Source organism: Vibrio sp. R10-SG3-ISO3 (genome assembly GCF_059834225.1).
On sequence record NZ_JCBDHE010000059.1, the window covers coordinates 57672 to 115342 of the forward strand.

At 50.4% G+C, this 57671-nt stretch carries 50 protein-coding genes and 2 riboswitches (2 of these 52 cut by a window edge); of the genes, 12 read left to right on the forward strand and 38 right to left on the reverse strand.

Going from position 1 to position 57671, the window contains the following annotated elements; genetic code table 11:
• The 3 genes from AC6R1A_RS17720 to AC6R1A_RS17730 form a co-directional block, all read left to right on the forward strand.
• Positions 1-645 carry the 3' portion of a TRAP transporter permease gene (locus tag AC6R1A_RS17720; protein WP_500633957.1) on the forward strand. The gene continues 1935 nt to the left of window position 1, outside the view, so the window shows 645 of its 2580 coding nt (coding positions 1936-2580); the start codon falls outside the window, past its left edge; the stop codon is at positions 643-645.
• A gap of 74 nt (positions 646-719) precedes the next feature.
• On the forward strand, positions 720-1157 hold the full coding sequence (locus tag AC6R1A_RS17725; RefSeq protein WP_334555054.1) for a universal stress protein: 438 nt from the start codon (positions 720-722) through the stop codon (positions 1155-1157).
• A 230-nt stretch (positions 1158-1387) separates the two neighbouring features.
• Positions 1388-1780, forward strand: a complete 393-nt coding sequence (locus AC6R1A_RS17730; RefSeq protein WP_334555053.1) for a DUF2061 domain-containing protein — start codon at positions 1388-1390, stop codon at positions 1778-1780.
• 60 nt (positions 1781-1840) lie between these two features.
• On the opposite strand, the gene AC6R1A_RS17735 is transcribed toward AC6R1A_RS17730, so the two are convergent.
• Entirely contained in the window at positions 1841-2647 is an 807-nt protein-coding gene (locus tag AC6R1A_RS17735) for a glycosyl hydrolase 2 galactose-binding domain-containing protein (protein ID WP_500631215.1), read from the reverse strand.
• Positions 2648-2772: 125 nt separating this feature from the next.
• Positions 2773-3189 carry a ribonuclease E inhibitor RraB gene (gene rraB, locus AC6R1A_RS17740; RefSeq protein ID WP_334555051.1) on the reverse strand — a complete coding sequence of 139 codons (417 nt, stop codon included), beginning with the start codon at positions 3187-3189 and terminating at the stop codon, positions 2773-2775.
• A gap of 554 nt (positions 3190-3743) precedes the next feature.
• On the opposite strand from rraB, the gene arcA reads away from it, so the two are divergent.
• The gene (gene arcA / locus AC6R1A_RS17745) at positions 3744-4964 is read left to right on the forward strand and encodes an arginine deiminase (protein WP_487901770.1); all 1221 of its coding nucleotides are present in this window, start codon (positions 3744-3746) and stop codon (positions 4962-4964) included.
• Positions 4965-5064: 100 nt separating this feature from the next.
• Here the strand turns inward: arcA and tldD are convergent, their stop codons facing one another.
• The 26 genes from tldD to AC6R1A_RS17875 form a co-directional block, all read right to left on the reverse strand.
• Entirely contained in the window at positions 5065-6510 is a 1446-nt protein-coding gene (tldD, locus tag AC6R1A_RS17750; protein WP_500631213.1) for a metalloprotease TldD, read from the reverse strand.
• A gap of 45 nt (positions 6511-6555) precedes the next feature.
• Complete coding sequence (locus tag AC6R1A_RS17755; RefSeq protein ID WP_500638726.1) at positions 6556-7380, reverse strand: carbon-nitrogen hydrolase family protein; 825 nt, start codon at positions 7378-7380, stop codon at positions 6556-6558.
• Positions 7381-7391: 11 nt separating this feature from the next.
• Positions 7392-11279, reverse strand: coding sequence for a YhdP family protein (locus tag AC6R1A_RS17760; protein WP_500633862.1), 3888 nt, complete (start codon positions 11277-11279; stop codon positions 7392-7394).
• Positions 11280-11288: 9 nt separating this feature from the next.
• Positions 11289-12758 (reverse strand): ribonuclease G, encoded by a 1470-nt coding sequence (gene rng / locus AC6R1A_RS17765; RefSeq protein WP_334555046.1) that lies wholly within the window; start codon positions 12756-12758, stop codon positions 11289-11291.
• A gap of 19 nt (positions 12759-12777) precedes the next feature.
• Complete coding sequence (locus AC6R1A_RS17770) at positions 12778-13362, reverse strand: Maf family protein (protein WP_500631210.1); 585 nt, start codon at positions 13360-13362, stop codon at positions 12778-12780.
• Positions 13363-13381: 19 nt separating this feature from the next.
• Positions 13382-13870 (reverse strand): rod shape-determining protein MreD, encoded by a 489-nt coding sequence (gene mreD, locus AC6R1A_RS17775; RefSeq protein ID WP_334555044.1) that lies wholly within the window; start codon positions 13868-13870, stop codon positions 13382-13384.
• Positions 13860-14744: a rod shape-determining protein MreC gene (gene mreC, locus AC6R1A_RS17780; protein WP_500631209.1), complete on the reverse strand. Its 885-nt coding sequence runs from the start codon at positions 14742-14744 to the stop codon at positions 13860-13862. The genes mreD and mreC overlap by 11 nt, the downstream gene beginning before the upstream one ends.
• Before the next feature lie 38 nt (positions 14745-14782).
• A complete protein-coding gene (locus AC6R1A_RS17785) occupies positions 14783-15826 on the reverse strand; it encodes a rod shape-determining protein (RefSeq protein WP_500627092.1) in 1044 nt (347 codons plus the stop codon).
• A 150-nt stretch (positions 15827-15976) separates the two neighbouring features.
• Positions 15977-20578: a DUF6701 domain-containing protein gene (locus AC6R1A_RS17790; protein WP_500633861.1), complete on the reverse strand. Its 4602-nt coding sequence runs from the start codon at positions 20576-20578 to the stop codon at positions 15977-15979.
• On the reverse strand, positions 20568-20996 hold the full coding sequence (locus AC6R1A_RS17795) for an MSHA biogenesis protein MshP (RefSeq protein WP_500633860.1): 429 nt from the start codon (positions 20994-20996) through the stop codon (positions 20568-20570). The genes AC6R1A_RS17790 and AC6R1A_RS17795 overlap by 11 nt, the downstream gene beginning before the upstream one ends.
• A complete protein-coding gene (locus AC6R1A_RS17800) occupies positions 20968-21750 on the reverse strand; it encodes a PilW family protein (protein WP_500633859.1) in 783 nt (260 codons plus the stop codon). The genes AC6R1A_RS17795 and AC6R1A_RS17800 overlap by 29 nt, the downstream gene beginning before the upstream one ends.
• Complete coding sequence (locus AC6R1A_RS17805; RefSeq protein ID WP_500633858.1) at positions 21750-22304, reverse strand: type IV pilus modification PilV family protein; 555 nt, start codon at positions 22302-22304, stop codon at positions 21750-21752. The genes AC6R1A_RS17800 and AC6R1A_RS17805 overlap by 1 nt, the downstream gene beginning before the upstream one ends.
• Entirely contained in the window at positions 22291-22773 is a 483-nt protein-coding gene (locus AC6R1A_RS17810) for a prepilin-type N-terminal cleavage/methylation domain-containing protein (RefSeq protein WP_500633857.1), read from the reverse strand. Before AC6R1A_RS17810 ends, AC6R1A_RS17805 begins: the two co-directional genes overlap by 14 nt.
• 126 nt (positions 22774-22899) lie before the next feature.
• A complete protein-coding gene (locus AC6R1A_RS17815) occupies positions 22900-23370 on the reverse strand; it encodes a type II secretion system protein (RefSeq protein WP_500633856.1) in 471 nt (156 codons plus the stop codon).
• Positions 23371-23403: 33 nt separating this feature from the next.
• Positions 23404-23979: a prepilin-type N-terminal cleavage/methylation domain-containing protein gene (locus AC6R1A_RS17820; protein ID WP_500633855.1), complete on the reverse strand. Its 576-nt coding sequence runs from the start codon at positions 23977-23979 to the stop codon at positions 23404-23406.
• A 79-nt stretch (positions 23980-24058) separates the two neighbouring features.
• Complete coding sequence (locus AC6R1A_RS17825) at positions 24059-24514, reverse strand: MSHA biogenesis protein MshF (protein WP_500633854.1); 456 nt, start codon at positions 24512-24514, stop codon at positions 24059-24061.
• A 4-nt stretch (positions 24515-24518) separates the two neighbouring features.
• A complete protein-coding gene (locus AC6R1A_RS17830) occupies positions 24519-25739 on the reverse strand; it encodes a type II secretion system F family protein (protein WP_500633853.1) in 1221 nt (406 codons plus the stop codon).
• A gap of 8 nt (positions 25740-25747) precedes the next feature.
• The gene (gene mshE / locus AC6R1A_RS17835) at positions 25748-27472 is read right to left on the reverse strand and encodes an MSHA fimbrial ATPase MshE (RefSeq protein WP_500633852.1); all 1725 of its coding nucleotides are present in this window, start codon (positions 27470-27472) and stop codon (positions 25748-25750) included.
• Positions 27462-28616 carry a tetratricopeptide repeat protein gene (locus tag AC6R1A_RS17840; protein ID WP_500633851.1) on the reverse strand — a complete coding sequence of 385 codons (1155 nt, stop codon included), beginning with the start codon at positions 28614-28616 and terminating at the stop codon, positions 27462-27464. The genes mshE and AC6R1A_RS17840 overlap by 11 nt, the downstream gene beginning before the upstream one ends.
• A gap of 3 nt (positions 28617-28619) precedes the next feature.
• Positions 28620-29459, reverse strand: coding sequence for an ExeA family protein (locus AC6R1A_RS17845; RefSeq protein WP_500633850.1), 840 nt, complete (start codon positions 29457-29459; stop codon positions 28620-28622).
• A 3-nt stretch (positions 29460-29462) separates the two neighbouring features.
• Positions 29463-31094, reverse strand: coding sequence for a pilus (MSHA type) biogenesis protein MshL (gene mshL / locus AC6R1A_RS17850; protein ID WP_487901787.1), 1632 nt, complete (start codon positions 31092-31094; stop codon positions 29463-29465).
• 15 nt (positions 31095-31109) lie between these two features.
• Positions 31110-31445, reverse strand: coding sequence for an MSHA biogenesis protein MshK (locus tag AC6R1A_RS17855; RefSeq protein ID WP_500633849.1), 336 nt, complete (start codon positions 31443-31445; stop codon positions 31110-31112).
• Positions 31438-32085, reverse strand: a complete 648-nt coding sequence (locus tag AC6R1A_RS17860) for a type II secretion system protein GspM (protein ID WP_334555028.1) — start codon at positions 32083-32085, stop codon at positions 31438-31440. The genes AC6R1A_RS17855 and AC6R1A_RS17860 overlap by 8 nt, the downstream gene beginning before the upstream one ends.
• Positions 32085-33521, reverse strand: a complete 1437-nt coding sequence (locus tag AC6R1A_RS17865; protein WP_500633848.1) for an MSHA biogenesis protein MshI — start codon at positions 33519-33521, stop codon at positions 32085-32087. The genes AC6R1A_RS17860 and AC6R1A_RS17865 overlap by 1 nt, the downstream gene beginning before the upstream one ends.
• Positions 33522-35534, reverse strand: coding sequence for an RNase E specificity factor CsrD (gene csrD, locus AC6R1A_RS17870; RefSeq protein WP_500633847.1), 2013 nt, complete (start codon positions 35532-35534; stop codon positions 33522-33524).
• A gap of 144 nt (positions 35535-35678) precedes the next feature.
• Positions 35679-36215 carry a single-stranded DNA-binding protein gene (locus tag AC6R1A_RS17875; protein ID WP_487901795.1) on the reverse strand — a complete coding sequence of 179 codons (537 nt, stop codon included), beginning with the start codon at positions 36213-36215 and terminating at the stop codon, positions 35679-35681.
• Positions 36216-36535: 320 nt separating this feature from the next.
• Between AC6R1A_RS17875 and AC6R1A_RS17880 the strand changes: the two genes are divergently transcribed.
• The 4 genes from AC6R1A_RS17880 (at position 36536) to AC6R1A_RS17895 (ending at position 43116) form a co-directional block, all read left to right on the forward strand.
• Positions 36536-37177, forward strand: coding sequence for a LuxR C-terminal-related transcriptional regulator (locus AC6R1A_RS17880; protein ID WP_500628795.1), 642 nt, complete (start codon positions 36536-36538; stop codon positions 37175-37177).
• Between the two features lie 192 nt (positions 37178-37369).
• Positions 37370-38242 carry a UTP--glucose-1-phosphate uridylyltransferase GalU gene (gene galU, locus AC6R1A_RS17885; protein ID WP_500625660.1) on the forward strand — a complete coding sequence of 291 codons (873 nt, stop codon included), beginning with the start codon at positions 37370-37372 and terminating at the stop codon, positions 38240-38242.
• 193 nt (positions 38243-38435) lie between these two features.
• Positions 38436-41258 carry an excinuclease ABC subunit UvrA gene (gene uvrA / locus AC6R1A_RS17890; protein ID WP_500633846.1) on the forward strand — a complete coding sequence of 941 codons (2823 nt, stop codon included), beginning with the start codon at positions 38436-38438 and terminating at the stop codon, positions 41256-41258.
• A 94-nt stretch (positions 41259-41352) separates the two neighbouring features.
• Positions 41353-43116 (forward strand): PglL family O-oligosaccharyltransferase, encoded by a 1764-nt coding sequence (locus AC6R1A_RS17895; protein WP_500633845.1) that lies wholly within the window; start codon positions 41353-41355, stop codon positions 43114-43116.
• A 104-nt stretch (positions 43117-43220) separates the two neighbouring features.
• Here AC6R1A_RS17895 and AC6R1A_RS17900 read toward each other — a convergent pair whose 3' ends face one another.
• Complete coding sequence (locus AC6R1A_RS17900; RefSeq protein ID WP_500631194.1) at positions 43221-44339, reverse strand: pyridoxal-phosphate-dependent aminotransferase family protein; 1119 nt, start codon at positions 44337-44339, stop codon at positions 43221-43223.
• Positions 44340-44567: 228 nt separating this feature from the next.
• Positions 44568-44745: riboswitch (Lysine riboswitch) on the forward strand.
• Between the two features lie 86 nt (positions 44746-44831).
• On the opposite strand from AC6R1A_RS17900, the gene lysC reads away from it, so the two are divergent.
• On the forward strand, positions 44832-46184 hold the full coding sequence (lysC, locus tag AC6R1A_RS17905; protein WP_500631193.1) for a lysine-sensitive aspartokinase 3: 1353 nt from the start codon (positions 44832-44834) through the stop codon (positions 46182-46184).
• A gap of 78 nt (positions 46185-46262) precedes the next feature.
• On the opposite strand, the gene pmbA is transcribed toward lysC, so the two are convergent.
• Positions 46263-47606 (reverse strand): metalloprotease PmbA, encoded by a 1344-nt coding sequence (gene pmbA / locus AC6R1A_RS17910; RefSeq protein WP_500633844.1) that lies wholly within the window; start codon positions 47604-47606, stop codon positions 46263-46265.
• 107 nt (positions 47607-47713) lie between these two features.
• On the opposite strand from pmbA, the gene yjgA reads away from it, so the two are divergent.
• Positions 47714-48244 (forward strand): ribosome biogenesis factor YjgA, encoded by a 531-nt coding sequence (gene yjgA / locus AC6R1A_RS17915; RefSeq protein ID WP_334555017.1) that lies wholly within the window; start codon positions 47714-47716, stop codon positions 48242-48244.
• 89 nt (positions 48245-48333) lie between these two features.
• On the opposite strand, the gene thiQ is transcribed toward yjgA, so the two are convergent.
• The 5 genes from thiQ to mpl form a co-directional block, all read right to left on the reverse strand.
• Complete coding sequence (thiQ, locus tag AC6R1A_RS17920) at positions 48334-49050, reverse strand: thiamine ABC transporter ATP-binding protein (RefSeq protein ID WP_500625655.1); 717 nt, start codon at positions 49048-49050, stop codon at positions 48334-48336.
• Positions 49034-50620, reverse strand: a complete 1587-nt coding sequence (gene thiP, locus AC6R1A_RS17925) for a thiamine/thiamine pyrophosphate ABC transporter permease ThiP (RefSeq protein ID WP_500631241.1) — start codon at positions 50618-50620, stop codon at positions 49034-49036. Before thiP ends, thiQ begins: the two co-directional genes overlap by 17 nt.
• Before the next feature lie 48 nt (positions 50621-50668).
• Positions 50669-51646 carry a thiamine ABC transporter substrate binding subunit gene (gene thiB / locus AC6R1A_RS17930; RefSeq protein ID WP_500631240.1) on the reverse strand — a complete coding sequence of 326 codons (978 nt, stop codon included), beginning with the start codon at positions 51644-51646 and terminating at the stop codon, positions 50669-50671.
• 76 nt (positions 51647-51722) lie between these two features.
• A riboswitch (TPP riboswitch) is annotated at positions 51723-51836 on the reverse strand.
• A gap of 63 nt (positions 51837-51899) precedes the next feature.
• Entirely contained in the window at positions 51900-52523 is a 624-nt protein-coding gene (locus AC6R1A_RS17935) for a flavin prenyltransferase UbiX (RefSeq protein WP_500633843.1), read from the reverse strand.
• A gap of 15 nt (positions 52524-52538) precedes the next feature.
• Complete coding sequence (gene mpl / locus AC6R1A_RS17940) at positions 52539-53891, reverse strand: UDP-N-acetylmuramate:L-alanyl-gamma-D-glutamyl-meso-diaminopimelate ligase (protein WP_500633842.1); 1353 nt, start codon at positions 53889-53891, stop codon at positions 52539-52541.
• Positions 53892-54218: 327 nt separating this feature from the next.
• Between mpl and fbp the strand changes: the two genes are divergently transcribed.
• On the forward strand, positions 54219-55232 hold the full coding sequence (gene fbp / locus AC6R1A_RS17945) for a class 1 fructose-bisphosphatase (protein ID WP_334555012.1): 1014 nt from the start codon (positions 54219-54221) through the stop codon (positions 55230-55232).
• A 190-nt stretch (positions 55233-55422) separates the two neighbouring features.
• Positions 55423-55950, forward strand: a complete 528-nt coding sequence (gene ppa / locus AC6R1A_RS17950; protein ID WP_500631189.1) for an inorganic diphosphatase — start codon at positions 55423-55425, stop codon at positions 55948-55950.
• Between the two features lie 88 nt (positions 55951-56038).
• On the opposite strand, the gene AC6R1A_RS17955 is transcribed toward ppa, so the two are convergent.
• From AC6R1A_RS17955 to tamB, 3 genes are all read right to left on the reverse strand, one after another.
• The gene (locus AC6R1A_RS17955; RefSeq protein ID WP_500631188.1) at positions 56039-56419 is read right to left on the reverse strand and encodes a DUF2799 domain-containing protein; all 381 of its coding nucleotides are present in this window, start codon (positions 56417-56419) and stop codon (positions 56039-56041) included.
• Positions 56420-56462: 43 nt separating this feature from the next.
• Entirely contained in the window at positions 56463-56810 is a 348-nt protein-coding gene (locus tag AC6R1A_RS17960) for a gamma-glutamylcyclotransferase family protein (RefSeq protein ID WP_500631187.1), read from the reverse strand.
• Positions 56811-56876: 66 nt separating this feature from the next.
• Positions 56877-57671: the end of an autotransporter assembly complex protein TamB gene (gene tamB, locus AC6R1A_RS17965; RefSeq protein ID WP_500633122.1), read on the reverse strand. The gene runs 2973 nt beyond the window's last position; the window shows 795 of its 3768 coding nt (coding positions 2974-3768); its start codon lies off the right edge, out of view — the gene reads right to left on this strand; it ends in the stop codon at positions 56877-56879.

Consider the following 57671-nt stretch of genomic DNA (forward strand, 5'->3'; position numbering starts at 1 on the left):
GATATTCGAACCGCGATATTGCCGTTTATGTTCATCTTCAACACGCAACTGCTGTTGATGGGGATTGATACCTGGTGGCATCTCGCCTTAACCATCATCTCCTCCATTATTGCGATGTTGATATTCTCCGCCGCGACACAAGGTTGGTGGTTCACCAAGAACAAATGGTGGGAAACGGTACTGCTACTGGTGCTGACCTTCTCCTTCTTCCGCCCTGGTTTCTGGTGGGATATGTTGTACCCAGCGAAAGTTCTTTCACCGGGTGTTGAGGTGGCTCAAATTACTGAAACACTAAAAGTGGGAGAATCGCTCGAATTACGAGTCTCAGGGGAAACTCTGGAAGGGAATATCGTTGAGAAGACGGTACGCTTGCCTTTCGAAGATGACGCGAAATCAGCGGACGATCGCCTTGCCTCTATGGGTCTGATGCTAACCGAAGACGCAGGCAAAATGATTGTTGATATGGTCGAGTTTGGCAGCCCAGCGGAATCGGCGGGCATTGACTTCGATTGGGAGATCCAATGGGTAGTCCAGGATGCCGATCGTCCAATGAAGGAGTGGGTATTTGTCCCTGCTCTGCTTATTTTGATCGCCATGGGTCTCAACCAGAAAAAACGAGCTCGTAAGGAACAGCTTGGCGCCTAATAACACTCATACCAAGCAAAGCCGCGCTCTCTAACGAGCGCGGACTTTAGCGGGTATCAATCAGAGAACTAAACATGTACAAACAAATTCTTGTTCCCGTTGACCTCAATGACAAAGGCTTCTGTGACCGAGCCGTCGAACTGGCAGTCTGGCATGCGAAACACTCGAACGCAGAAATTCACCTGCTGAACGTGCTTCCGGGCATTCACATGTCGATGGTCGCCACTTACTTCCCCAAAGATGCGGCGAAGAAAATGAAGCAAGATGTCGAAACGCAGCTCAAGCAGTTCGCGGCACAACACATTGATGAAGACGTGGTGTACAAAGCCCATGTGGCAGAAGGTAAACCCTACAGCACCATTTTGGACTACGCTGAAAAGCTGGGGGCGGATCTCATCATCATGCCAAGCCACAAGCGTTCAAAAATTGATAAGGTGGTGCTAGGCTCTGTGGCAAGTAAAGTCGTACAGAACTCTCCGATTAACGTTATGGTCGTTAAGCCAAACGCGTAACCGGCGCGCCGCGTTGCGAAACGTCTCCTTTTATCAATAGGGCCCTCAACAGAGCGCCCTTTTTCTTTCCCTTTATTCTTTCTTCTTTCCCTGTTCAACTCCCAGCCCTGAGTCACTACGGCTTGTTCAATAGTTTTTACCTATTGAATTTATCGAATTGTCCAATTTTCTTTAATGAAAATAATTATCAATAATATCTCTATCGACACAACAGAGCATTGGACTTCACCATGAAAAAGACACTGACATTCGCAGCCTTGCACTTTACCATTGCGTTTAGCGTCGCCTACCTACTGACCGGTGATATTTTAATTGGCAGTCTAATCGCGATGATTGAACCTATGGTTAACACCGTCGCCTTCTACTTCCATGAAAAGGCTTGGCAGACACACCCAGCGCTTCGTAAATTAGCCAAATCGACTGGGATTAAAACCACTAGCTTCGCCAGCGTGCACTTTAGCGTCGCGTTTACGGTCGCGTATTTGATGACGGGTAGCTGGTTGATTGGCGGCATCATGGCGGCCATTGAGCCAAGTATCAACACGGTGGCCTACTACTTCCACGAAAAAGTGTGGCAGCGCCAAGACGCGAATTGGCAATGCCACCACGGTGCACACGCATAACGAACAAGGGCCGCTCAGCGGCCCTTATTGCTATCGAAACAAATTCGAGTTACGAAGCCCCTACGCCCCGCGCACTGGAAAATGCGTCACGCACAATGACTCACTTAGCCCCAATTCAAAGTGTTGCTTCTGGCCATCGAGCCCCACTTCCAATGCGTATAGGTGCGCTGGATTGGGATCGTTCACATCATAGTAAACAGGCGCTTCGACTTGAAACAGCGCACTGACCGACTGCGCGCGCACATCCAACGGCAAGTGATAGGTCATGCCATTAAATTTCACCGACGCTGAGACGAGCCCCGCGTTGTAGGTGTGATAATGCAGCGAGACCAGCAATTCGCAGCCGCCGCCATGATGCCATATCTGCTCGGTCGCCACGTGTTCTAAACGTACGTGACGAATAAACTGCAAATACGGCGCATGCCAAATGCCCATTCTCGGATCCGATAAACGTTGATTATCGCTCCCTAGCGGACAAACCTCGCCTTCGGCCTCTTCAATCAACGGCTCATCTTCTTCTAAAAACAGTATCTCAAATCGATTTCGTCCCGCTTGCAAATAGGGACGGATCTCTTTTCGAACCTCACTTTGGCTCCCATCGCAATCAAACAGCGCGACACCATTGAGTCTGACTTCAGCATGGTAATCGATGCCCGACATCACCAAATCCACCGCAGGGAAGGCTAGCATGGCCTCATCGACCTCAATATCGTGCATCAAATGCCACTCTTGCTCAGCAATCTGTTCCTCGCTCATGTCGTCTGGCAACACGGCGCTGAGTGGATTCGGGAACATAAGATCGTCTTGAGGAATAGAGAGATCCGTGAGAGGAGAAAGTTGCCATAAGCCGGCAAGAGATAACTGCATGGGTACGCCGATGATTTATTGAGCCAGATCAATGTCAGTGATTATAAAGCGTAAAAACAACAATGCCAGTCTTGAGACTGGCATTGAAAACAGGCTGAGCGCTGTGAACGTGAGACGACTCTCAATTACTCGTCGTCATCCTCTTCATCATCTGGGTACAAGGCGTCTTCGCCTTCGTAGTAGGTGCCCCATCCATCGTAGATGATGTCGTATTTTTCAGCGAGGTGAACCAACTTCTCTACTTGCGCATCAATGGCTTCTGCGTTTAGTGCTGATTCCATGGTGGCGTCGCAGCACAACAGTTTGTTGCCGTCTTCGTCTTCGGTCTCTTCCGCTTCTAATACTTCAAAGCCCATTTTGAATGCTTCCACTACCGCTTTCTCTAGGGTGTCGAAATCTTCAGCAAACAGGTGGTGTTCAATCTCATATAAAGAATCTGGATCACTGCCGTCTTCGAGTAACGCTTGAATGATGTCGCGAGTCTCTTCTTTTTGAATTTCAATTAACTCTTCAACTGATAGATATTCATCTTCATGAGACATAAAGTGTGCTCCAGATAGTAACAACATTGATCAAAAAATAACGCACCGGACTATGACACGGCTGTGCTAATAATACCACCTAGAATCGACTTTGATCCCGTACTTTCTCTGTTTGCTGCGCTTTCACGCCAGATCATCGAACTTATTAACACTTTTTTATCATTTTGCTGTTTTGGTGTTTTGTGTCGAGGGCGACGATCACGTCAGATCATTCACAATGCGTGTTTATGAGGTGGATCTGAATAGCGCCGAGACAAGTAAAACGAACCTAAACCTCATATTTAGTCATAAAAACTGACTAAATGATGCATATCCATTCAGTATAATCTAACAAACTTCCCGCTGCGCTCTAGCACCGAAAACGCATAGTCAGTCACAATCATGTGAATTTCTCCAAATTCACTCATTAGACATAAAAGCCGCAAACAACGAGCATTAAAGACATATATATAGAACATAATTACATTTGCAGAATTAATGGTTACAAAGTGCGCTTGCATCTTGATAACATTCTTGCCATAAATACGCTCTGGAATTCTGTGTAAGGAAGCAAAATGAGTAAGTTGTACGTAGGCTCTGAAGTTGGCCAATTAAGACGAGTCCTGTTAAACCGACCAGAGCGAGCACTGACTCACCTCACGCCATCAAACTGCCATGATCTGCTGTTTGACGATGTCTTGGCGGTTGAAGCCGCAGGCGAGGAGCATGACAAATTCGCTCAGACACTTCGCGATCAAGGTGTGGAAGTCTTACTCCTGCACGACTTGCTGGTTGAAACGCTCGCCGTCCCACCAGCCAAAGAGTGGTTACTCAATACACAAATCTCCGACCTACGTTTTGGTCCTATCTTCGCCAGAGATTTGCGCCACTACTTGAACGACATGGACAACGAGCACCTCGCGACCGTATTGCTCGGTGGCTTGGCCTATTCTGAGCTGCCGATTCGTTCGTCTTCTATGATGCCTAGCATGCATCGACCTTTGGATTTCGTCATTGAGCCCCTGCCCAACCACCTCTTTACGCGTGATACCTCATGCTGGGTTTACGGCGGCGTCTCACTCAACCCTATGATGAAGCCAGCCCGTCAGCGTGAAACCAACCACCTGCGTGCCATTTACCGCTGGCATCCAGTGTTTGCGGGGCAGGACTTCATTAAATACTTCGGTGATGAAGATCTTCATTACGACAACGCCAATATTGAGGGCGGCGATGTGTTGGTGATCGGCAAAGGCGCGGTGCTGATTGGCATGTCTGAGCGCACGACACCACAAGGGGTTGAGAACCTAGCGGCGACCTTGTTTAAACATGGCCAAGCCAAAGAAGTGATCGCCATTGATCTTCCCAAACATCGTTCGTGTATGCACCTCGACACCGTCATGACTCATATGGATGTTGATACCTTCTCTGTCTATCCAGAGATCATGCGCAAAGATCTGGAGACGTGGCGTTTAAGTGCCAAAGACGATGGCGAGATGCAGGTCGAGAAAGTACCGAGTTTCGTTCACGCCATTGAACAAGCGTTAGGGCTCGATTATCTGAAAATCATCACCACAGGCGGCGATAGCTATGAAGCCGAACGTGAGCAGTGGAATGATGCCAACAACGTCTTGACGGTGAAACCAGGCGTGGTGATCGGTTACGAGCGCAACGTCTACACCAATGAGAAGTACGACAAGGCGGGCATTGAAGTGTTAACCATTCCCGGCAATGAACTCGGCCGCGGCCGCGGCGGAGCGCGCTGCATGAGCTGCCCAATCGAGCGTGACGGCATTTAAATCCGCCCCAAACAAAAGTGCCTAGTTTTAGAGATTTTCTCTCAAAACTAGGCACCCAACCACTCTCTAGGAACTAGGATCTAGAAACTAGGCACTCATCCTACTCCGTCCCACCAACCGTCAACGCATCCAGCTTCAACGTCGGCTGACCAACGCCAACCGGCACACTTTGCCCCGCTTTGCCACACACGCCAACGCCACGGTCGATACTGAGATCGTTACCGACCATGGAGACTTGCTGCATCGCTTCAATGCCGGAGCCAATCAACGTCGCCCCTTTGACTGGGCGCGTGATCTTGCCGTCTTCAATCAAGTACGCTTCCGATGCGGAGAACACAAATTTACCCGAGGTAATGTCCACCTGACCACCGCCGAAGTTTGGTGCGTAAAGGCCTTTTTTCACCGTTGAGATAATCTCTTCAGGCGTGTGCTGACCCGGTAGCATGTAAGTATTGGTCATGCGCGGCATAGGTAGATGAGCATAAGACTCACGGCGACCATTACCGGTCGGCGCTACCCCCATCAAACGTGCGTTGAGCTTATCTTGCATGTAACCTTTCAATACGCCGTTTTCGATTAAGGTGTTGTATTGACCATGCACGCCTTCGTCATCCACGTTGAGTGACCCACGCAGATCTTTCAGCGTGCCATCGTCAACAATAGTACAAAGATCCGAGGTGACTTTGTCGCCCACTTTGCCACTAAAGACCGATGACTCTTTGCGGTTGAAATCGCCTTCCAAGCCATGACCGACCGCTTCATGAAGCAGCACTCCTGGCCAACCCGAGCCCAGCACCACCGGCATCATACCCGCAGGCGCGGCATCCGCCTCTAGGTTGACCAACGCCATGCGAATCGCTTCATCTGCGTATTGATACGCCACTTGCACGCCATCGCTGTCACTTAAGAAGAAATCGTAACCAAATCGGCCACCGCCGCCTGCACTGCCACGTTCACGGCGCTCGCCGCGCTGCGCGAGTACACTGATTGACAGGCGCACCAACGGACGAACATCACCAGCGTAGGTGCCGTCTGTTGCCGCAACAAGCATCTGCTCATGGACACCGCTCAGGCTCACCGACACTTCTTTGATCAGTGGCTCTTTGGTACGAATGTAGGCATCGATCTGTTTGAGTAGCGTCGTCTTTTGCTCTTTCTCCCAACTGTCTAACGGATTGACCGCCGCATAGATGTGTTGGTTGTCAATGCGCTTGAACGCTTGTACCTGAGCATTTTGCCCTTGCTTGGCGATACCGCGCGCTGCGACCGCGCTCTGTTTCAAGCCCTCAAGCTGAATTTGGTCGGAGTAAGCAAAACCGGTTTTCTCGCCTGAGACCGCTCGCACACCCACACCGCAATCGATGTTAAATGAGCCATCTTTGATGATGCTGTCTTCCAAAACCAGTGACTCATGCCAACTGGATTGGAAGTAGATATCGGCGTAGTCAATTTGACGAGTCGCGATGCTCGCTAGCGTCTGTGCGACGTCACTTTCGCTCAGCCCAGCTGGTTTCAACAAGGCATCTTCTACAAGGTTAATGGTCATACTTCGCTCTTAACGTTAATGGTTTGACGAGTCGACAGGCATCGCTTATCGAACCGGAATGAATTGATTGTCGAATCGTGAATGTTGCCCAACGGGCATTGTGCTTCGACAGCTTGCGACCTGTTTTATGTCAATCTCGACGACAAGGTTATCGACCTCACGCGCCAGCGTCGCCACCACTTCGCCCCAAGGGGAGATGACCATAGAATGGCCCCAGGTTTCTCGGCCGCCGTCATGTGTGCCCGTCTGATTGACCGCCAGTACCCAAGATTGGGTTTCAATCGCTCTGGCTCTCAATAGCGCTTCCCAGTGCGCTTGCCCTGTCACGGCAGTAAACGCCGCTGGGACTAAAATCAGCGTCGCGCCGCGTCTGACAAGCTCATTATACAACTGGGGAAAACGCACATCATAACAGATGGATAAGCCAAGGTGGCCAAAGGGCGTGTCGAGTGTGACGATCTCCTCGCCGGGCGTGAAGGTTTCGGATTCGCGGTAACGTCCGTGACCATCGGCAACATCGACATCGAACATATGCAGTTTATCGTAGTGGCCGACAAGGCGTCCGGTGCGGTCGAACACCACAGAGGTCGTGGTCACGCCATTGGCCGTGCGGATCGGCATACTGCCGATGACTAACCACACGCCCCACTGCTGCGCCATGGCGGCAAGCGCCGATTGTAGCGGGCCATCACCTAAAGGTTCAGCATGCTTGTGATAATCCGCTCGCTGACCAAACACCAGTGCGTTTTCCGGGGTAACCACAAGCTGCGCCCCCGCTTTCGCTACCGCTTCAACCTGCTTGGCGATGTGGGCCAAGTTGTCTTGCGGATTCGGGCCTGAGGTCATCTGAATCAGTGCAACTCGTTCCATGAGTCTTCTCCTTATTTAACCGCGTCGCGTAAGCGCTCTGGTAATTTGAATTCCCCTTTACTGCGAGACAGCTCTTTGACAACCGGTGAATCCATCGGCCCTTTCACTTCATAATTGACCTGAGTGAACACTTCGACCACCGGTGAAATCACCGTGGTGATGGCGAGGACATACAGCGCCGTCTGCGGCGTCACCGCAAACGCAGTTAAGACGGGAATGCCTGACGTGATGTCTGGGGTGAAATTCACCTCGGCATCCACCGTGCGCGTGTTAAGGTTGGCTAACCCTTTGATGGTCATTTCGCCCGACACCGCATCCATCCGAATATCGTTGGTCAGGAAGACGCCATTTTTAATCTGACCAGAGCCAGTAATGGAGTTGAACGCCATCCCTTTGTCGAACACATCGGTAAAGTCGAGCTGCATTTTGCGGATGATCGAATCCAAACTAAAGAGGCCAAGCAGACGCGCCGCGCCACTGACATCGGAGATCATTCCTTTGCCCAGCTTCACATTGACCTCCCCCTCCATGGTGCTCACTTGTGTGGCCCACGGAGAACCATCCCACTCCACCTCAGAGCGAATATCAAACGGCGCTCGTTGGATGCCCGAGGAGATACCAAATCGCTCCATGACATCACTGTTGTTTTCGCCCGAGACCGCCAGCGTCATTTGTGTGTGGCTTTGATCGCCGTCCAACGCCCACCAGCCACTCACATCGACCTGGTTGTCTCCGCTTTGGAACGACAGCTTCTTCCACTCTAACTTGTTGTCACGGCGCTGAAGATCCAAATGCGCACGACCCACTTTGTAGCCTTGCACCCAAAAGTCGTCAATCGCTAGAGTAATATTAGGCAATTGGCGATGCAACGCGCGCTCAAAATCGGTGATGAGCGGCGCCTTCTCTAGCGGTTGGGTGAGCGGCTCGAGCAGAGGCTCCGGCGTTTGGCTCAAGGACTCCTCTAACCCTGGCACGTAGATGTGCAAGCGTTCAAAGGCGACGGAGAGGTCGTAGGGCTCAATATAGTTCGCCTCACCGAGTGCTTCTTGGCTGTCGATGGTCATGTGCCAACCGAGATTCTTGCGCTTGGCGGAGAAGTCGACGTCATTCCATTTGATCCCTGCCAGTTCGAGCTCTTTGACCTTGAGCTCTGCCCGTTGTAGCGCGGGGCTCTGTGGCATCCTCATCTGACTGATGACGCCTTCAGAAGTAGACTCGCTTGGCTTAAACGCGACGTCTAACCATTGGTCTAGGCTAAATTTATCAATCCGAATTGACGCATCATGCCCAGTGAACGGCGTGAGCTTGTAGCTACCGCGCCCGACCACGAGATTGGTCGCTTGCAACTGCGGCACATCGTCCGTGATATCAATCTCAGCCTGATATTTGACTTGCGGCAATTGCAATCGGGCACTGATGCTCTGCTGATTGCCAGAGGCTTGCAGCAGGGCTTTGCCCTCCACTTTACTCGCTTTATTGAGTGGATAAGGGTAGTCACTGACGAGGTATTTGAGATCTGCTTCGGTTTCAACCTGATAAGTAAAGCCAACGTCATTAAGCTGAATATCGATGTCACTGCGCCACTGCGCATGGCCAGATAATGGGGTTAACCAACGTTCACCAAGGTACGGCACCAGAGGTTTGACATCCCAGTCGCCAACCATATCAATACCAACCCCGTAGCCTTTGGCGACATTCTCGCCGTGAAAATCAATCCACACGGGCTGATCCAATAGCTCCGCAGAAAGCCCCGCAGCTTGCACCACGTCATTATCAAATTCTATCCGGCCACTGACCGCTTCGAGCGTCATTGGCGGCGTATTGATCGTAACGTGGCTCTGTTTGAGATCCGCATACCCCCAAGCACGCGCCTCTGCGCCGCCGTGAAATGGGATCATCAACTGGAATTGTGAGTCGACTTCACCATCCACTTGCACGGCGGTCAGCGCCGCGCCGACAGAATCAACCAATGGCGAAGCGGTCATGTAGTCACGAACCGCGTTGCCTTGGGCAACCGCGTGCGCTTCAATCTCAATATGGCCATTGGGTGCCAAAGCAGGAATACGCCCTGTGATGCGTTTCGCCTCGACATCCATCAAGGTTGCACTTTCAGAATCGAGATACATCGCATCGTTTTGGAACAGCAAATCCAACTGCAAATCGGTGATGGGTGGCCAAGCGGTGTCAAAACTGAACTTGGCCTCTTTTAACCCCACCCAGGCTTGAAACATACCGTTATTCTGGTGGTAGGGAAAATTGCCCAACTCGCCATACCAAAGCAGCTTGGCCGTATTGACCCGCCCTGCTTGAATCGCGGTCGACAGATAGTCGGTCAAGTTGCGCCCAAGGGCTAACGTCGGTAAATAGCGCCAAGTCTCGCCTGCGTTGTATAGATCCGCTTCACTGTAAAACGAAAGAAAGGGACTTTTTCCGTTGGGAAAGTCGAGACGAAAGGCGCCTAAGACTTGCAAATCGGGCGTCGCCGCGGTGACCTTGTCTGCCCACAAAGACCAACCTTGCTCATCGCGCTGCCAAACGACATCCGCATGGCCTTGTTTGATGTTCAGCGGCGCTTGAAACACCTCACCGTAAGGTAAGACATCGTCAAAAATACTCACTTGCGCGCGCGCTTGATGAAGATCGCCACTCACCGACGCCGTCAAGTAGTGCAGCCCCGGCAAGAGTTCCCATTGCGCCATTTTGCCTTCGCTAAGATCGGCCGAGTAGGTCAGGCTCTGCCAATCTTCATATGCGGACACACGTAAGTCTTCCACTAAGCCGCCCACAGCCAGCGTCTCGATCATGTCGGTGGTGGCGGCGGAGTCTGGCGCCAACTTAATCAAAGGCGTCAGCGCTTGGATATCCAGCTGCGAGACATTGAGTTGCCAATGCTGCGGTTGCCAAGCAAAGGCGATATCGAGTTCTGGCCAAGGGGTATTGTCGGTTAAAAACTGAAGTGAGTGAGCATTCACTTGCCAGCCTTGCTCTTTCGGCTCAAGCTGCACAATGCCAGATTCGAGCAACAACTCGTGCTGCTGACCCTCTTGCCAGATAAGCTCTGACGACAGCAACTCAACAAAGGCATTCACGGGCTTGCTCTGTTCGAGCGTTAGCCAGCTATTAAAGCTCACTTGTCCTTTTTCAATCCCGGTTTCGTTTTTCAGGTATTTGGTCAACCAAGGGGTAATGCGCACATTATCGGCGGAAACATAAAACTCGCCGCTCACATCAACCAGTGAGCCATGATCGATAAAATCCGCTTTGACCTGCGCAGAGTTGAGGTTGCCGTGAACAAAGCTCACTTCTCCATCGGCCAAATGACGGCGACCTTGGTTGCGCCACTGCAAATGGCTGATGTCGAGCACACGCTCATTACCATCAATTCCGAGAAAGAGAATTTTGGAGTCGGTCAGCGAAAAGCTGTCTAGCTGCCTAAGCAGTAGCTGATCGAGCTGGGCGATGACGCTGCGCTGCTCACGCCCCGGATTGAGTTCTGGTTTCGATTCTGTCTGCGTCCACTCAATCGAACGTACATCGAGCGCCAACTGATAAACATTAAGATCAGCCACCACAGGCTGCCATTGCAGCAGCGATTGAATCAGGTCGATTTCTATCTCTACCCGATCGGCAACCACGTCAATCCCGCTGTTTTCTGCCACTTGTGCTTTGACGCCTTGCAATGAGAGTGAGGGATGCGTGTTGCGCCAAAAACCATGAATGCCTTCAATTTCAAAGTCGAGCGCCGTGCCTTGGTTGACCCATTGCTGGATCTCAACTTGAAAGTGATCGAGCTGCGGCAAGGTGATGCGCAGCGCCGTGACAACAATGGCCAATAGGGCCAAGGTTGACACGACTAACCAAAGAAAGAATCTCGCAACGCGAGTTGCCGTTGTGCTCACAAATTGCCTTTACATCATCACGACATCGAACTGCTCTTGAATGTACAGCGGCTCGGCCTGGATTTTCACTTGCTTGCCAATAAACACTTCGAGCTCTGCCAGCGCATGCGACTCCTCGCCTTGCAGGGTCTCGGCCACCGCAGGTGAGGCATACACAACGAACTTGTCGGCGTCGTATGCACGATTCACTCGAGTGATCTCACGCAAGATCTCATAGCACACCGTTTCCACAGTTTTGACGCTGCCACGGCCTTCGCAGGTTGGGCACGTCGAGCACAGAATGTGTTCAATACTTTCACGCGTACGTTTACGCGTCATCTCTACTAAGCCTAGCTGGGTAAAGCCATTGATGTTGGTTTTTACGCGATCTTTATTGAGCGCCGCTTCTAGGGAAGTGAGCACGCGTTTTCGGTGTTCATCTTGGCTCATGTCGATGAAGTCGATAATGATGATGCCACCAAGATTGCGCAGACGTAGCTGCCTTGCGATCGCCTGCGTCGCTTCAATATTGGTGTTAAAGATCGTCTCTTCGAGATTGCGACGCCCCACAAACGCGCCAGTGTTTATGTCGACCGTTGTCATCGCTTCGGTCTGATCAATAATCAGATAGCCACCGGATTTGAGTTCAACTTTTCTCTCTAACGATCGCTGGATCTCATTTTCCGTGTCATACATATCAAAGATCGGCTTATCACCTTCATACAGCTCAAGCTTATCGGTTAGCTCAGGCACGTACTCGGAAGTGAACTCTTTGAGGTTTTCGTACTCAAGGCGTGAATCGACCATGATCTTAGTGATCTCTGTGCCGACAAAGTCACGCAAAATGCGCTGCGAGAGACCAAGCTCTCCATACAACGTAGAGCGCGTCTTATATTTGCTGCGACGCTCCATCACTTTGGACCACAAACGCTTGAGGAACGCGGCGTCTTGCGACAGTTCTTTTTCGTCCGCGCCTTCTGCGGCGGTGCGAATAATAAAGCCGCCGTTCTCATCACAGTAGTGAGCGACCACTTTCTTTAAACGCTCACGCTCTGACTCCGTCTCAATGCGCTGAGAGACGCCCACGTGGCTCGCCCCCGGCATAAAGACAAGGTACCGGGATGGCAAAGTAATATCGGTGGTGAGACGTGCCCCTTTGGTGCCCAGCGGGTCTTTGACCACTTGCACCACAATATCTTGCCCTTGACGGACAAGCTCAGAGATATCGCGCACCTGAAACTGCTGTTTCTCATTTTCCGCCACACATTCTGTGTGAGGAACAATATCTGACGCGTGAAGAAACGCGGCTTTTTCCAAGCCGATATCGACAAAAGCCGCCTGCATGCCTGGTAGCACACGGCTCACTTTGCCTTTATAGATGTTTCCAACAATCCCTCGTTTTGATTCACGTTCTACGTGGATTTCTTGAAGACTGCCGCCTTCAATCATCGCGACACGAATCTCACTTGGGGTGACATTGATCAGCAACTCTGCACTCATGGGCGCACCTCAAATCTAGTTATAAGAATTCTTTTAAGAGCTGGTCAGTTTCGAATAATGGAAGTCCTACGACAGCGTGATAACTGCCTTCAATACGAGTGACAAAACGTCCGCCAATACCCTGAATACCATAACTGCCCGCTTTATCGCACGGTTCGCCGGTGTGCCAATATTGTTCTATTTCTTGCTCTGACAATGGCTTAAACCATACGTTTGTTGTCACGACAACACTTTCACTTCGCTCGCGGCTCACTAGCGTGACTGCGGTCATCACTTGATGGGCTCGTCCTGACAACATGGATAACATCTGCTTGCAATGGGCAAGGTTTTCTGGCTTTTCCAGCACTTGCCCATCACACACCACAATAGTGTCGCTGCCTAACACGACGGCGTCTTCACGCAGCGCAAGCCCCGCCAAAGCTTTATCTTTAGACAAGCGAGTAACATAGTCCTGCGCTTGTTCCTCTGACCGTTGGGCTTCTTCCACATCGGTCACCAGCACCTCAAACTCTACCCCGAGATGGGTCAGTAGCTCTTTTCTGCGTGGTGAGCCTGAGGCTAACACTAATGTGCGCTTAACTAACTTGCGTTTAGCTGTGTTCATTTCACCTTCCAGCCCCTTGCTAACGGACATGCCAATGACGGCGAACTTTGCGCATCAATAGGAACATCCAAGGCCACAAGATGCAGTTGATCGCACCGCTCCACAGCGACATTGGATTAAACGTGACATCCTGCACTAGGTATTCACCACAGAATATCAAGACATCCAGTCCCATCGACATCACGCCAACCAAAATCGCCTGCTGCCACAACGCCATATTACGAATGACTAGGAAGTTGAGCGCCACCACATAGATGATGATCGACATCATCATGCCGCGAATACCGAGCGTCGAGCCAAGCAATAGATCCCACAATAAGCCCACCACCAACGCCGTACCGACGTTGACGCGATGTGGCAACGCCAACACCCAGTAGCAGGTGACAAGAAGCAACCAAGAAGGACGCAGCAGTTCCAGCACACCCGGCCAAGGAATGGTTTGCAGAGTGAGAGCGATCAAAAAGGAGACACCGACCACCAACTTACCTTTAAGAAGGCTATTGCTCATTGCTGGCCTCCTCACCGTCTGGTGGGGTCACCGCTTGTATTTTTTCCTGCCTTGAGTCGTTTGGCCAAATCAACAGTAGATATCTAAGTCGTTCAAAATCAACCACAGGCTCTGCTTCAATTTGAGCAAATTCGCGCGACGTATCTCGATCGACACTCGCCACATGAGCAACGGGGTAACCTTCCGGATAAACACCGCCTAAACCGGACGTCACTAAGAGATCCCCTTCTCGAATATCCATACTGATCGGGATATGATCGAGGTTAATGCCGTCAATCTGCCCATCGCCCGAGGCAATGACACGAATATCATTGCGGATCACTTGCACAGGAATCGCACTTTGGCTATCCACAAGCAGCAACACTCGGCTGTTGTGCGCAGAGACATAAGTCACCTGACCGACAATGCCTTTTTCGTTGGCGACCGGCTGCCCAACATACACCCCATCGATATGCCCTTTATCGATCACCACTTGATGACGATACGGTGAGGTATCCACGGCCATCACTTCCGCGACTGCCTTGCGTTCATCACGAATAAATGAAGAGCCGAGCAACTTACGTAATCTCTGGTTTTCTTCGCGATACTGATCCAAAAGCAGCAGATCATTTTTTAAATTGAGCACTTCACGTTTAAGCATTCGGTTGCTTTCCACGACGTCATGACGTGTGTTGAACCGCTCGTAAACGCCGTCAAACATCACACGAGGAATATCGGCTAAGTACTGAATCGGAGCGACCATACTATTGAGAAGGTAACGAAATTGTGTAAACGCACCTAAACGACTATCAGCCAGCATAAGGCTGGCTGATAAAATGACGGCAAAAAACAAGCGTAATTGAAGTGAAGGTCCTCGGCCAAATATCGGCTTCATTAACTCTGAGTTCCTAATTTAGGCATAACGCCTCGCCATTATTCTTCACTAAATAGATCGCCACCGTGCATGTCGATCATTTCCAACGCCTTACCACCACCGCGTGCAACACAAGTCAATGGATCTTCTGCGATCACCACTGGGATACCGGTTTCTTCGGTAAGCAGGCGATCGAGATCTTTCAGCAGTGCGCCACCGCCAGTCAATACCATGCCGTTTTCAGAGATGTCGGACGCAAGCTCTGGTGGACACTGCTCAAGGGCAACCATCACCGCCGATACGATGCCCGTCAGCGGCTCTTGCAGCGCTTCAAGAATTTCGTTGGAGTTTAGGGTAAAGCTGCGCGGCACACCTTCAGCAAGGTTACGACCACGGACTTCAATTTCAACCACTTCATCGCCCGGGTACGCCGAGCCGATCTCGTGTTTGATCTTTTCCGCCGTCGCTTCACCAATCAAGCTGCCGTAATTACGACGGACGTAGTTGATGATCGCTTCATCAAAACGGTCACCACCGATACGCACTGACGATGAATACACCACACCGTTCAGCGAGATCACCGCGACTTCTGTCGTACCGCCACCGATATCGACCACCATAGAGCCGGTCGGCTCAGAGACACGCAGGCCAGCACCGATTGCCGCTGCCATTGGCTCGTCAATCAAGTACACTTCACGCGCGCCCGCACCCAGTGCTGACTCACGAATCGCACGACGCTCAACTTGGGTTGAACCACAAGGTACACACACTAGTACACGTGGGCTTGGCCTAAGCACGCTGTTGTCGTGGACTTGTTTAATAAAGTGTTGCAGCATTTTTTCGGTCACGTAGAAATCGGCAATCACGCCATCTTTCATAGGACGAATCGCTGAGATGTTTCCCGGAGTACGACCTAACATTTGTTTTGCTGCATGGCCAACCGCAGCCACGCTTTTACCTGCACGGTTACGATCTTGGCGAATCGCCACAACGGAAGGCTCGTCAAGAACAATGCCCTGTCCTTTAACGTAAATAAGAGTGTTGGCAGTACCTAAATCGATAGATAGGTCATTTGAAAATATGCCACGAAGTTTTTTGAACATATTCTTCGCTCGTCCTGAAAGAATTATAAGATAGAAAATTGCACTAAATGTACCAATGCCTTGCCACTACAGCAAGGCATTGACGTCTAAACATGGGTAGAAACCCGCAATTTCTAACAGATTCCTAACGAAAGTCGAAAAATATCAGGCTCACTCATTCTTCTCGCTCCACCAGATAACCCGGTCATTGCCTCGGTACAAGCCAAACTGGACAATGCCAGAGGTTGTGGTTGAAAAGCTGCCGTCTAAATCGTCGTCGATTTGTAACCAAGGTAAGCCTTGCGTATCCATGTTGAAAGAGGTGGTTATTTTGCCCACATCATTGGCAAAAGGTTTACTGAAGGAGAGCCAAGTTAGACCGTCCTCGACTGAAGGCGAACCTGACCCCGACGTTGATTCAAACTCAACCCCCACTTGGCCAGCGGCCGTAGGCTCGCTCGTTACCACCGTATAATCGCTCGATGAAAAGTCAAAACGGTTTACCGAAACAAACGAGGTACACGAATCATCCGTGTTTCTTGTAAATTGATTGTTTTCAAAATACTGCAGCTCTAACTTCTGCTGTAATGACCTCAATTCAGAGCCGTAGGTATCGTGGATGACCAACTTACCCCAACGTAACCACATCTCACTATCAATATCCTCAAAGACATAGGTTTGGCATTCGCCTTCATCACTGGTTTTGTAGCAAACATTATCACCGTCATAAAAATCAGAAATACTCAACTCTAAATCAAACGTCGCCTGAAATGGCTCTATAGGCCCCGATGGTTTTTCATATTCCAGTCCTTCATCAACCAACTCAACAAAGAAACGGTCTTCATCCAGTTGCTCGACTCTCGCTATACCCTTACTTTCGATGTCTAAACCCGCACTCGATACATAAGAGCGATTGTCCCAATAGTTGTTATAGAGGAACCACTTAGGATCTAAATAATTGAATATTTTGCCGCCACCTACTGACTTCGGGGACATCCACAGCCCTGGAGCTGTGCTGTAAGAAAACGGCTGACCCAGATAGGTAAAGACATTACAGCCGGCCTGAAGCTCTGGTGTGGTCGCTGCAATAGAAAAATAGGCGGGGTAAAAGCGCCCGACATTCTCCGAAGTCGCGGAGGGAATTGGGTAGGCGTTGCTGCCATTGAAAACCTCAGGGGGTGTAACCGTGAATTGAAACACGCCAACTTCATCAACACTTTGCTTTACAGTATTAACGCCACTCTCTATCGGTTGATGATCGTAGCTGGACTCCCCAAGGTTGCCGGGCACGCCGTCACTTGGCGCAATAACTTGGTGGCTGATGACCATATTGCTGTGTTGATAGTTGGGTGTGACCACATCCCCTTCACCAAAAGCAGTAACATTAAGCTCAAAACTTTGTCCAGCTTTGGCAAACAGGGCGCAGCTCACATCAGCAGCAACACACTGACCATTGTCACCGCTGTCATTGATAGCCTCGACCTGCAAATACTTGGGGAAACTCACAAAACTATCACTGCCTGTCATCACAAGGCCAGCTTCATCGTCGACACCGGCGTAACGAGCATTCAACGCTACCATGCCAGCGTCTGGGTAGTTTAAAGGAATTTCCGCCTTACCTTGGCCGTCAAACGTAATGTCAATTGACGTAGCTCTACTTTCATTGATGCCAATCGAGTTAAAGGTATCTGTCAGTGTGACAACGGGCTCCCCGACTATCTCTCCCTCAATTAGCGCAAAGTAATCACTCCAGAAATCAACCGTTTTGGTTTCATTTTCGAAACTCGGCACACACTGTTGGGCACTATTACTTTTCTCAACCGCTTGAATGAGTGCCACCACAGGTGCATTCGCAATCTTATCTGGCACTTCGACTAAAAAGCCACTGTCGACGAAGGTAAGGTCACAGTTGTTTTCACTCCAGCCATTTCCTTTATTACATAAGTTAGTCGAAAAGGGCTTTGCGGTCGGCGTTGATCCCGATACACCTAACGTCAAGGTACCCGGCTGATTTTTACGAATATCAAAAGTGGCAGAACCGCCTGAAAAGGTCACGACATTGCCACCTACCCATCCCCCACCGCCAGAGACACTATTAGGCGTTAGTGTCGCCGTCACCTGGCCGGTATACAACGAGCTACAATCGCTATCTAGACACGCTTGGATGGTGACGGATTCTGCGTTACACGTTAACTCTTCGCCGGTATGCGTGATTCTAAAGTGATCGATCTGCTCTTCGATCGGGCTCGATTTCAATGCGCAGACTTGGAAATTGTCAATCTCATGCACATTCGTCGATCCACCCGTCGAGCCAGTAATCGATAGCAAGAAATCTTCTGGGACTGAAGACTGATTGTATTGCGCGTCCAGAACATTAATTGGGCCAACAATCGTTTGCCAACTACCTGCCCCTATCTTGCGCGAGATTTCTACCTGTGACTCATTTTGCTGTCGAGAGTCCACCACAATCTTATAACGATGGGTAGACCCAGAGTTATTGCCATCCACCTTAGGATTCAAACACTCTCCATTAGTGTTAGTCTGGCCGTTGTTACACGCACCCGCAAGGTAACGATAACCACTTTCTCCACTACCAGAACCACGCAGTGCTACAGACTGTCGGCGACGACCTGGGCCATTGCGGCCGCCTTCGTTCGAGAAATTCCCATACTCATCAATACCCAAACCAAGCCAACCACCAGCAAAGCCGGGCTCATTGGGTTTATAACCATAACCAAGCGGACCGCCGAACGCTCCTGCCTTTGGAGTTACCCCTGAGTCAGACAGCACCACCGCAATACCATCCGCGCCCGAACCGCCGTAGGCAAAGTGATCAAATTCAATTTCGACCAAGTTATCTTGGGCTGGGAAGAGACGCTGGTATGTCGAAGAAGTCGCTTGATTTCGAACCGCTTCAGTAAAGCGAAGTCGATTACTGATCACTTGAGGTTGAAATGTCCCTTTACTGGTGGATGTGACCCAAAGGTCAGACAATTGTCCCGAGCTGAAATCATCGGTAAAACATTGCAATACAACCGTGTCGTCACACAAATGCCTCTGTCTATAAAGCTGAGTGACTTGTTGATTTGTGAGCGCGCTATCAAACAGTTGAACCTCATCTATCGCACCGTCAAACGCTCGCCCTGCATAATTTTGATCTTGTCCAATTTGGAACGGATTGGCGTTTGTTCTCAAAGAGCGAGTTTGATTAGACGATGAACTTGCCGCAACTTCTCCGTTAATAAAAATCGTCGCTTGTGAGTTCTGAGAGTTGTACCGCAACGTAATGAATGACCATGTATTCAACGGTAAGGCATTCGAACTGGTTAACGTTCTTGTACTCCCATTAGACTCTTGCCACCACCAAAACACTTTGCGCGTGCCATTTAGGTGGACTTCGAAGTTGGTGTCTTTTGAGAATATACTGTGCAATCCGTTACCGTTGGGTTGCCTTGTCGGGTAAACCCAAGCCGAAGCCGTAAATTCAGTGGAAAAATCGAGTAGGTTGTTGTCGGGTACCTCGATGTATTGATTGTTGTCGTGGTTAAAGTAGCCGTAACCACAGGTCCCCATCTGATCGATAGCTGGCAGCGCTGGTGTCGAGGTGGCGGTCAGCGCGCCATTAAGCGCTCGGCCATGAAGATTATTTCCTGATACGTCTTTCACTTCACCAACACTTCCACTCCAACTACTTTCCTCAAGGTGATACCAAGCAATGGGTTCAGGAAGCGGCAACACCCCACACGCATTGGCGGGTATCGTTTGGTACAAGCAGGTGCCGTCAACCGTACTTCCTCCGTTTACTTCAACCGTCCCCCAGTTTGGTTGACCCGCGGTAACATTCCCCACAATGTCAGAGCCGTTGTTGAGTATCACCCGATTGTTGGTACTGGTGAGGTCACCATCAACAAATGAATTGTCCACCGTCACATTGCCGTTAGCACTGACATTACCAAACACTTCTGAGCTGTTGATCGTCACACTGTTGTTAGGCGTTGATATATCACCAACAACACTGGAATCGTTAATAGTGATATTGCCATTGGCACTGACATTACCAAACACTTCTGAGCTGTTGATCGTCACACTGTTGTTAGGCGTTGATATATCACCAACAACACTGGAATCGTTAATAGTGATATTGCCATTGGCGCTAATATTACCAGTCACCTCCGCACCTGAAATGGATACACGATTATTAGGCGTGGTGATGTCTCCCTCTATTCGCGAGTTTGGCTGCACCGTAATATTGCCGTTGGCGTACACATCGCCCGCAACCTGACTGTTAGTAATGGTTACCGTACTATTCACGGAGCGCACCCCACCACCCAATGCACTATTAGTAATAACAACGTTGCCACCGGTGTCTACGCCGCCATTCATCTCCACTCCCGATAGAGACACTGTGGTGTTTTCTGCCGTAAAACCGCCAAAAAGTCGATTGTTGGCTCCTTGCCACTGAAAAGAGCCATAACTCGATTGCAAGCTGATACCGTGCGTTTCGCTACCAATCGTATTACTGCCAGAAAAACTAAAACCTCCATCTGCTTTCAATACGGCTTTCGAACTGGCGATGACGCTGTCGCCACTATTTAGTGTTACAGTGCCATCGCGGCATATATAGACAATACCTTGCGCGCCAGTGCTATATGTCCAGCTCTTAGAACAAGGAGGAAGCAAACGCTCATCTGCGTCTAGCGACAAAACATATTCTTGCGCATACAACGGCGCTGAAAGTAGCAGAGCCAATAAGATTGCCAGTCTAGCTATCACTACGCACTCCCACTTTTATTACCCGTTGCATCATCCAATCACCCACTTGGCATTGCCCCTTAGCTTCGAGTTGGTACACTTGAACAGCATTATCCAATTGACCAACGTACTGGCAACTGACCTTAGCATCGCATTGCGCCAACCCTTCACCGATAAACGATAGGGTTTGAACCGTATTGGCATGACAACTCCCATCCGTTGTACTTTGATAAAAGCGACTGATTTCAATATCCGCCGCTGAGCGCGCAGCCATCTCAGCACGCGTGCCAATCACAGCAGCCACTAATTGGTCACTGTTTCTCTGTTGATTTTGGTTCGCAACCACAGCCACAAAGCTCACCACTACCACAATGATGAACACCACCAAAATAAGACCGCTACCTTGTTGTCTACGGCGTGTTGTAGATAAGCGCATCATGATCAAACCTGACTTCTTCTCCGTTGGCTGAAAAGGTCAACTCCATTTTCACTAAGCCATTTCTCTGTAACTTTGGGCTCTCAATCGCGAATGCTACGCTGGACACATTTTCTGCGACCTTTACGCCATAAGCATCGAGCAAAGCTGGCGTTAACGCTGCTCGGTCGATTGGATAGCCTTCATATCGATATAGCTCACTATTACGTTGGCAAAAAGCCACTGGTTGACGATAAAAATAGACACGTTTGGCAGGGCTAGAGGTCGTGAAACCGGTCGCTTGAGTCAAGCTGACATTTACCATTTGAATATCATTAGGTGCACTAAAATCCACATCTGATGCAACCTCGGCAATCTGGTTGACCCCCGAAATATCATCTCGCAGTTCTGCTGCATTCGTTGGGTAAACAACCAAACGTTCACCCGCTTGGATCGTTTTTTCAAGCGGTAACACACGAATCGAGGATGAAGCCGCACTGGGGGAAGCAAGTTCCATATAAAGCCCACTATTAATAATAGGCAAAATTTCAATGCAACTGCCCTCGACGATGACACTGTTGGGTACCGACTCACGAATTTCGCGCCGCAACCGTTCGGTGACAAAGCGACCTTGTTGAACTAACGCTTCTCGAGTTGAAGTATCAGAATACAAAACCAATGATTGTCGGATAACTTCACCAAGAAACAATCCCACAATAGACAACAGAATGATTGAGATAACCATTTCGATCAGTGTGAAACCTTGCCAACGTCTCATCAGTAGTTGCCTCGCGTTGCAGCAAAGGGATAGCGGTTATTCTGGCGATCAAAAATGATGATCATCACACGCTTATAGTGCGTAATGGTATCTTGGCTCTCTATCACTGACATCACACCCGCACTGTCTTGCTCATACATGACGTCTATCGATACACGATAGCCTCGATAACTCTCATCCAGTTCAATATCCAGCACATCTTCAACCGGGCCATTATAGCCTTTGAAATCATCCACATCGTTGTACTCTGACTTCAATGTTTCACCGTCATCACCCAGTTCATTGGGTTCTGTGCACAATACACCTCCAGATGCAGTAATCGTACACTCTGGCAGTCCACCGTTAGGACCTGAGTTTTCATCAAACTGCCGCCCAAGAATCTCATCGAGTACGGCTCGACCTAACTCCGCAGCTTTGACCGCCGCTATCTGATCTGTGCTCTGTTTGCCCCGAGAAAATAGCGCAGTCGTTACGCCGGTAATCGCGATGGCTGTGACCACTATCACGATGACCATTTCCACCAGCGTAAAACCGAGCGCTTTAGTTACACGCATAAATACCGCCTTGGGAATTGATGCAGATTGTGCGAGAAACGCCCGATGAAGACTGCATCGTCAACATACAACTCGTGTTGGCGCACTGCTGAGGTTTACCTAAGCTATCGAAATCAATAAATGAGGTGCCGGTATTCGTTGACAGTGCCAAGGTGATGCCCTTTTCTCCAGCATTGACATAACTGCTGTCTTTTATCAAGGCTGTACTGCATAACTCTTCTGTGTTGGGTAGCGACGCATCCCCTGCTTCCGAGCCATCCACCCGCCAACGGTTACAATAACCATTCCGGTGCATGGCTCGAAGTTGAGTTAAACGCAATGACGCCAATAACTCACTTTGCACTAACTGCACATCCACGCTGTTTTTGCCAAAGTAACGACTCGATGCATACACTGAAACGATCGCGATCAAGATAATCACGACAACCAATTCAATAAAAGTGAATCCCGTATAACGATGACGTTTCATAAAGATGTTGAGTCGAAGAGTGTTACGTTGAGTATAACGTAAAGCAAGGAATAGCTGTTGATTTTTAAGGAAAGATTGGGATGAAAAGGACGTAAGAAAAAGGCCAGCGATGCTGGCCTTTTCTGATTAACAGTCTTTACTAACCGTGATCGTTGGGGCGGAAGCTGATGCGTTAGTTGAGTATGTGACAAAACAACCAGTATCACTTGCACTACCAGAGAAACTATAGTGTACGGCCGGGTCAGCAGTAGAACCAGCACCTGATACTTGAATCCAGTCTCCATCGGTATCTTCTAATCCTTCAACGGCATTACCTATTCCATCTGCTGAAGCTGCAGGGTAACCAAAAGTTAGGGCTATTCCATCTGCACTTGAAGCCGCTGTTACAGTCTCTATAGTCTCCTGCCCATTAATTGCCGCGCGACCGTATACAATACCAGAAGCACCAGCCATCGCGCCTTTGAGACCTTGCAAAGAAGATGCACGAGCATCTCCTTGCAAATTCAAAAATCGCGGTGCTGCGGTAACCGCAAGAATACCTAGAATAACAATTACCACCACTAGTTCGATTAGGGTGAAACCGCCTTGTCTTTTCATAGTTAGATCTCTCTATAGTGAATATCCGCAGGGTTACTGCAAAGTTACGGTCACACGACCAGTTTCAATCTCATACACAAACTCGTGCTCGCTACTGCCTTCTTGCTGAACATAGGTGCAAGTGGAGGCCGAGCTATCGGCTTGCGCAGAATACTTTATATTCGAGTCACTGCTTGCATCCGCTACAGTGCCAACTCGTGGGGGATTTTGCAATAGGTTGTCCATCAAGTCGATGCAGGCTTGGTCGGTCAAACTGGTTGGGTAGTCGACGTTGTTGCTGTTTAATGCTTGCGGGTAACCATCACGAAAACCGGTATCCGTACCATTGCTGGTTTTTGAGCGTGTTAGCCAAAACTCCACACCATCGTAGTTGACCGTATTGTAGGTTTCGGAGTTGATGCTCACTGACGGTCTAGCCTCCGCTTCCCACTGCGCGCGGGCAGATAATACGCCCGTGGCAAATCCACCAGCGACACCTTCAATACTGGCTTTTTTCGCTTCATCCGTCACGTCGAGAAAACGTGGTAGCGCGGCGACAGCCAGTAGGCCGACCACAACGATCACCACAACGAGCTCCACCAAAGAAAAACCAAACTGTTTGTTAGACATATATGCAACCCAGTAATTAGTACGCCGTATTATACGGATAAAACATAGATACGCTACGAAAGATGGCGATTATACCGACCTATCGCGCCAGAAAAACGACCTTAGTCAAAAACTTACCGTTTTTTAAGCTCATCACGATCGCTTGATCGGACGAGTAATCATAATGGCAAATATAACCCCGCAAATCAGATTCATCTGAAATATGCTGCGGAGTTTGCCGTAATACTCTCTCTTCAGGGTAGAGTGCGCGATACCAGTACGCGCAATCCACATCCCCTTGCTCGTTAAGGGGCAGTACCCACCCCTTAGCGGAAAAATGCACTTTACGCTGCTCAATCGTGAGCGACGTTGGCTGCTTGGCGAGCAACCATTGCTGTCTATAGTAACTGGCTCGCTCCACAATCCGCTTGGAGGCCACGGCAAAGGCGGCGTCGTCCGCTTGATGTTCAACATCTTGCCACACCATACTGTACGTCATGATCAAGATGATCACCAACAGTAGCCATATCACCAACCGTGCCCGCTCGATCACCATGACGCTATCCTTTGATTGCGTCCAACATGCCCCACATCGGCAAGAAGATCCCGAGTGCCAATATCAAGACCATGCCCGCCACCACCACCAGCAAGAACGGCTCTATACGTGCGGTTAAGGTTTTTAAATCGTAGTCCACTTCTCGGTCATAAAAATCAGAGACCTCCATCAACAAGGCATCAATGCGCCCCGTCTCTTCCCCCACCGACAGCATTTGAATCACCAATGGGGTAAAAATGCCACTATTAACGGCAGTGGAGGAGACGGTACTGCCTGCTTCAATTGCCGCTTTCATCTCCATCAAACGATTTTCTAAATAGCGGTTATCCAGCGCCTCGGCGGATAACGCTAATGATTGGTTAAGCGGCACGCCCGCCTTGAGCATCAGAGCAAAAGTTCGTGAAAAACGCGACAGCAGAGCGCGATTGATAAGCTCTCCAACCACCGGCATCCTCAGGCGAAATTTATCCCATTTTTCTCGTCCATTATCCGTCCCTACCCAAGAGCGAAAGGCAAACAGCGCCGCGACAATCGCAGCGACCATCCAAGTCCAGTAGTTGACAAAAAAACTGGAGGTGGAGATCAAGATTTTGGTTGGCAGCGGCAAGTCGACGCCAAAACGGGCAAACATACTGGAGAACTGTGGGATCACTTTGACGTTGAGAACAAACATCGCCACGGTGATAAACACAATCACAAAGGTCGGATAACGCATCGCGGTTTTGATGCGTTTGCGGGTTTCCACTTCTTGCTCGTAGTAGTTCGCCAGTTGCAGCAGCGCTTGGTCGAGGCGACCTGTGTTCTCACCGACCCCAATCATGGAGACAAACAGCGGGCTAAACACCTTAGGGTGCATTTTCATCGACGCAGACAAACTGCGACCGTTGGTCAACTCCTGAGTCACCTCTTCTAGCGCTTCGGTAAGCTGCTTGTGAGCACTGTTTTGCGTCAAGCCTTTCATTGAGCGCAGTAACGGCACCCCTGCTTTGGTCAGGCTGTACAACTGACGACAAAAAATCACCAACACTTCCAGCGGTACACTGGGAGTGAACAGCGCTTTCAAATCGATGTTAAAGCCACTACTGCCGCCCCCTAACGATAGCTCGGTGGGGATGATGCCTTTGTTCATCAACTGCTCTGCGGCGGCGTCTTGTGTCGGCGCCTCTAGCACCCCCGACACCGATGCCCCTTCTAGATTACGCCCTTGGTAACGATAACTCGGCATAGCTCACCTTAGAGATAAATCGCTTGGTTAAAGCCAGAGGAGTCGCCTTCGCCAAGCCCCATCACTTCATCCAAACTCACCACACCTTGCAGCGCCAGTTCCATCGCGGAGGCAAGCAGCGGCTTGTAGGTTTTTGATTGCCTTGCCACTTGAGCAAAGCCAACGGCGTCATTGGCGCGCAGTTTGTCCATCATATCAAGTTCAAGTTCGAGCATTTCAAACACACCGATACGACCACGATAACCAGTCAGGTTGCAGTTTTGACAACCACGACCACGCACAAACGTCGCCTCCGCTTGATTCGGAAAACGCTGAGCCAGCCATAACTTGCGACTCTCATCGGGCGTCTCTTCTGTTTTGCAGTCTGGGCACACCTTACGCACTAGACGCTGCGCGACCACGGCTCGCACTGAGCTGGCAACCAAGTAGCCCGGCGCCCCCATATCCATCATGCGCAGCGCACTATCAATGGCATCATTGGTGTGCAACGTGCTGAGTACCAAGTGACCCGTCAATGCAGCTCGCAGGCCAATTTCCACCGTCTCTTGGTCACGCATCTCACCAATCAAAATGATGTCTGGGTCTTGACGAAGGAAGGTACGCAACACCGTTGAGAAGTCTAAATCTATCTTCGGGTTAACTTGAACTTGGTTAACCCGTGGCAAGCGATATTCCACCGGGTCTTCGGCGGTGATGATCTTTTTCGCTGGGCTATTGAGCTCGCTAAGTGCGCCGTACAAGGTGGTGGTTTTACCGGAACCGGTTGGGCCGGTCACCAAAATCATGCCATGTGGACGTTTAAGCTGGCGGCGCAAGCGAACCAAGAGATCGTCTGGCATGCCTGACGCTTCAAGCTTTTGAATACCGGAGGATTGGTTAAGCAAACGCATCACCACCGATTCACCATGCTGAACCGGCATGGTCGACATACGAATATCGACCGATTGCCCCTTGGCGCGAATATTAAAGCGGCCATCTTGTGGCAAGCGTTTCTCTGAAATATCAAGATTGGCCATTAGCTTTAAGCGCAGTACCAGAGCGGAAGCGATATTGACTTCATTGAGTAGCGTTTCATGCAGCACACCATCAATACGCTGACGTAAGCGCAGTACATTCGCATCAGGCTCAATGTGAATATCGGAAGCGCCGATTTGGATCGCATCTTCAAACAGCGAGTTGATCAGTTTAACGACAGTCACCTCTTCGCTGTCATCATCTTCAATGGTGTAATCGAACGCGTCTGTGACTTGGTGTTCAGCTTGAAGCTGCTCCGCAAAGGAGGCGATCTCTTTGGTGCGGCGATAGTAACGGTCAAATCCGTCCACCAACTGCTTCTCGGGGGCAATGACAAATTCGATGTTGTATTGCGACAGCTGCCCAAGCAGCGCTTCTTGGGCAAACAAGTCTGCCGGGTCGCTCATGGCCACGCGCAGGGTGTCGCCCTCTTGACCAATCACTAAGGCGCGCAGACGCCTTGCGTGCACCTCAGGCAATACTTGCACCGCATCGATATCAACGTTCGCGCGCGCCAAATCAATCAGCGGCACATTAAGCTGCTGCGATAAGAACGAGAGCATCTGCTGCTCGGTCAAAAAGCCCAGTTCAATCAGCGCAGCACCGAGCTTTCTGCCGGTCGATTTTTGCGCCGCCAGCGCTTGCTCAACTTGCTGCTCGGTAATGATCCCCTCTTCAACCAACAAGTCACCAAGACGTTTTCTGAGTTTAATTTTCACGGGCGGGCTCCTGTAGTTGAGCAATAATCGCGAGGCGATCGCGGGCAAACTGTTGAGATTGACTGGATAAGCCGAGATTCGATAGGGCTTGCTGATACGCTTGTTGCGCGCCGTCTAATTCAAACGCGCGCTCTTTGGCAATCGCCAAACCGAGCCACCAGCGACCGCTGTCAGGTTCACGCTCGGTGAGCGCTTGATAGCTCTCTTTAGCGAGGGCGTTTTGCTGCTGCTTTTGTGCCAGCGCGGCGCGCAAAGAGAGATACTCCACCGAGGCTTGGCGTGGCAGATACGCCAATGCGGTCAACGCCGCCGTGTTTTGCTGCTCTTTAATAAGCAATGTCGCCAGCGCGATGCGCAGCTCATTGCTCTCTTTGTCTAGGCTGATGCCCTTTTGCAGAATATCGACCGATTTACGCACTTCCCCTTTGCCATAGTAGAGCGCCGCGAGACGTTTGCGGATCTCGATATCTTCCGGGGTGTAGTTCAGCGCTTGATGATAATGCTCAAGGGCCTCTTTTAAATTGTTACTCTCAAGCGCTTTTTGCCCACGCGCCTGCGCTTTCTCAGCCAATTGTGCAGGCGTCAGTTCAACGTGCTCCACCACCATGCTGCCGCTCGATTCATTTCCCTTCGAGACAGTACTATTCGAAACAGTGCTATTCGAGGCAGTGCCACCAACCGAATGAGTATGCGACGTATTGGAAACACTCTCTTCTTGTACCTCGGTGACGCTTACCGGCGTTGCCACCTTGGCAACGAGCATCGGTTTCTCCACCGCGGGCTTGTCGACCACTGTCGGGGAAGGCGCTCTAGATGGTGAAGAGGCATACTGAGTCGATGGTGCCGATTTTTTCTCAGGCGCAACGTAGACGGCTTGAGCACTTGAGGTGAGTTTCGCTGTTGGTGAAGGTACTAGAGTCGCGTCAGACAAGGGGGCGTTCTGCTTTTTGGTCATTTGGCTGATGGCTGTCTCTTGCTGAGAGAGCGCAAAACCACCGACTGCCAGACTTAAGAAAAAGCTCCCCACCACCCAAGGTAGGACACGCACTTGTTTAACGGGCGCAACGACGGCACGTTGGATCGTCTCGTTGGCGCCGGATTGTTTATCCGTCAATTGGGTGAGAGCATTGTTGATGGCACTCATGGTTTAACTCCACCCCCACAACAGTGGGTGTTTAAATTTGGGTTTAACGGTATCGAACGTATCATGAATAGCGTCAAACAAGTCTTGATTCGTTAACTGATGCGCCCCTTTGCTAAAGGCCGACACCAACGCTTTGTGGCACACTTGGTTGATCAATCTCGGATAACCTTGGCTAGCGCGCCATACGGCCTTTTTATGCGCCAGAGACATCAGACTCACCGATGCTGACGCGCGCGTTAAGCGGTTGTCGATGTACGCGACCGTTTCGTCTAAATTGAGCGCTCTCAACTTAGCATTAAAGGTGATGCGCTGACGAAACTGACGCAAATGATGCTGCGAGAGGCGCTCATCCAACTCTGGCTGACCCACCAACACGATTTGCAGAAGTTTGCTTTGCTCGGTTTCCAAATTGCCAAACAGTCGCAACACTTCCAGTGCGTCATCGCTGAGCGCTTGCGCTTCATCGACCAACACCACCACTTTTTTCTCTTGCTGGGCCAGCTCAATCAGCTTGTTGTGGATATCATCGACCACACTCAGCTCATTTTGCGATGACACGCCCAGCTCTTTGGCTATCGCAAAGCGCAGCTTATCGCCGCTCAATGCGGGGTTGGGCAGAAATACCAATTGCACTTGATCGAGAAAGTGACGCGTCATCATCCGACACACCATGGTTTTCCCTGTGCCTACTTCTCCCGTCACTTTGATCACGCCCTCGCCCATGCTGAGCGCGGCATTCACGGTTTGAATCGCCTCATAGTGCGGCGCTAAGCCTAAAAACATCTCGGTATTAGGCGTGAGATGAAACGGCTGCTGAGAAAAACCAAAGTGCTCTAAATACATGACCTAGTTATCGTCAGGGAACCACTCAAGCAAGAGATCACGCGAGCGCTCAAGCTCTTTCTGCCAAGTATTAACCCCGACCACCGTCGGTTTAAGCAAAATCACTAGCTCGGTTTTCTGGGTAATTTGGCTGGTGTTTCTAAATAGGTGCCCGAGCGCTGGAATATCACCTAAAAATGGGACTTTCGAGGTTTGATCTAGAGTATTGGATTTCATCAATCCGCCAATAACCACTACGTCACCATCTTGGGCGCGAATCACCGAATCCGACTCTCGAATGGAACTAGTGGCAAGAGGTAATGTGAGGCTATTGCTGCCGTAGGTTATCTCTTTAGTCTCCTCACTGACATCAATCACAGCAGGGTGGACATGGAGTAATACATTGCCTTGATCGTCAATTTGTGGCGTAACATCCAATGAAATACCTGAGAAGAAAGGCGTTAACTCAACATCCGTTGAAGTAGTTGTTGTAGAGCTACTCGAATCGGTATCTGTCGAAAAATCGGTGACGAAGTAACTATCAGTACCTACTTTAATGACCGCTTTCTGGTTATTTGATGCCGTTACTCGTGGGCTAGATAAGACATTCAAATCTCCCTGTGTAGCCATAAAGCTGATCACAGCATCAAAACTCCCGCTAGAAATCACCAAATTAGTCTGTCCCCCCAACAAGGTTCCAATGGCATCAAGTCCAGGTAAAGTTGAGACACTTCCATCCCCACTAATACTCCCTTGACCTAAACTAAAATCGGTGCCGTTGGATGAGAACGCCTTCGACCAATTGATCCCTTGCTGGTAGCCATCACTTAAGGTGACTTCCAAAATCTTGGCTTCCAAGATCACTTGGCGGTGCATACGCTGTTGTGAGACGCCGATGAAATTACGCACTTCTCGAATTTCGTCAGGATACGCGCGCACGGTAATCACACTGGCTTGCGGCGTGACAACCACACTTTGGCCGCGATCATTACCGATCAGCTGTGAGACGGCGGTTTGCAGCTGTGGCCAGAAATCGCTTTCACTGGTGGTTTCAATTTCCGTTCCGCCTTTAGTTGAACTTGCCGAACGAGTCGACGAGGAGCTCGAACTGGAGGAGCTGCTTGATGAGTTGGTGTCTGTATTGGTGATAGTTCCCGTCGTGATCGAGGTTAACGAGCGCCCTGAACGCGTAAACTGCAAGTAATCGACAGGAATGGTCACGGTTCGAAGCCCCGCAGGATAAACCTGAATCACATTGCCCGATTTGCTGATCTCATAGCCGTAGAGGTCGCGCACCACCGCCAGCACTTCATCCATGGTCACATCGGTTAAATTAAGGGTGATATTACCTGCAACGCTTGGATGGATGGCGGCACTAAATTCTGTCCCTACCACCAAACTGGTGAAAAACGCTTTCGCATCAACACCGTCCGCTTTAACGCGAAAACGCTTTAAGGTTTTGGCGCGATTGGCTCCGCTGTCACTCAGTTCAGGCATCAAGTCTGCACTCACTTCCGGAGGCAAATCGGTCAAGGCGCGACTGTTTGATTCATTGATGGATTCATTCAAGGCCGCTTTGACTTCAACCGGATCGCGATGGCCCATCGAGCAGCCCACCAGAGATGTTATTGTTATTGCTATGGCAAGTTTACGCATATCCTTCCAATGACCTTATTGCTTAATATCTAGTGTGAACATCGACAGTGTCCATTGCTGATTACCGCGAGCGAGCACCACGTGTTCTGGCTCGATACGGCTGACTCGATACCCGTTCACGGTATCTCCACGCTGCGCCACTTTCCCGCTTAATACCGCCTGACATGGGCTCATTTCATGGCAGACAATACTTTGCACTTTGGGCAACGGTGGGCGTTTCGGTTTGGTGGCCACCGCCACCTCTGCCGGTTTCACCCAGCCAAGGGGCGCGGTAGGATCATCGGATGCCTGTGAGGGCAACGCGATGCCAACAAATGCCGCGATGGCGACCAATACAAGCTGCTTAACCACCAATAAACTCCTGCCTTGTCCCTAGGGTGTAAACTTCCATCACCAAGCGCGCGGTTGGGTAACTTTCGACCGAATAGTGAAAGCGTCGCCAATAGTACTTGCTTGGCATGGACTCCAATGTCTCGAGATAGGTGACGATAGAGAAAAAGTCGCCAGTGAGCTCAATTTGTACAGGGTGAAGATAGTAGCCAGACTCACCTTGATTGCCTTTACGCATAATCGGCTCCGCTTTGAGCGACTGCAAAGAGACCAATCGTAGACCTTTGCTGCTGGCTAACACGCTTTCAAGCATTTGCGCCATTTGGTTTGGGGTTAGCAATCCCTCAATGGTTTTCGCTAACTCCTCTGACAGCGCCTGACTTTCGATAGACAAACGCTCAAACTCTTGGTTGATCGCTTGGTTAGGATCCTGTTTGAGCTTCGCCGTCATGAGCAGCACTTCCCCTTCGAGGCGCTGCGCGTTGGCTTTACTGGTCATCACTTGACGATTCAGTTGCTCGTTGGCCTTGATCGTAGGCTCTATCAACAAGACAAACATCACCATGACGATCAACACCACGCCACACAAAGTGATCAGCCACTTTTCTCTCGCGCTGAGCTTGGCAAACTTATCGTTCCATTGAATCCATACCTTAGCCACTATTTGGATTCTCCTTTTGTTTTCAGCTCAAACGTAATGATGTCTTGCTCATTACGGCCGATACTCAACTGCTCAAACGAACGCCCGACCAAATTGAGTTCGGATTTAAATTCGCTCACCCAGCTTGGAATCGCTGCAGCTTCTCTTGCCAAGCCCTTAAGATCGAGTGATGAGGATGAGATAGCGATCGAGTCGAGCGAGATATCGTCTCTGGCTAATTCGGATAGCGAACGCATCACCCCGGAGTAGCCCACTTGCGCAGACTGATCAAATTGACGGACCGCATGGAGTGAGTCTCGCGTGGCAGCAATTTCTTGCTTCAGCCGCTCTACCGCTGCCACTTTGGCAGCATCAGGTTTGTGCTTGGCGAGCTTTTCTGTCAGCGCCTTCGCTTCGGCGTCCAAACTGCTCTCTTGTTGTTTCCACTGCGCCAACTCTTTACCGCGTTGGCCTTGCTGCATGGTCTCATAACCGTAGAGCAACACACAAACCACCAGTAACGCCGCCCACACGATGGCGACATTGGTTAAGGTAAAGCGCTGTTTCTTCGGTTTGAGGCTGTCAGGGAAGAGGTTGACCATCGTGACCGTTTGCTGCGCAGCACGCAGCAGCACATGGGCCGACTCCACCGACTCATCATTCAGTGGCGCAACTTTAACGCTCAGGCGCTCAGAGAGCGCATCGGCGATCTCTTGCTGATCCTCTTCATCACAACACACTTTCATCTGATGCAAAGAGAGCGAGCGCATCTGTGAAGAGAGGTAATCGACCGAACGTTGTAATTCCAGTGCGATGCTATCTAGCTGCAATAAACTGCTGGCCACACCAGTCAAAGGCGGCGCAACGCCGCGAATGGTGCGCTGAAACACGCTGTGCCCATCAACGAATGCACTGATCTTAAATTGTCCTTGCTTGGCACGTTGCAGCAAGAGAAATTGCGTCAGTTCTCCTGCGCTGTGCGCCCACAGCTCATCTTCCACGGCCACAGCATTGAGCGTTAGTCCTAGCGATTTGAGTGATTGATAGAGTCCGAGCACCATTTTTTTCTGCGTGACATACACTTGCAGCTTGCTGCTGGTTGGCATCGGTGTGGAGTCCACCAACACATCGGTCACTTTTTCAGAAATCAGATCTTTAATCAAAAACGGTAGGGCGGCGCTGAGCTCCTCTTCAGGCACTTTCGGTTTTTCTATCTGGTAAGTTTGGTACAAGCCAGAGTGAAGCACGACATTAACCGCGCCCTGAGACACCTTATGTTGCTTGAGCGCGTTAAGAAGTATCTCTTGCCAGTTTTGGCTATCACAAGCGAGCTCAACGACTTGCTCCGCATGCTCGGGCAGCGACAAATGCAGCGCACTAGGCTGCACCACCACCGACAAACTGGGCGCGCTTTTTGATTTTGGTTTGAAGTGACCAATCAGTGATTTAATGTCCATTTAGCTGCTTGTTTTCCGCCAACGATTTCTACGACCTACTTGCACTTTGGGTGGAGCTGAGATGGACTGAGTCGCCGATCTTTCCGGAATAAGCTGACGCTCTTCCTCAAAATACCGCCCCTGTACACCCTCGACGCCAAGAGAAAGTAAGGTTCTAAATTCTAATTTGTTATCTACCCCAACGGCGATGACTTGCGTTTGCTTATCCGCACACGCACCAAGCATACTACGGATATATAGCTGATTTTCATGCCGTTGCTCGATCTGTTTAACCAAACCGCGATGCAGTTTTAAATAGGTGATAGAGAGATCTTTTAAGTAATGCGTACTCACAATAGAGCGCCCAGCTTGACCGACCGTCACGCGACACCCTAAGCCTGACATCACTTTGATCACCGGACGCATATAATCTAAATGCTTAACCAGGCGAGCTTCAGAAAACTCAAACATCAACTGGCCTCGCTGAGCAATGGTCAATTGTAACAACTCATCTCGAAACCACTTGAAGTACTCTCGCTCCGCGAACGACGTCACATCGAGGTTAAGAGAATAACATACTGAAGAATGCTGAGATTTTATTCTCTTTATCACCAAGGTCAACATGGATTTGTCTAAAGTGGCGCCATAACCCACTGACTCTACGGCAGAAATAAAACGCGACGCTTTAAGTACCCCTTTTTCGGGATCGTTAATGCGTGCAAACAGTTCAAAATGATCGAGCTGGGTCTCTTGTTGTTCCGTCAGCAAATAACAAGGCTGCGCAAACACCATCAGCTTATCGGGTGCCAATGCCATATCGAGTAAGGTTCGCCAACGAACGCTACCTCGGTCTTCTTCTGGAGAGGTATGTTTGTTGAATCGGCTCCAAGTATTATTGCCTTGCAGCTGAGCACTTTTCAGCGCGGTTTCCGCCTCGTCGATGATTCTGCCCTGACTTTCTCCCTCGTGATACATACTCACGCCAATATGAACCCAGTTGTCTTTATCAAGCGGGTTGGGCGGGGTTAATTTCGCTAACTGTTTGAGCGCGGCACTCGCCAAGTTCGCCACTTCTTTATTCGACAAATGCGGGGCAAAAATCGCGAAGTCTGACTGGTAGTAGCGCGACAAAATCAGATCAGGATAGCGTTGAATCACATTGTTCAGCCCCTCTCCGACCTCGATAAGAAAGTCATTCGCAAGCTTTTCACCGTACTCTTCTCGAATCAGCGCCCAATCATCCACTCTGAGCAGCAAAATGCCACCTCTTGAGCCACTTTCAGATAATGCTGACTCCAATTTACTATCAAAGAGGACACGATTTGCCGTTCCGGTCAGCTGATCAAGAAACGTCTGAGTACGAATAAAGGCATCAAATCGACTGCGCTCTTGACGCGCATCTTGCAACTCTTCAATTAAGGTATCGAGCGCCTGACTGGCGGTGTAAGGCCACTCTGTTGGGTCACCTTTCGCATACTCTTCCACTCGCCCCGCCAAAATCATCCGCCCGCGCTCTTCAAGCCGCTCGCTGCCCGAAAGTTGCTCTTTCAGCCATTTCACCCCTTGCATCAAACAGAAAATAACCAAACCAATCGCCATGGTGATTGACCACATGGCTTGCAGCGAGTAGCCATAGCCAATATAAGGAGGCACCGCTTTAAAATCGATCTGATACCCGACATTTCGCTCGAGCGGATACGATCGCTGATACAAGAGTGCGGGTTCGACTTTGGACGACGTGTCTTTAAAACGGTAGATCACGCCGTACGAGGAGGATAGCTCCATTTCGACGATGTTCGACGCTTGGAGCATTTTAGGCATCCAGCGTTGGAGAGAGTAGGCAGCGTCAGGGTCTTCCATCTCCTTGTCCACAACCTCAACGATTCCCTGCAAGGATTGATCAAGATACTGCTGACCTAGACTACGAAACGAGAGTGTCCCACCGAGAAATAGGATGAACATCGCAATGATCACTATCATGGTGACAAAAGCGACTAAGCGAGTGCTCAATTTTAAGGTAGGGGTGTACCTCATGCGTTCGGAGTTCCTTTCCTAACAGTGAGCATCGATACCGACCAACAAGGCTCGATGACCATCAATGACAGCAAGTAATAGCTTGATTTTAGTCACTATACAAAAAAGCCGCGACATTCGCGGCTTTTTTCTAAAACTAATGACTTAGAACGGGATATCGTCATCAAAATCCATCGGTGGCTCATTGTACTGAGGTTTTGGCTGTTGCGCTTGCTGCGGCTGAGCGTATTGCTGAGAAGGCTGGCTCGCTTGCTGTGCCGGTTGTTGCGGCTGACCCCAACCTTGCTGCTGTGGCTGGCCCATACCTTGACTAGGCGCACCGCCTTGAGCACGGCCACCTAGCATCTGCATCACGCCATTGTAGCCTTGTACAACCACTTCCGTCGTGTAACGGTCTTGACCACTTTGATCTTGCCATTTGCGTGTTTGCAGTTGACCTTCAATATAGACTTGAGAGCCTTTACGCAGGTACTCACCCGCGACTTCGGCCAACTTGCCAAACAGTGCCACACGGTGCCATTCCGTTTTCTCGCGCTGCTCACCAGTTGCTTTATCACGCCAGCTTTCAGACGTTGCAATTGTGATGTTTGCCACTGCGCCACCGCTAGGCATGTAACGTACTTCCGGGTCACCGCCCAGGTTACCGACTAAAATTACTTTGTTTACTCCGCGGGTCGCCATGATTCGCTCCGTCCAAATTTGAGTGTTGATACCTAAATAGCACATTAGAATAACACGCTTTGACGCGCTGATAAATTTCTATCCCAAGATTCTCTTCACGAGAATCCGTCATCAAGAATTCCTTATCAAGATGGACACACTGCGAGCCCGCGCCAATCCCACGCCGATATTCTTTCGAGCAAACTCACGTCAGATTGCTGCTGAGCTATCCATCGATTACTTTTGCGCTTGAAGCGAGACGCAAAGCGACGGTCTCAAATCGCACTTGATGCGGTTTTGTACCACGCTAACGACTCGATTCACCGATTCATAGGTCTGCCATGCCCAAATCGTCTTACGCTCGCACACTGCATTTTATTTGCAATAACAAAAATGACCCACACCCGCATATCGATGATATCCAACGGGCGCTACGAATGACCATCCATCGTATGGAGCCATCAGAGCTAATGTTGGCCCTGCAACAAGAACGCCATCGGATTTTGATATTTGACTACCAATTTGTACATCAACAACAAGCGCAAATCGAAGCGCTACCGCTTTTGAACAAACACTTTGAAGTGATTTTGATTAACTTGTATCAGCGCCTTTCCACCGATGAATTATTGACGTTTGGACATCTCAAGGGTCTGTTTTACTGCGACGACTCCCCAGAGGTCATTGCCAAAGGCTGCGCGGCAATCATTAATGGTGAAAATTGGTTACCTCGCAAAGTCACTGCACAATTGCTCTATCACTATCGCACGGTGATGAGCAGCCAAACGGCGACAGTGGTGCTCGACATCACCATGCGCGAGCTAGAAATTCTGCGCTGCCTTAAGAGTGGTGCGTCCAATGCACAGATCGCCGAGGACCTGTTCATCAGCGAATTCACGGTAAAATCGCACCTCTATCAAGTGTACAAAAAAATCAAGGTGCGAAATCGAGTCCAAGCGATGGAGTGGGCCAAAGCCAATCTCTGATGCCGCGGTCACCCTCCACAGACGAGCTAACACCCGCACATTTCTGGACCGACAAGGAACGCTTTTATTCGCCATTTCCCACAGTCATGGTAAGGTATCGGCCATCAATCACATCGCAAAGTGTGATTACGTCGTTCACGTCAGTTCTTACGGCGCTCACAGGGTTAAAAAATTAAAAAAAGGGTATTACTCATGATTAAAAAGTGCCTCTTCCCCGCAGCGGGCTATGGGACGCGTTTTCTTCCTGCCACCAAATCCATGCCAAAAGAGATGATGCCAGTGGTGAACAAACCACTGATCGAATACGGTGTCGAAGAGGCGATTCAAGCGGGCATGAACGGCATGTGCATCGTGACAGGCCGTGGCAAGCACTCCATCATGGATCACTTTGATAAGAACTATGAGCTTGAGCACCAAATCAGCGGCACCAACAAAGAAGAGTTGCTGGTCGATATTCGTGACATCATCGACAGTGCTAACTTCACCTACATTCGCCAGCGTGAAATGAAAGGCCTTGGCCACGCGATCCTCACCGGGCGTGAGCTGGTTGGCGATGAGCCATTTGCCGTTGTTCTCGCGGATGACTTGTGTGTTAATGAGCAAGAAGGCGTACTGGCACAAATGGTCGCGCTATTTAAGCAGTTCCGCTGCTCAATTGTTGCTGTACAGGAAGTGCCAGAAGATGAAACCCACAAATACGGTGTTATCTCTGGTGAAATGATCAAAGACGACATCTTCCGCGTTGACGACATGGTAGAGAAACCAGAAAAAGGCACAGCGCCAAGCAACCTTGCCATCATCGGCCGCTATATTCTCACTCCAGACATCTTTGAGTTGATCGAAAATACTGAGCCAGGCAAAGGTGGCGAAATCCAAATCACCGATGCGCTGCTCAAACAAGCCAAAGCAGGCTGCGTACTGGCCTACAAATTCAAAGGCAAACGCTTTGACTGTGGTAGCGTCGAAGGTTACATCGAGGCGACCAACTACTGCTTCGAAAACCTCTACCTAAAAGACACCAAAACCTCTGAGTTAGGTAAACAAGCCACAACCAAAGAGAGCTAATCTCTCTAGATTCAGTGCGAGTAGGCCTCCCCTACTCGCCCTTTTTTTTCCCTCCCTACCATAAACTCAAAACTAGGAACTAGGAACTAGGAACTAGCACCTCCAAACACTGTTCTTCCATCCAGTATTTTATTTGCACATTGCTCACACTATGTAATACTTGTGCCACTATTTTTTGCCCTGAGTGATAACAATGGATCAGATAGAAGTCCGCGGTGCGCGCACCCATAACTTAAAAAATATCAACCTCACCATCCCACGCGATAAGCTGATTGTCATCACTGGCCTATCCGGTTCAGGTAAATCCTCTCTGGCGTTCGATACGCTTTATGCCGAAGGGCAACGACGCTACGTAGAATCACTCTCGGCGTACGCACGTCAATTTTTGTCCTTGATGGAAAAGCCCGACGTCGACCACATTGAAGGTCTCTCTCCTGCCATTTCCATCGAGCAGAAATCCACCTCACACAACCCTCGTTCAACCGTCGGCACCATCACTGAGGTCTACGATTACTTGCGTCTGCTCTACGCACGTGTGGGTGAGCCGCGCTGCCCTGACCATCATGTTCCACTCGCCGCGCAAACCATCTCACAGATGGTCGATAAAGTGTTGGCGATGCCAGAAGGGACAAAACTGATGCTGCTGGCGCCGATTGTCAAAGAGCGTAAGGGCGAGCACGTCAAAACGCTGGAAACCTTGGCAGCGCAGGGGTTTATCCGCGCCCGTATTGATGGGGAAACCTGCGATTTATCCGATCCCCCAACGCTAGAACTGCACAAGAAACACACCATCGAGGTTGTGGTCGATCGCTTTAAAGTGAGAGCCGACTTGCAGCAGCGCTTAGCCGAATCGTTTGAAACCACCCTAGAGCTGTCGGGCGGGATTGCAGTGGTCGCGCCGATGGAGGGCAATGACGAGGAGATCGTGTTCTCTGCTAACTTTGCTTGTCCGCATTGTGGCTACAGCATGCAAGAGCTTGAACCGCGCTTGTTCTCGTTCAACAACCCAGCCGGCGCCTGTCATACCTGTGATGGCCTTGGCGTTCAGCAATACTTTGACCCTGCACGCGTGATTTTGGATGAGTCACTCAGTTTGGCAGAGGGTGCTATCCGCGGTTGGGATCAGAAAAACTACTACTATTTCCAAATGCTGACGTCGCTCGCCAACCATTATCAGTTTGACCTGAACGCACCCTTTAAGTCTCTGCCAAAGAAAATTCGCGATGTGATTCTCACCGGCTCTGGCAGAACGGAAGTGGAGTTTAACTACATCAATGATCGCGGGGATATTCGCGTTAAACGTCATCCGTTTGAAGGTATTCTCAATACCTTGGAACGCCGCTATCGCGATACTGAATCTAACTCGGTACGCGAAGATTTGGCCAAGTACATTTCAACCAAAACCTGTAGCAGCTGTGACGGTAGCCGACTGCGCCTTGAAGCGCGCAATGTGTTCATTGGCGATACGACGCTGCCGGAAATTGTCGAACTCAGTATTGCCGATGCACAGACCTTCTTCCATGAATTGACTCTGGAAGGTCAGCGCGCACAAATTGCCGAGAAAGTGATGAAAGAGATCAACGACCGCTTGCAGTTTTTGGTCAATGTCGGTCTCAACTACCTCAACCTATCCCGCAGCGCCGAGACACTCTCCGGTGGTGAAGCGCAACGGATCCGCCTTGCCAGTCAAATTGGTGCCGGTTTAGTTGGCGTGATGTATGTACTGGATGAGCCTTCGATTGGTCTTCATCAGCGTGATAACGAGCGCCTGCTCAAGACGTTGACTCACCTGCGCGATCTTGGCAACACCGTGCTCGTCGTGGAGCACGATGAAGACGCCATCCGTATGGCGGATCACGTGATTGATATCGGTCCGGGCGCGGGCGTTCATGGCGGCAATGTAGTGGCAGAAGGCACCATGGAAGAGATCATTGCCAATCCGAACTCTCTCACGGGCCAATACCTCAGCGGTCAAAAGCAGATCCGAGTTCCAACGGAGCGCACGCCTAAGGATCCGAAAAAAGTCGTGCAGCTCATTGGCGCGACGGGCAACAACCTCAAAGATGTCACGCTGGAGATCCCTGTTGGGCTGTTTAGTTGCATCACCGGGGTGTCTGGCTCAGGCAAATCGACCTTAATCAACGATACGTTCTTTAAAATTGCCCACACCGAGCTCAATGGTGCGACGACCGCCACACCCGCGCCGTATAAAACCATCAAAGGGCTACAACATTTTGACAAGGTGATCGACATCGATCAAAGCCCGATTGGTCGCACTCCGCGCTCAAATCCAGCGACCTACACCGGTATTTTTACACCCATTCGTGAGCTGTTTGCTGGCACACAGGAGTCACGCTCTCGTGGTTACAAACCGGGCCGGTTCAGTTTCAACGTGCGCGGCGGGCGTTGTGAAGCTTGCCAAGGTGATGGTGTGATCAAGGTGGAAATGCACTTCTTGCCAGATGTGTATGTCCCTTGTGACGTCTGTAAAGGCAAACGCTACAACCGCGAAACCTTAGAAGTGCGCTACAAAGGCAAAACCATTGACGAAGTGTTAGAGATGACGGTCGAAGACGCACGAACCTTCTTCGATCCAGTTCCTGTGATTGCTCGCAAGTTGCAAACCTTGATGGATGTGGGCTTGTCTTACATTCGCCTAGGTCAAGCGGCCACGACCCTCTCCGGGGGGGAAGCGCAGCGCGTTAAATTGGCGCGTGAGCTCTCTAAGCGCGATACCGGCAAAACACTTTACATTCTCGATGAGCCGACCACAGGTTTGCACTTCCACGATATCGAGCAGCTGTTGGCCGTGTTGCACCGCCTGCGTGATCACGGCAATACCGTTGTGGTGATTGAGCACAACCTCGATGTGATTAAAACTGCAGACTGGATCGTCGATTTGGGGCCAGAAGGGGGGCAAGGCGGCGGTGAAATTATTGCAAGCGGAACACCGGAAGATGTGGCCTTAGTCGAAGGCTCACACACAGCGCGCTTCCTTAAGCCTATGTTAAAGTAAGCAATAGTAGTAAAAGTGAATAAAAAAATAGTAAAGTAAACGGGCTGGCGTGCTTCTTAGTGCCAGCCCGTTTTATTTGCTGGAAAGGAACACTATGGCAACCACCCACGTGGCAGGCACGCAGCTTCAAGCACGCACACAAGCTCGCCCTCTAACGAAACCTTTCTTGGCTATGATTGGCCTAGTCTACCTTGTCGCGATGCATTTCTTCATGCCGAACCCAGGCGGTTCAGGCTTGGCCCTTGCCTTTAACCCACCCACTTGGCTGCTGAGCTCAGTCGCCATCGCTCTTGGGCTTTATCAAGTTGGGACACGTGGCCAAATTCGTTACAACAAATTGACCATAGGTCTGTTTCTTTGTTGTGTGATCATGACCGTGCCCGTGCTCTATCCGCACTCTGAGCTGTCGTTGTCGGTCGCGCGATTAAGCGGATTGTGGGCCGGTTTTTTGCTGTTTGCCGTGCTGCAACAATTTCGTTTTAGTAACCCTCAGCGTCAAAGGCTGTTGTGGTTTGTGGTTATCGCCGTGTTCATTGAGGCCTTGTTTGGCTGGGTACAGTACCTAGTACTCGAACCCGGCAATCCCTTTGGCTATAACACCGACGCCAATCGTCCTTACGGCATTTTTCAGCAACCAAACGTCATGGCGAGCTTCTTAGCCACAGGGCTTGCGCTGTCTGGCTATTTTCTGACCCGTCAACCCATTAAATATCAAAGAAAAGTCAGCCATGTGGCGCTACTCTATCTGGTACCGGCCATCGTGCTGCCCCTACTGGTAGTGCTCGCCTCTCGGACGGGTTGGCTCAGTGCGCTACTGGTCGTCGTGCTGCTGATCCCTTATTTGATGCGCTTTGCCACCAAAAAACGCACCGTCGGTTGGCTCGTCTCTGTGCTTATTGGCGTCACCATTGGCTTAGGGACCACGTTAATCGGTGAGAACAACACCCTAGCAGAGCGAAAGGTGAATCTAGAAGGGCCCAGACAATACACCTTCCCTCAGACGCTCGATATGCTGATTGAAAAGCCATTTACTGGCTATGGTTACGGACGTTTTGAAGCTGAATACTTGGTCTATACGGCGCGTCAACATCAGCTCAACGCCAGTTACCCGCCTGGGCTTGCATCAATGGATCACCCACACAACGAAACCTTATATTGGGGCGTAGAGGGGGGTGTGCTGCCGATTTTGGCTATGTTGATCGCGGCCATTTTGGTGCTGTATCGTATCTACGCAGCGAAGAATGGCACACGTTTGGCGATTTTCTCGCTCTTTATCCCCATCGTGCTCCACACCCAATTAGAATATCCGTTTTATCACTCAGCGATTCATTGGCTAACCTTTATCTTATTGATTTACTGGGTCGACCAACGTAAGCGCGCCTACCGATACGCGCGATTGAGCATCGTATCGCAGACCGGGCTGCGCGTAGCAAGTTTGGTCTTGCCGCTGGTGACGTCGTTTTACATGGTCACCACGTTGCACACCAACTACATATTGACGCAGTTTGAGCTCTCCAAACCAAAAGATCCAGATATCCTTAACCGAGTCAGTAACCCGATTGTCTGGCAGGAGCGTTTTGACTGGGACATCTACAGCACCTATCTCAATATTGGCCTGCACCAGCAAAACCCTGAATTTATTCAACCGTACGTGGATTGGTCGCTGGGCGTGATTACCCACAAACCAAGACCGGCATTCTACAACAACTTAATTCTGGCCTACCAAGGTTTGAATGACAGTGAAAAGGCGGAACAAATCCGAGCCGAAGCGCAATTCCTGTTTCCTCGGCGCGATTTCTCAGACGTGCAATACGTGCCACCGACTACCGACGCACTGCTTCGTACAGACGAAGAATAAAAAGAAAACAAAAAGTAGATAAGAAAAGGCTCTCCGAACTGGAGAGCCATCTGCAATCATTAACAGGGCAAATTATTCGCCGAGCGACTCTAATCCGAGCGACTCTATCCGAGCGACTCTTTAAGCGCTTGTAAACAGAGTGCGACGTTCTCCTCCCGCGCACCATAGCCCATTAGGCCAATCCGCCACGCCTTGCCCGCCAATGCGCCAAGCCCGGCACCAATTTCCAGATTGTACGTATCAAGGAGGTGACTGCGTATTTGGGCTTCATCAATCCCCTCAGGAACATAAATCGCATTCAGTTGCGGCAAGCGTGCGGACTCTTCCACCACAAACTCAAAGCCGAGCGCCAATAAGCCGGTCTTGAGCTTGTTGTGCATCTGCTGATGGCGACGCCACGCGTTTTCTAACCCTTCATTTTTGAGCATCAGCAAAGCTTCATGCAGTGCATAGAGACTGTTGACGGGCGCTGTGTGGTGGTAACTACGCTTGCCCTCTCCACTCCAGTAACCGAGTACCAAACTTTGGTCTAAAAACCAACTTTGCACCGGGGTTTGACGGGCGGTGATTTTCTCAATCGCTGCACTGGAGAAGGTCACAGGAGAGAGGCCCGGCGTACAAGAGAGGCACTTTTGACTGCCCGAGTAGACCGCATCAAGTTGCCACTCATCGACTTTGAGTGGCACGCCACCCAATGACGTCACCGCATCGACGATCGACAACACATTGAACTCTTTAGCAAGCGCGCCCAGCGTCTTCGCATCACTGCATGCCCCTGTCGACGTTTCTGCATGGACAAACGCGAGGAGCTTGGTATCAGGATGCGCCTGCAACGCATCACGAACTTTCTCTACCGAGACCGGCGTTCCCCAGTCATCATCGACCAGCACCGCTTCACCGCCGCAGCGCACCACGTTTTCTCGCATGCGCTCGCCAAACACGCCATTGCGGCAGACGATGACTTTGTCCCCCGGCTCAATCAAGTTAACAAAGCAGGTCTCCATACCTGCACTGCCTGGTGCCGAGACAGCAATCGTAAACTCATTGTTGGTCTGAAAGGCGTATTTAAGCAGCTGCTTGAGTTCGTCCATCATCTGGATAAAAAGCGGGTCAAGGTGGCCCACCGTCGGGCGGCTCAAAGCTTGCAGTACCTGTGGGGAAATATCGGATGGACCAGGGCCCATCAAAATACGGCGAGGGGGGATAAAACTTTGGTAAGTCATTGGCAACTCCTTTTGAATCATGAGGGTGTTCTTGTTGTTATCTCTTCACCATAATCGAATTCATCCAGCGCAGCAATGCGCAAAAAGTCGACAGGTCATACCAGTCTCACAAACCGAACCTATCGTCTTTAACCCGTAAATTTCGCATTGACATTAAGAGGATAAACACGTTCAATGCGAAAGCGGTGGCAAGACAATTCGTCACCCTGTTGTACAAACAATTATGCTTTTTGCAGAAGAGGAGCACTACCCAGGTAGGCATGTTGTGGAGCCACAATTCCAAAACAACATTCTGAGGGGGAGTAGTGCCGAGGTAGGCTTATATTGTGGTTTAAGTCTGTCGGTTGACTTGGGTTGAGTCCCATCAACTGTCATCAGCGCTGTCTGGTGATGAGCTTCTGAGGTCGTACTCCATACCTACCTCTACTCTCGCTCATCCTCACCTCACGCAAAGGAAAGACTCAATATTCAGGAAGTTGTGGGAGAAATGCCGTGAGCAATTTTAACGTTGCTAAATTTGGTGGGACAAGTGTTGCAAACTTTGAAGCGATGAGCCGTTGTGCGGCGGTCGTTGAGAACAATCCAGAGACAAAACTGGTGGTCAGCAGTGCCTGTTCAGGGGTAACAAATCTATTGGTCGCGCTGGCGAACGGCGTACAAGATCAGCAGCAACGCAGCGATATTCTGACTCAGCTCGCTGAGATTCATGATGCGATTCTTAATCAACTCAATGATCCAACCCATGCGGCGAGTGAAGTGTACAGTCTGCTTGATACGGTCACCAGTCTTGCGGAAGCGGCCTCGATTCAAGCCAGCAATAAGTTGACTGATCACCTTGTTGCGTGTGGTGAACTGATGTCGACCCACATTTTAACCCAACTAATGATTGAGCGCGGCATCAACGCGGTACGCTTTGATATTCGTGATGTACTGCGCACTGACAGCCACTTTGGCCGCGCAGAACCGGATCTTGCCGCCATTCGAGAGCTTGCCAGTGACACCTTGCTGCCACTGTGCCGCGAGCACGTTGTGGTGACACAGGGCTTTATTGGTTCCGATGAAGAAGGCAACACCACTACCCTTGGCCGTGGTGGCAGTGATTACAGTGCGGCTTTGATTGCCGAGGCAGTGCAAGCCTCTGGCTTAGAAATTTGGACTGATGTACCGGGAATCTACACCACAGACCCGCGTATTGCCCCGAATGCGGCACCGATTGCAGAAATTAGCTTCAGCGAAGCGTCAGAGATGGCGAATTTTGGCGCCAAGATCCTGCACCCTTCGACCCTAGTCCCTGCTCTGCGCCATGATATTCCGGTGTTTGTCGGTTCCTCTAAAGCGCCAGAGCAAGGCGGTACTTGGATTCGTCATCAAGTGGAAAGCTCACCGCTGTTTCGCGCCCTAGCCCTACGTAACAACCAAACCATGGTGACGCTGCGCAGCGCGAAAATGTTCCATGCTTACGGCTTTCTAGCCAAAGTGTTTGAGATCTTGGCCAAGCATAAGGTCTCGGTCGATTTGATCACCACCTCTGAAATCAGTGTCTCATTAACGCTTGATCAAACAGGTACCTCTGGCGGTGCGCCATCGTTACCTCAAGCTGCGCGTGAAGAGCTTGAAGAGCTGTGCAGCGTGAAAGTGGAACACAACCTCTCCGTCGTCGCCTTGATTGGTAACAACATGAGCGAGAGCAAAGGCTATGCAAAACAAGTATTTGGTACACTTGAAGACTTTAACTTACGAATGATTTGTTACGGAGCTAGCCAGCACAACCTCTGTTTCTTACTGCGTGAATCAGAAGCCAAACAAGCGATTCAGAAGTTGCATGTCGAGCTGTTTGAGCGCTAACAGCACTATAAATACACATCAGCGACGAAGCACTCTCGTGTTTCGTCGCTGAAGCATTGCTACGTCAAATAGTGAGGCTTATTCGCCCGCCACTTTCATTGACTCAAGCAAGATAGAACCGGTTTGAATCTGCGAACGGGTTTCCACATCACTGCCGACAGCCACTATTTGGTTGAACATCTGCTTGAGATTACCTGCGATGGTCACCTCCGAGACGGGGAATTGGATTTGACCATTCTCAACCCAAAAACCGGCTGCGCCGCGCGAGTAATCGCCCGTCACGATATTCACGCCCTGCCCCATCACTTCTGTAACCAAAAAGCCGGTGCCCAGCGCCTTAAGCATTTGATCAAAATCTTGCCCTGTGGATTGCACGTACCAGTTGTGGATGCCACCCGCATGACCGGTTGGCATCATCGACATTTTACGCGCCGCATAGCTGGTCAATAGGTAAGTGGATAACACGCCGTCAGTGATTATTTGTCTATCTTGCGTAGCAACGCCTTCGCTATCAAACGGGCTTGACGCCAGACCACGCAACACATGGGGACGCTCGTCGACTTGGAACCAGCTGGGTAGAATTTGCTGACCAAGATGATCAAGAAGAAACGAGGATTTGCGGTACAAGTTGCCACCACTGATCGCCATCACAAGGTGACCGAGTAGACCCGTTGCGACATCCGCCGCAAACATGATCGGGTACTGACCGGTTTTGAGCTTCTGCGCGTCTAAACGACTGACGGTTTTCTCCGCTGCGCTCAGGCCCACGGATTTCGGCGTCCACAGGTCGTCTTTGTGACGCGACACTGTGTAGCTGTAGTCACGTTCCATTTCACCGTTTTGGCCTTGACCAATCACACAGCAACTGATGCTATGGCGACTTGAGGCATAACTCGCCAGTAAGCCGTGGCTGTTGCCGTACACTTTGACGCCATAGTGGCTATCGTAGCTGGCGCCATCACTTTGCTTGATCTTATCGCTGTAGCTGAGCGCTTCTTGCTCCGCTTCAATCGCCATTTTTGCCGCGTAGTCAGGGTCAGGCGTATCGGGGTGAAACAGATCCAAATCAGGAATATCTTTGACCATCAGTTCAGCCGGTGCTGGGCCTGCGTACGGATCTTCTGATGTGTATTGAGCGATATCAAGTGCCGCCAATACCGTTTGTTGAATCGCTTTTTCGCTTAAGTCTGACGTTGAGGCGCTGCCTTTACGCTGATTGCTATAGACGGTAATACCGAGTGCACCGTCACTGTTGAACTCCACATTTTCGACCTCACACATGCGAGTCGATACGCTTAAACCTGTGGTTTTACTGATGGCAACTTCCGCGGCATCCGCTTTTTCACCCGCCATCTCTAACGCTTTCGCGACGGCAGCTTCAAGCTCGATACGCTGCTGTGCCACTTGCTTTTTTACGTCCATATTCTCTTCATCAGTCGTTGCTTTGTCGCTAGGATAACAAGAATTTCGCTTTCTCCCCATGATTCTTGTTAAAATAGAGAAATAGACGTTCAAATGAAGGTATGAAAATGGCTCGCAAAAATCAAAAAGCGCCATGGGAACCAGAAGAAGAGATCATCTGGGTAAGTAAATCCGAGTTGAAGCGTGACATGGAAGAGCTGCAGAAACTGGGTGAAGAGCTCGTTAACCTCAAGCCCTCTGTGTTGGAAAAATTTCCACTCAGCGAAGACTTGGCCGATGCGATTCGCGATGCGCAACGTTTTAAAAACGAAGCGCGCCGTCGTCAGTTGCAGTTTATCGGAAAATTGATGCGTCACGAAGACCCAGAGCCAATTCAAGCGGCGCTGGATAAAGTCCGTAACAAGCACTCTCAAACCACGGCGCTGCTGCACAAATTAGAGCAATTGCGTGACCGTGTGGTGGAAGAGGGCGACAGCGCCATTGAAGAGGTATTGACGCTGTATCCGGATGCGGACCGTCAGCGTTTACGTCAGCTTGCTCGTCAGGCGAACAAAGAAAAGCAAGCCAACAAGCCAGCTAAAGCGTATCGAGAGATTTTCCAGATCCTCAAAGCATTGAGCAGTGAAGAGCCACAATAACACGCTCTTACTCAGTGATGATTGAAGCGGATAAGTGCACACTTATCCGCTTTTTTTTATCTCTGCTTTCTAGCCCATTGTTATTGCGCTCAGTTGTGCGCCGTGGTGGCCGCCTGAACAAATGCGCCGAGGCTAGGGTCCGAGTGGGTCGCCGCTAGCTCTGAAATCGGCCCAGTCGCTGCGACATGACCTTGTGATACAAACGCAAAATGCGTGGCGATCGCTTTGGCATCACCTAAGTGGTGCGTCACCATTACTACCGTAATATCACGCTCACTCGCCAACTGTTTGACCAGTGATAGCATCTCTAACCTGAGCAAAGGATCGAGCGCTGAAAAGGGCTCGTCTAGCAGCCATATCGGCGCAGACTGTACAAAGCAGCGCGCTAACGCAACCCGTTGACGCTGGCCACCAGAGAGCTCATGCGGCAATCGAGACAAATACTCCGCCACCCCCACCTGCTGTGCCGCTTGCACTACCGCCTGTTTCTGCGTTGCAGACAACTTCAAGCCGGGGTCCAATCCAAGGCCTATGTTTTCCGACACGGTAAGGTGAGCAAACAAGTTGTGCTCTTGAAACAACATCGCAAACGGGCGCTGATAAGGCGCCAGCCCGTTGAGTGTTTGCCCTTGCGCTAAAATTTCACCGCTTAATGGTTCAATAAAACCCGCCATCAAGGCGAGCAAGGTCGACTTCCCTGCGCCACTGGGTCCCATAAGCGCGACGATTTGCCCTGCCTCAACGTGCAGATCAAACTGAAATGACTCGGCATGATAATCGTAATGCAGGTCACTGAGAGTGAGCATAGTGACTCCTATTGGTGGGGGTAGAAGCAGAGCGAGGGCGAAACAGGCGCTCCATCAGCGCAAAACAGCCCACACTCAAAAGCAGTAAAGTGACCGATACGACTGCCGCCGCGTCCATTTGGTAACTGCCGAGCAGTTGGAACAGGTAGAGCGGCAGCGTACGAAACTCCTGGCTGCCAAACAGCGCGATGGCACTGAGATCGCCCATAGAAAACATAAAGCTGATGGCAAACGCGTGCGCCAGCGGCCGTTTTAATGCGCGCCATTCCACCACTCGTAAACGGCGCCAACCGCGGATTCCAAGGGTTGCACAAAGGTACTGATACTGCTGCTCGAGTTGCAACATCGGCTGAGCCAAGGTTTTGATCACATAAGGCAGCCCCATTAACGCGTTGACCGTAACAACAACGACCAAGGCGTAGCTGAGCGCATCCGTCCACGAACGGAGCAGCAAAAAGAGCCCGGTCGAGATCACTAATCCTGGGGTCACCAGAATGATGGTCCCTAGCAGCTCTATCTTATCCGCGTCTTTCTCACGTTGATTGAGGCGCAGTCTTCGGCTCGACAATAAAATCGCCGTGCCCGCACTGACAGCGATAACGCTCGCCATGCTCGCCACTTTCAGTGACGCGCCGAGCGCGGACCAAAATCGGCCATCGCTCAGCACACCCAACGCCTGAGAATTCATGCCACTGGTCAGCACCATCCCAAGAGGCGGCAACACTAACAGCAAGCTAAAACCTATCCAAGCGCCATCCCAGCACTTAGAGAATAGACTGTCTTTCACCACCAACGCAGTTGGTGCGTCGCTGCCCATCGAAATAGCAATAGGTCGAGCGAAACGTTGAATCGATAGTGCCATTAAGCCACATAGCAGCATTTGCCAAATTGCCAGTAACGCGCCCGCTTGCAAATCAAAATCAAACTTGATCGCTTGGTAAATCGCGAGCTCAATGGTGGTCGATTTGGGCCCGCCGCCCAATGCCATCACAGTGGCAAAGCTGGTAAAGCAGAGCATAAACACCAACCCGCAAACGGGCGCTAATTGCTGCCTCATCCGCGGCCATTCGACCCACTTAAACTTTTGCCAATGCCCCATGCCTAAGTGGGCGCACAGTTTGTGTTGCTCCGCCGGAATCGACTCTAGTGATTGCAGCAGCAAACGCGCCGCATAAGGAAGATTAAAAAAGAGGTGCGCGAGCAAAATGCCGTGCAAACCGTAAATATTAAATGGTAGCGAAAGATCCCACTGCGCAAGCTGTGTCGCCAACCAACCACTGCGCCCATAAATCGCCAGCAAGCCAAACACCCCCACCAAGACAGGCAGCACCAAAGTGGTCGCAAACAGCTTAAGTACCAAGGCTTTCCCGATAAACTGCCGCCGCGACAAAGCATGGGCGACGGGGATCGCCAAGCCGACACTGAGCAGCGTTGAGAGGAAAGATTGATAGAAGCTAAATTGGGTAACGTGGCGGTAATAAGGGTCTTGCCAAATGACACGCAGATCGAGGGAAGGCGCTTGATTGAGCAAGGCCAGCAGCGCAGAAACGACAAAGGCCGCGATCAACATCGCGACCCATACGCCTAATTTAGGGACAGATTGCACGAACGCCTAACCTTAGAAGGTCAACGCGTTTTGCCATTCACGAATCCACGCTTTGCGGTGGGTAGCCACCTCTTCAGCGCTAAAACTCAAGGCTTGGCTAGGCTTCGTCAGGCTTTGATACCCTTCTGGCAACGCAACGTCAGTGACAGGGTACATCCAGTTCCCTGTTGGCATGGCCGACTGAAAGTCATCGCTGAGGATAAACTGCATAAAGGCATCCGCCAAGTCGCTGTTGGCGCTCGTTTTGACTTTGGCCACCACTTCTACTTGAGTGTAATGACCTTCCGCGAAATTCGCTGCAGCGAACTTAGCCTCATTTTCGGCAATCAGATGGTACGCAGGTGACGTGGTGTAAGAGAGCACCATATCAGACTCGCCTTTTAAGAACATCGAGTACGCTTCAGACCACCCTTTCGTGACCGTCACTGTCTTTTTCGCCAACGCTTTCCACGCCTGCGGCGCTTCGTCGCCATAGACAGATTTCATCCACAGCATCAAACCTTGACCCGGGGTTGAGGTACGCGGGTCTTGGTAGATGACTGTTAAGTCGTCATTTGATTCCACCAGTGCTTTGAGGCTAGTCGGTGGCTCAGCCAAGGTCTCTTTGTTGTAGACAAACGCGAAGTAACCGTAGTCGTACGGCACAAAGGTCGTATTGGACCAGCCGCCTGGCAAGGTGACGGATGACGTATCGACGCTATGCTCAGCCAACAAACCGGTTTGCTGCGCTTCTGCCATCAAGTTGTTGTCTAACCCCAACACAATGTCGGCTTTGCTATTGTCGCCTTCCAGTCTCAAGCGATTGAGGATAGAGACGCCATCATCCAAAGCTACAAAATTCAACGTACAGTCGCACTGTGCTTCAAACGCTTTTTTTACCACTGGGCCTGGGCCCCAATCGGCAGCGAAAGAGTCATAGGTATAAACGGTTAACGTATCGGCTGCGGTTGCAGAAAAAGACGTCAGTGCCGCGGCGGCACAAAGTGGCATAAATGAAGGGATAAAAGTGGATTTCACTGCTCGCTCTCCTTGTTGAGCCACGCAGGTCTGAGGGACAAACAGACGTCTGATGTCCTCGCTCAATTCCTACGCCAGCATTATCTGGTTCAGGTCTACGGGTCCCGAGCAAAGCTCGATCTCAGCGTCATTCAGTGAATGAATAGCTCCCCGATGAGGTTCGGCTTGATTGTAATAGGTCTGCCCTACAATAGCCATACTTGCGTGACGGCCCACCAAGACGCAATCACGAATCTTTACGTTGATCATAGCCCCAGCGCGCCACCAAGGATTGCTCGATGCCGAGGTGATCCAAAATGCGCGCGACCATAAAATCAATAAGATCGTCTATCGATTTAGGTTGGTGATAAAAACCGGGCGCGGCCGGCATAATAGTGACGCCCATCTGCGAGAGCTTGTGCATGTTCTCAAGGTGTAAGGTTGAGAAAGGCGTTTCTCGAACCACCAGCAGCAATTGACCACGCTCTTTCATCACCACATCGGCGGCGCGTTCAATCAAATTATCGGACATACCATGAGCAATCGCTGCCACACTGCCCGCCGAACAAGGGCAAACCACCATCTGCTTGGGCGCCGCTGAGCCAGAGGCCACGGGCGAGAACCAGTCCTCTTTGCCGCACACCACTAATTTAGCCGGGTCGCAGCTGAGATGGGCGACCAAGGCTTGCTTGGCGCTGTCTGGGTTGGCAGGCAGTTTTAATCCGTGCTCGGTGGCCAACACCACTCGCGCCGCCGATGAAACCAGCAGGTAAACCTGATAGTCCGCGGCCAACAAGCACTGCAACAGACGCAGCCCATAAGGCGCGCCTGAGGCTCCGGTAAAAGCGAGGGTGATGGATTTTTCAGCCATTGTGCGTATCTCTTATTATTGGGCTAATTGCGCTAACAGTTTGTCGTGAATTCCGCCAAACCCGCCGTTGCTCATCACCAGAATCTGATCGCCGGGGCAAGCATGCCGAGCGATGCTGCGCACCAAGTCGTCGATGTCGTCAGAGACATAAGCGGGTTGCGCGCACTGCTCGGCAATCTCACTCACAGACCAAGTAATTGACTCAGGCTGAAAGAGGAACACTTCATCGGCCGCCTGCAATGAGGCCGCAAGCGTTTCTTTGTGCACCCCGCGTTTCATGGTTGCACTGCGCGGCTCCAACACCGCAAGGATTCGGGATTGACCCACCTTGTTACGTAAGCCGCCCAATGTCAGTTCAATCGCCGTTGGATGATGAGCAAAGTCGTCATACACAGTGATGTCATTGACCTGCCCTTTTAACTCCAAGCGGCGTTTGGTATTAATAAAGCGCCCTAACGCCTCACAAGCGTGATCCGGAGTGACCCCCACATGACGTGCCGCCGCGATGGCCATCAACGCATTGCTGACGTTGTGATCGCCGACTAAATCCCACGTCACTCGACCCACTATTTCTCCCGCCAATAAGACATCAAAGACACTGCCATCTTGGGCCTGTTTTTGCGCTTGCCAGCCAGAATCGCACCCTGTGTACTCTTGTTCGCTCCAGCAGCCACGGGCAATAACGTCTTGCAGCGCCAGGTCTGATTGAGGAGTAAACATCCGACCATTGCCCGGTACGGTTCTCACTAGATGGTGAAATTGGCGCTTAATCGCCTCAAGATCATCGAAGATGTCTGCATGATCGAACTCAAGGTTATTCATGACCAAGGTACGTGGATGGTAATGAACGAACTTAGAACGCTTATCGAAAAAAGCGCTGTCGTATTCATCAGCTTCAACTATGAAAAACGGGCTGTTGCCCAACCTTGCCGACAAACCAAAGTTGCCAAGCACGCCGCCCACGAGAAAACCGGGTTCATAACCACAATCTTCCAGAATCCAAGCGAGCATACTGGATGTGGTGGTTTTGCCGTGCGTTCCCGCGACCGCCAGTACCCATCGGTCATGCAGCAGAAACTCTTGCAGCCACTGTGGGCCGGAGGTGTAACGCAGGTTGCTATCCAGTACATGCTCGACACACGGGTTACCACGGCTCATCGCATTACCGATCACCACCAAATCGGGCGCCGGATTTAACTGCGCAGGATCAAACCCTTCTATAATTTCAATACCTTGCGATTCAAGTAGCGTGCTCATGGGCGGGTACACATTGGCGTCACTGCCGGTGACTTTGTGCCCCAATTGACGCGCTAAAATTGCCGCTCCTCCCATAAAGGTGCCACAAATTCCCAAGATATGAATATGCATAGAGTGATCCTGAAAAGGCTAATTTGAAGTGCTCATTATGGCGATAATGGCTTGAAAAGCGAACCTCTTTGTCCTTCGGATGTGAAATCTTGGCACAATCGAGCAAAGTTTGTTCAAGATGAAAAACCGTGAAAATATTTGAATAATTACCAAAAAAATTGAGAGGTTAGACAGTTAGTTCGTTACCAATAATAAGATCATGGTTTTACAATTGCTCAAGGCAAAAACAAAAGCTCACGCATAGCTTCGTCCCTCTTGCGCCCCAACAATAAAATGGCAAGAGGTTGCCCAACTCCCCCCAAACTTATGCGATTTTAAGGAATAAACATGTCTGGAATGCGCACCCTTGGCGAGTTCATTGTTGAAAAACAGACGGACTTCCCCCACGCTAGCGGTGATCTATCATCCCTACTGTCGTCGATTCGCCTTGCGGCTAAAATCGTCAACCGCGAAATTAACGCGGCGGGCCTTGGTGATATCACCGGTGCCGTTGGTAGTGAGAACATTCAGGGCGAAGCCCAACAAAAACTGGATGTTTACGCGAACGAGAAGTTCAAAGCAGCACTTGAAGCACGTGATCAAGTGTGTGGCGTAGCAAGTGAAGAAGAAGATGAGGCGGTCGCGTTCAATAAAGAACTGAACAAAAACGCCAAATACGTGGTATTGATGGATCCACTCGATGGCTCCTCTAACATCGATGTTAACGTCTCTGTCGGAACGATTTTCTCTATCTATCGCCGCGTCTCTCCTATCGGTACCCCACCGACAGAAGAAGACTTCCTTCAACCAGGCAACAAGCAAGTCGCGGCCGGTTATGTGATTTACGGTTCATCAACCATGCTTGTCTACACCACAGGCAATGGCGTCAATGGCTTTACCTACGATCCATCGATCGGTACGTTCTGCTTGTCTCATGAGAATATGATGGTGCCAGAAGATGGCCGGATCTACTCAATTAACGAAGGTAACTACTTCCGTTTCCCAATGGGCGTGAAAAAGTACATCAAATTCTGCCAAGAAAACGAACCGAATGACGGTCGCCCGTACACGTCTCGCTACATTGGCTCTTTGGTGTCGGACTTCCACCGTAACCTACTGAAAGGAGGCATTTACCTGTACCCAAGCACGCAAAGCCACCCGAACGGCAAACTGCGTCTTCTTTATGAGTGCAACCCAATGGCGTTCATTATTGAGCAGGCGGGCGGTATTGCCTCAGACGGTGAGAAACGCATCATGGATATTGAACCCACAGAGCTGCACCAACGTGTGCCTTTCTTTGTTGGCTCAAAAAACATGGTCAAGAAAGTCGAATCTTTCCTCGCAGAATACAAAGACCAATAAGGCTCAGCTATTCTCTTCAAGGCGCTCACTGAGCGCCTTGTTTTTTATGAACTTCCATCGCTTCCCCAGTCGCTGCGCTTCACAATCGGTGTTTTCTTGACCAAGCTCTCATCGTCCGTCATTTACAAAAAACCAAGTTTAGCGGTAAGGTATTTGCCTACATATCGACCAATAACAAGGAAGCTTGCCCATGAGTCTTAATCACGTCCCTGCAGGGAAATCACTCCCGGATGACATTTATGTCGTCATCGAAATTCCGGCCAATGCCGATCCGATCAAGTACGAGGTCGACAAAGATTCTGGCGCGGTATTTGTGGACCGCTTTATGTCCGCGCCTATGTTCTATCCATGTAACTATGGCTATGTGAATCACACACTCTCTTTAGATGGTGACCCGGTTGATGTCCTAGTGCCGACCCCTTATCCCTTGATGCCAGGTAGTGTGATTCGCTGTCGCCCTGTCGGTGTATTGAAAATGACCGATGAATCAGGTGAAGATGCCAAAGTGCTCGCCGTGCCGCACAGTAAAATCTCCAAAGAGTACGAGCACATCCAAGATGTCGGTGATATTCCTGATCTGCTCAAAGCGCAAATTACCCACTTTTTTGAGCGCTACAAAGAGCTCGAAAGCGGCAAATGGGTCAAAGTGGAGGGCTGGGAAGACGTCGCTGCCGCGCGCCAAGAGATTCTGGAGTCGTTTGAGCGCGCGAGTAAGTAATCCTCACCCAACCACCGTGACTCATTAAATAACAGAAAACGGCCAGAGCAGTGACACTCTGGCCGTTTTCTTTATCGGTATTCAACCATTAAAAACCCGAACCTGCCGTGGAATTACGCCCTGATACATAGTCTTGCTGGAAGAAGGGGTCAAGACGGTCGCACACCCCATAATAGGGTTTGCCCCTCACACCAAGCATGTAGGCGTTTTGCTGACAATATTGGCCGCGACCTTGCTCATATCCGGCCAAATAGGCGGCATAACGGTCGTCGTTCAAATGGCCAGCTTGATCCGCTTTGGCTAACTTAGATTGCGACAAGTTCAGTAAGCCGTTTTCACCGCGATCAACACCGAACTGATACCAATCTTGATCGACGTTAGACGTTGGCGTAGTGACAGTGGTACAGCCTGTGAGTAACAGGGCGACGAACGCCCCGACGGGTGTGATGGTACGTTTCAGCGCTAACATAGGACTCTCCTTATTGAACGCTTGTTCTCACCATAAAATGGCGCTAGACGCGCTGGCACCAATCGCCCGATGCAATCAACACATCCAATTGGCTGACATCTTGGTAGAGGTAAATCCAAGCCTGACCAAACGGCGTATCGATGTGCTCTCTGCGATACTCTACCGGCACATCTTCTAGTTCATCTATACGTGCGAGCGTGACATCATCGATCAAATAGACTTCACCTGAGATCGAATCATGTCCTTCAATCACCGCCGGATAGGGCCCCAAATCATACAGCGCATAAAAGGGCGGTGTATCAAAGTGACCCAAACACTGCGAGCCAGCTAAAAAATCTTGGTTCGACTCCCCTTTGCGCAAGGTGCCATAAACAAACAATAGATGTTGCATTGCCCGCCCCTATTTCCTTTCTCTGTCTGAGTGTGTCTCAACGTCGGCTCTGTGTTAGAGTCACTATTAATCAAACTCAAATTGATAGAGCAGATCCACAGCGCTACTCACACCAGAGACCGCCTCTAAATAAAGATCCTGCATTAAGCGGTAACGCACCGTAAACTCGCCCACCGAGTCAAAAATGCCGACCCCATATTTAACCTGCAAGCCAGGGAGAATATAACCACTCACCGTGACCTGAGAGTCATCACCCGAGCCCGCGGTATCCAACTGCAGATCCTGAACGCCAAAGGCTTCGCCAATTTCGCCCACCACTTTGCCGCTTTTCGCTAGGCTCAAACCAATGAGTGTGGTGGTCATCGCGTTGCCGCCTGCTTCGCCATCAATGTCTTGACCACGCAATAGATAGGATAGCGCATTCGCTTGCGGCATGGCGGGGTCAGAGAAGATGGTGACCGATGGCTCATCGGCCGGTCCAGTCACTTTGACCCCGGCCGTCACGTCGTCTTGGGTGTTATCGGGATTTCGAATCGCTGTGATCTGCACATAGGGCTGATCCACTGGCCCATTCATCAAAATCTTACCTTCACTGATGATCAAATCTTGACCAAAGGAGCGATACGAACCATCGACAATGTTGATTTCACCTTGGACAAACGGACCTTTGTCTTTTTGCGCCACATTCAAGTTACCTTTCAGTCCGCCTTCAAGCCCAAACGCCACTAGCTTGAAGTCATCGCCAATGCTGATATTAATATTGGTTTCGAGATTAAACGGCACTTCGGTGGCGTTCTCAACAGGTTGGAGATCTTTATCAAGTAACACTTGATCGTCTGAGACGCCAATGGCACTCGGCGG

What these genes read in the sequence shown, in the direction of transcription:
- uvrA (WP_500633846.1), top strand. Translation starts at nt 38,436, where the DNA reads ATGGATCAGATAGAAGTCCGCGGTGCGCGCACCCATAACTTAAAAAAT.
- rraB (WP_334555051.1), bottom strand. Translation starts at nt 3,189, where the DNA reads ATGTCTCATGAAGATGAATATCTATCAGTTGAAGAGTTAATTGAAATT.
- thiQ (WP_500625655.1), bottom strand. Translation starts at nt 49,050, where the DNA reads ATGCTCACTCTCAGTGACCTGCATTACGATTATCATGCCGAGTCATTT.
- AC6R1A_RS17755 (WP_500638726.1), bottom strand. Translation starts at nt 7,380, where the DNA reads ATGGAACGAGTTGCACTGATTCAGATGACCTCAGGCCCGAATCCGCAA.
- AC6R1A_RS17900 (WP_500631194.1), bottom strand. Translation starts at nt 44,339, where the DNA reads ATGACTTACCAAAGTTTTATCCCCCCTCGCCGTATTTTGATGGGCCCT.
- AC6R1A_RS17895 (WP_500633845.1), top strand. Translation starts at nt 41,353, where the DNA reads ATGGCAACCACCCACGTGGCAGGCACGCAGCTTCAAGCACGCACACAA.
- galU (WP_500625660.1), top strand. Translation starts at nt 37,370, where the DNA reads ATGATTAAAAAGTGCCTCTTCCCCGCAGCGGGCTATGGGACGCGTTTT.
- AC6R1A_RS17820 (WP_500633855.1), bottom strand. Translation starts at nt 23,979, where the DNA reads ATGTCTAACAAACAGTTTGGTTTTTCTTTGGTGGAGCTCGTTGTGGTG.
- AC6R1A_RS17825 (WP_500633854.1), bottom strand. Translation starts at nt 24,514, where the DNA reads ATGGTGATCGAGCGGGCACGGTTGGTGATATGGCTACTGTTGGTGATC.
- arcA (WP_487901770.1), top strand. Translation starts at nt 3,744, where the DNA reads ATGAGTAAGTTGTACGTAGGCTCTGAAGTTGGCCAATTAAGACGAGTC.
- AC6R1A_RS17845 (WP_500633850.1), bottom strand. Translation starts at nt 29,459, where the DNA reads ATGTATTTAGAGCACTTTGGTTTTTCTCAGCAGCCGTTTCATCTCACG.
- csrD (WP_500633847.1), bottom strand. Translation starts at nt 35,534, where the DNA reads ATGAGGTACACCCCTACCTTAAAATTGAGCACTCGCTTAGTCGCTTTT.
- AC6R1A_RS17805 (WP_500633858.1), bottom strand. Translation starts at nt 22,304, where the DNA reads ATGCGTGTAACTAAAGCGCTCGGTTTTACGCTGGTGGAAATGGTCATC.
- pmbA (WP_500633844.1), bottom strand. Translation starts at nt 47,606, where the DNA reads ATGGACGTAAAAAAGCAAGTGGCACAGCAGCGTATCGAGCTTGAAGCT.
- AC6R1A_RS17785 (WP_500627092.1), bottom strand. Translation starts at nt 15,826, where the DNA reads ATGTTCAAAAAACTTCGTGGCATATTTTCAAATGACCTATCTATCGAT.
- tldD (WP_500631213.1), bottom strand. Translation starts at nt 6,510, where the DNA reads ATGACCATTAACCTTGTAGAAGATGCCTTGTTGAAACCAGCTGGGCTG.
- mreD (WP_334555044.1), bottom strand. Translation starts at nt 13,870, where the DNA reads ATGAGCAATAGCCTTCTTAAAGGTAAGTTGGTGGTCGGTGTCTCCTTT.
- AC6R1A_RS17880 (WP_500628795.1), top strand. Translation starts at nt 36,536, where the DNA reads ATGCCCAAATCGTCTTACGCTCGCACACTGCATTTTATTTGCAATAAC.
- AC6R1A_RS17840 (WP_500633851.1), bottom strand. Translation starts at nt 28,616, where the DNA reads ATGAGTGCCATCAACAATGCTCTCACCCAATTGACGGATAAACAATCC.
- mshL (WP_487901787.1), bottom strand. Translation starts at nt 31,094, where the DNA reads ATGCGTAAACTTGCCATAGCAATAACAATAACATCTCTGGTGGGCTGC.
- AC6R1A_RS17795 (WP_500633860.1), bottom strand. Translation starts at nt 20,996, where the DNA reads ATGATGCGCTTATCTACAACACGCCGTAGACAACAAGGTAGCGGTCTT.
- mpl (WP_500633842.1), bottom strand. Translation starts at nt 53,891, where the DNA reads ATGCATATTCATATCTTGGGAATTTGTGGCACCTTTATGGGAGGAGCG.
- AC6R1A_RS17725 (WP_334555054.1), top strand. Translation starts at nt 720, where the DNA reads ATGTACAAACAAATTCTTGTTCCCGTTGACCTCAATGACAAAGGCTTC.
- ppa (WP_500631189.1), top strand. Translation starts at nt 55,423, where the DNA reads ATGAGTCTTAATCACGTCCCTGCAGGGAAATCACTCCCGGATGACATT.
- yjgA (WP_334555017.1), top strand. Translation starts at nt 47,714, where the DNA reads ATGGCTCGCAAAAATCAAAAAGCGCCATGGGAACCAGAAGAAGAGATC.
- AC6R1A_RS17935 (WP_500633843.1), bottom strand. Translation starts at nt 52,523, where the DNA reads ATGGCTGAAAAATCCATCACCCTCGCTTTTACCGGAGCCTCAGGCGCG.
- AC6R1A_RS17735 (WP_500631215.1), bottom strand. Translation starts at nt 2,647, where the DNA reads ATGCAGTTATCTCTTGCCGGCTTATGGCAACTTTCTCCTCTCACGGAT.
- thiP (WP_500631241.1), bottom strand. Translation starts at nt 50,620, where the DNA reads ATGTTGATCGCGGCCTTTGTCGTTTCTGCGCTGCTGGCCTTGCTCAAT.
- AC6R1A_RS17770 (WP_500631210.1), bottom strand. Translation starts at nt 13,362, where the DNA reads ATGAACACAGCTAAACGCAAGTTAGTTAAGCGCACATTAGTGTTAGCC.
- AC6R1A_RS17815 (WP_500633856.1), bottom strand. Translation starts at nt 23,370, where the DNA reads ATGAAAAGACAAGGCGGTTTCACCCTAATCGAACTAGTGGTGGTAATT.
- mreC (WP_500631209.1), bottom strand. Translation starts at nt 14,744, where the DNA reads ATGAAGCCGATATTTGGCCGAGGACCTTCACTTCAATTACGCTTGTTT.
- AC6R1A_RS17865 (WP_500633848.1), bottom strand. Translation starts at nt 33,521, where the DNA reads ATGGACATTAAATCACTGATTGGTCACTTCAAACCAAAATCAAAAAGC.
- AC6R1A_RS17810 (WP_500633857.1), bottom strand. Translation starts at nt 22,773, where the DNA reads ATGAAACGTCATCGTTATACGGGATTCACTTTTATTGAATTGGTTGTC.
- thiB (WP_500631240.1), bottom strand. Translation starts at nt 51,646, where the DNA reads ATGCCACTTTGTGCCGCCGCGGCACTGACGTCTTTTTCTGCAACCGCA.
- AC6R1A_RS17730 (WP_334555053.1), top strand. Translation starts at nt 1,388, where the DNA reads ATGAAAAAGACACTGACATTCGCAGCCTTGCACTTTACCATTGCGTTT.
- rng (WP_334555046.1), bottom strand. Translation starts at nt 12,758, where the DNA reads ATGAGTGCAGAGTTGCTGATCAATGTCACCCCAAGTGAGATTCGTGTC.
- AC6R1A_RS17800 (WP_500633859.1), bottom strand. Translation starts at nt 21,750, where the DNA reads ATGAGACGTTGGCAAGGTTTCACACTGATCGAAATGGTTATCTCAATC.
- AC6R1A_RS17875 (WP_487901795.1), bottom strand. Translation starts at nt 36,215, where the DNA reads ATGGCGACCCGCGGAGTAAACAAAGTAATTTTAGTCGGTAACCTGGGC.
- AC6R1A_RS17960 (WP_500631187.1), bottom strand. Translation starts at nt 56,810, where the DNA reads ATGCAACATCTATTGTTTGTTTATGGCACCTTGCGCAAAGGGGAGTCG.
- fbp (WP_334555012.1), top strand. Translation starts at nt 54,219, where the DNA reads ATGTCTGGAATGCGCACCCTTGGCGAGTTCATTGTTGAAAAACAGACG.
- AC6R1A_RS17830 (WP_500633853.1), bottom strand. Translation starts at nt 25,739, where the DNA reads ATGCCGAGTTATCGTTACCAAGGGCGTAATCTAGAAGGGGCATCGGTG.
- AC6R1A_RS17955 (WP_500631188.1), bottom strand. Translation starts at nt 56,419, where the DNA reads ATGTTAGCGCTGAAACGTACCATCACACCCGTCGGGGCGTTCGTCGCC.